The sequence below is a fragment of the Vibrio sp. 10N.247.311.12 genome, from assembly GCF_041467515.1.
GTDB lineage: Bacteria > Pseudomonadota > Gammaproteobacteria > Enterobacterales > Vibrionaceae > Vibrio > Vibrio crassostreae_C.
On the sequence record NZ_JBFSUV010000012.1, the window covers coordinates 57,672 to 98,606 of the forward strand.

The 40,935-nt window shown below is 44.2% G+C and carries 41 protein-coding genes and 1 tRNA gene (1 of these 42 cut by a window edge); 29 read left to right on the forward strand and 13 right to left on the reverse strand.

Annotated elements, in window-relative coordinates:
- From cydB to AB6E30_RS07545, 12 genes are all read left to right on the forward strand, one after another.
- Positions 1-92, forward strand: partial view of a cytochrome d ubiquinol oxidase subunit II gene (cydB, locus tag AB6E30_RS07490; protein ID WP_372103136.1) — the final stretch only. 1,045 nt of this gene lie to the left of the window's left edge; only the last 92 of its 1,137 coding nucleotides appear in the window; its start codon lies beyond the left edge, outside the window; it ends in the stop codon at positions 90-92.
- A 31-nt stretch (positions 93-123) separates the two neighbouring features.
- Complete coding sequence (gene cydX / locus AB6E30_RS07495) at positions 124-231, forward strand: cytochrome bd-I oxidase subunit CydX (protein WP_000270284.1); 108 nt, start codon at positions 124-126, stop codon at positions 229-231.
- Positions 224-526, forward strand: a complete 303-nt coding sequence (gene ybgE / locus AB6E30_RS07500; RefSeq protein ID WP_372103138.1) for a cyd operon protein YbgE — start codon at positions 224-226, stop codon at positions 524-526. Before cydX ends, ybgE begins: the two co-directional genes overlap by 8 nt.
- 172 nt (positions 527-698) lie before the next feature.
- The gene (gene ybgC, locus AB6E30_RS07505; RefSeq protein ID WP_017062074.1) at positions 699-1,136 is read left to right on the forward strand and encodes a tol-pal system-associated acyl-CoA thioesterase; all 438 of its coding nucleotides are present in this window, start codon (positions 699-701) and stop codon (positions 1,134-1,136) included.
- Positions 1,126-1,809 carry a protein TolQ gene (tolQ, locus tag AB6E30_RS07510; protein WP_017063515.1) on the forward strand — a complete coding sequence of 228 codons (684 nt, stop codon included), beginning with the start codon at positions 1,126-1,128 and terminating at the stop codon, positions 1,807-1,809. The genes ybgC and tolQ overlap by 11 nt, the downstream gene beginning before the upstream one ends.
- 3 nt (positions 1,810-1,812) lie before the next feature.
- Complete coding sequence (tolR, locus tag AB6E30_RS07515) at positions 1,813-2,256, forward strand: protein TolR (RefSeq protein ID WP_017062072.1); 444 nt, start codon at positions 1,813-1,815, stop codon at positions 2,254-2,256.
- Between the two features lie 13 nt (positions 2,257-2,269).
- The gene (tolA, locus tag AB6E30_RS07520; RefSeq protein ID WP_372103141.1) at positions 2,270-3,337 is read left to right on the forward strand and encodes a cell envelope integrity protein TolA; all 1,068 of its coding nucleotides are present in this window, start codon (positions 2,270-2,272) and stop codon (positions 3,335-3,337) included.
- 12 nt (positions 3,338-3,349) lie between these two features.
- Positions 3,350-4,702 (forward strand): Tol-Pal system beta propeller repeat protein TolB, encoded by a 1,353-nt coding sequence (tolB, locus tag AB6E30_RS07525; protein WP_017062070.1) that lies wholly within the window; start codon positions 3,350-3,352, stop codon positions 4,700-4,702.
- 113 nt (positions 4,703-4,815) lie between these two features.
- Positions 4,816-5,358: a peptidoglycan-associated lipoprotein Pal gene (pal, locus tag AB6E30_RS07530; RefSeq protein WP_017062069.1), complete on the forward strand. Its 543-nt coding sequence runs from the start codon at positions 4,816-4,818 to the stop codon at positions 5,356-5,358.
- Between the two features lie 33 nt (positions 5,359-5,391).
- On the forward strand, positions 5,392-6,174 hold the full coding sequence (gene ybgF, locus AB6E30_RS07535) for a tol-pal system protein YbgF (RefSeq protein WP_017072257.1): 783 nt from the start codon (positions 5,392-5,394) through the stop codon (positions 6,172-6,174).
- Between the two features lie 209 nt (positions 6,175-6,383).
- The gene (gene nadA, locus AB6E30_RS07540) at positions 6,384-7,445 is read left to right on the forward strand and encodes a quinolinate synthase NadA (RefSeq protein ID WP_017062067.1); all 1,062 of its coding nucleotides are present in this window, start codon (positions 6,384-6,386) and stop codon (positions 7,443-7,445) included.
- Positions 7,446-7,620: 175 nt separating this feature from the next.
- Positions 7,621-8,652, forward strand: a complete 1,032-nt coding sequence (locus tag AB6E30_RS07545; protein ID WP_017063519.1) for a potassium channel family protein — start codon at positions 7,621-7,623, stop codon at positions 8,650-8,652.
- Positions 8,653-8,727: 75 nt separating this feature from the next.
- Here AB6E30_RS07545 and AB6E30_RS07550 read toward each other — a convergent pair whose 3' ends face one another.
- Entirely contained in the window at positions 8,728-9,297 is a 570-nt protein-coding gene (locus AB6E30_RS07550; RefSeq protein ID WP_017062064.1) for a UPF0149 family protein, read from the reverse strand.
- A 171-nt stretch (positions 9,298-9,468) separates the two neighbouring features.
- On the opposite strand from AB6E30_RS07550, the gene AB6E30_RS07555 reads away from it, so the two are divergent.
- The 6 genes from AB6E30_RS07555 to AB6E30_RS07580 all read left to right on the forward strand — a co-directional run bounded on the left by AB6E30_RS07555 (position 9,469) and on the right by AB6E30_RS07580 (position 17,016).
- Entirely contained in the window at positions 9,469-11,922 is a 2,454-nt protein-coding gene (locus AB6E30_RS07555) for an ATP-binding protein (RefSeq protein WP_372103143.1), read from the forward strand.
- Between the two features lie 248 nt (positions 11,923-12,170).
- Positions 12,171-12,620: an L-alanine exporter AlaE gene (locus AB6E30_RS07560; protein ID WP_017062062.1), complete on the forward strand. Its 450-nt coding sequence runs from the start codon at positions 12,171-12,173 to the stop codon at positions 12,618-12,620.
- Between the two features lie 180 nt (positions 12,621-12,800).
- A tRNA-Ser gene (locus AB6E30_RS07565) sits at positions 12,801-12,891 on the forward strand.
- Between the two features lie 254 nt (positions 12,892-13,145).
- A complete protein-coding gene (gene gltS / locus AB6E30_RS07570; RefSeq protein WP_017062061.1) occupies positions 13,146-14,360 on the forward strand; it encodes a sodium/glutamate symporter in 1,215 nt (404 codons plus the stop codon).
- Between the two features lie 250 nt (positions 14,361-14,610).
- Positions 14,611-15,537: a LysR family transcriptional regulator gene (locus AB6E30_RS07575; protein WP_017062039.1), complete on the forward strand. Its 927-nt coding sequence runs from the start codon at positions 14,611-14,613 to the stop codon at positions 15,535-15,537.
- Between the two features lie 225 nt (positions 15,538-15,762).
- Complete coding sequence (locus AB6E30_RS07580) at positions 15,763-17,016, forward strand: D-amino acid dehydrogenase (protein ID WP_372103146.1); 1,254 nt, start codon at positions 15,763-15,765, stop codon at positions 17,014-17,016.
- A 75-nt stretch (positions 17,017-17,091) separates the two neighbouring features.
- Here the strand turns inward: AB6E30_RS07580 and AB6E30_RS07585 are convergent, their stop codons facing one another.
- From AB6E30_RS07585 to AB6E30_RS07600, 4 genes are all read right to left on the reverse strand, one after another.
- The gene (locus AB6E30_RS07585) at positions 17,092-17,829 is read right to left on the reverse strand and encodes a dienelactone hydrolase family protein (protein ID WP_372103149.1); all 738 of its coding nucleotides are present in this window, start codon (positions 17,827-17,829) and stop codon (positions 17,092-17,094) included.
- Positions 17,830-18,051: 222 nt separating this feature from the next.
- On the reverse strand, positions 18,052-18,987 hold the full coding sequence (locus AB6E30_RS07590) for a 1-aminocyclopropane-1-carboxylate deaminase/D-cysteine desulfhydrase (RefSeq protein ID WP_372103152.1): 936 nt from the start codon (positions 18,985-18,987) through the stop codon (positions 18,052-18,054).
- 127 nt (positions 18,988-19,114) lie between these two features.
- Complete coding sequence (locus tag AB6E30_RS07595) at positions 19,115-20,413, reverse strand: sensor histidine kinase (protein ID WP_372103154.1); 1,299 nt, start codon at positions 20,411-20,413, stop codon at positions 19,115-19,117.
- Positions 20,410-21,087, reverse strand: coding sequence for a response regulator transcription factor (locus AB6E30_RS07600; RefSeq protein WP_029224200.1), 678 nt, complete (start codon positions 21,085-21,087; stop codon positions 20,410-20,412). The genes AB6E30_RS07595 and AB6E30_RS07600 overlap by 4 nt, the downstream gene beginning before the upstream one ends.
- A 125-nt stretch (positions 21,088-21,212) precedes the next feature.
- On the opposite strand from AB6E30_RS07600, the gene AB6E30_RS07605 reads away from it, so the two are divergent.
- From AB6E30_RS07605 to AB6E30_RS07615, 3 genes are read left to right on the forward strand one after another with little or no spacing between them, the layout of a single operon-like run.
- Positions 21,213-22,232: a glycosyltransferase family 2 protein gene (locus AB6E30_RS07605; protein ID WP_372103157.1), complete on the forward strand. Its 1,020-nt coding sequence runs from the start codon at positions 21,213-21,215 to the stop codon at positions 22,230-22,232.
- Positions 22,229-23,716, forward strand: coding sequence for an ArnT family glycosyltransferase (locus AB6E30_RS07610; protein ID WP_372103160.1), 1,488 nt, complete (start codon positions 22,229-22,231; stop codon positions 23,714-23,716). Before AB6E30_RS07605 ends, AB6E30_RS07610 begins: the two co-directional genes overlap by 4 nt.
- Positions 23,703-24,167 (forward strand): GtrA family protein, encoded by a 465-nt coding sequence (locus AB6E30_RS07615; RefSeq protein WP_017062031.1) that lies wholly within the window; start codon positions 23,703-23,705, stop codon positions 24,165-24,167. The genes AB6E30_RS07610 and AB6E30_RS07615 overlap by 14 nt, the downstream gene beginning before the upstream one ends.
- Before the next feature lie 85 nt (positions 24,168-24,252).
- On the opposite strand, the gene AB6E30_RS07620 is transcribed toward AB6E30_RS07615, so the two are convergent.
- Positions 24,253-26,550, reverse strand: a complete 2,298-nt coding sequence (locus tag AB6E30_RS07620; RefSeq protein WP_408063631.1) for a YgiQ family radical SAM protein — start codon at positions 26,548-26,550, stop codon at positions 24,253-24,255.
- 330 nt (positions 26,551-26,880) lie between these two features.
- Here AB6E30_RS07620 and AB6E30_RS07625 point away from each other — a divergent pair, with 330 nt between their 5' ends.
- Together AB6E30_RS07625 and AB6E30_RS07630 are read left to right on the forward strand one after the other, a co-directional pair.
- Entirely contained in the window at positions 26,881-27,561 is a 681-nt protein-coding gene (locus AB6E30_RS07625) for a hypothetical protein (protein ID WP_017062029.1), read from the forward strand.
- Between the two features lie 132 nt (positions 27,562-27,693).
- Positions 27,694-27,894 carry a DUF4250 domain-containing protein gene (locus tag AB6E30_RS07630; RefSeq protein ID WP_004736508.1) on the forward strand — a complete coding sequence of 67 codons (201 nt, stop codon included), beginning with the start codon at positions 27,694-27,696 and terminating at the stop codon, positions 27,892-27,894.
- 139 nt (positions 27,895-28,033) lie between these two features.
- Here AB6E30_RS07630 and AB6E30_RS07635 read toward each other — a convergent pair whose 3' ends face one another.
- Entirely contained in the window at positions 28,034-28,945 is a 912-nt protein-coding gene (locus tag AB6E30_RS07635; protein ID WP_102393596.1) for a LysR substrate-binding domain-containing protein, read from the reverse strand.
- Between the two features lie 280 nt (positions 28,946-29,225).
- Here AB6E30_RS07635 and metE point away from each other — a divergent pair, with 280 nt between their 5' ends.
- A complete protein-coding gene (metE, locus tag AB6E30_RS07640; RefSeq protein ID WP_372103165.1) occupies positions 29,226-31,589 on the forward strand; it encodes a 5-methyltetrahydropteroyltriglutamate--homocysteine S-methyltransferase in 2,364 nt (787 codons plus the stop codon).
- A gap of 92 nt (positions 31,590-31,681) precedes the next feature.
- On the opposite strand, the gene AB6E30_RS07645 is transcribed toward metE, so the two are convergent.
- The 6 genes from AB6E30_RS07645 to AB6E30_RS07670 all read right to left on the reverse strand — a co-directional run bounded on the left by AB6E30_RS07645 (position 31,682) and on the right by AB6E30_RS07670 (position 35,279).
- Positions 31,682-32,077: a GspS/AspS pilotin family protein gene (locus AB6E30_RS07645; protein WP_017062026.1), complete on the reverse strand. Its 396-nt coding sequence runs from the start codon at positions 32,075-32,077 to the stop codon at positions 31,682-31,684.
- Position 32,078: 1 nt separating this feature from the next.
- Positions 32,079-32,375, reverse strand: coding sequence for a YciI family protein (locus AB6E30_RS07650; RefSeq protein ID WP_004741234.1), 297 nt, complete (start codon positions 32,373-32,375; stop codon positions 32,079-32,081).
- 195 nt (positions 32,376-32,570) lie between these two features.
- Positions 32,571-32,969, reverse strand: a complete 399-nt coding sequence (yciA, locus tag AB6E30_RS07655) for an acyl-CoA thioester hydrolase YciA (RefSeq protein ID WP_010438001.1) — start codon at positions 32,967-32,969, stop codon at positions 32,571-32,573.
- A gap of 188 nt (positions 32,970-33,157) precedes the next feature.
- Entirely contained in the window at positions 33,158-33,724 is a 567-nt protein-coding gene (locus AB6E30_RS07660; RefSeq protein ID WP_017061509.1) for a septation protein A, read from the reverse strand.
- A gap of 133 nt (positions 33,725-33,857) precedes the next feature.
- Positions 33,858-34,106, reverse strand: a complete 249-nt coding sequence (locus AB6E30_RS07665; RefSeq protein WP_017069991.1) for a hypothetical protein — start codon at positions 34,104-34,106, stop codon at positions 33,858-33,860.
- 285 nt (positions 34,107-34,391) lie between these two features.
- The gene (locus tag AB6E30_RS07670; RefSeq protein ID WP_102393386.1) at positions 34,392-35,279 is read right to left on the reverse strand and encodes a LysR substrate-binding domain-containing protein; all 888 of its coding nucleotides are present in this window, start codon (positions 35,277-35,279) and stop codon (positions 34,392-34,394) included.
- 181 nt (positions 35,280-35,460) lie between these two features.
- On the opposite strand from AB6E30_RS07670, the gene hisC reads away from it, so the two are divergent.
- The 5 genes from hisC to AB6E30_RS07695 all read left to right on the forward strand — a co-directional run bounded on the left by hisC (position 35,461) and on the right by AB6E30_RS07695 (position 40,814).
- Positions 35,461-36,603 carry a histidinol-phosphate transaminase gene (hisC, locus tag AB6E30_RS07675; RefSeq protein WP_372103167.1) on the forward strand — a complete coding sequence of 381 codons (1,143 nt, stop codon included), beginning with the start codon at positions 35,461-35,463 and terminating at the stop codon, positions 36,601-36,603.
- 10 nt (positions 36,604-36,613) lie between these two features.
- Positions 36,614-37,387 (forward strand): ABC transporter substrate-binding protein, encoded by a 774-nt coding sequence (locus AB6E30_RS07680; RefSeq protein ID WP_372097799.1) that lies wholly within the window; start codon positions 36,614-36,616, stop codon positions 37,385-37,387.
- Positions 37,388-37,978: 591 nt separating this feature from the next.
- Positions 37,979-38,938 carry a TRAP transporter substrate-binding protein gene (locus AB6E30_RS07685; protein ID WP_017063537.1) on the forward strand — a complete coding sequence of 320 codons (960 nt, stop codon included), beginning with the start codon at positions 37,979-37,981 and terminating at the stop codon, positions 38,936-38,938.
- Positions 38,939-39,005: 67 nt separating this feature from the next.
- Positions 39,006-39,485, forward strand: a complete 480-nt coding sequence (locus AB6E30_RS07690) for a TRAP transporter small permease (RefSeq protein ID WP_004736522.1) — start codon at positions 39,006-39,008, stop codon at positions 39,483-39,485.
- Positions 39,486-39,506: 21 nt separating this feature from the next.
- Complete coding sequence (locus tag AB6E30_RS07695; RefSeq protein ID WP_010438025.1) at positions 39,507-40,814, forward strand: TRAP transporter large permease; 1,308 nt, start codon at positions 39,507-39,509, stop codon at positions 40,812-40,814.
- Positions 40,815-40,935 lie beyond the last annotated feature (121 nt).

Genomic DNA, 40,935 nt, shown 5'->3' on the forward strand with positions numbered 1-40,935 from the left:
TGATTCTTGGCTACACAACTTGGACATACTACAAAATGTTCGGTCGTCTAGATAAGAAACACATCGAAGATAACGACGTTTCAGCTTACTAAGCTAGAAGTGAAATAACTTAGGAGAAATTTTATGTGGTATTTCGCATGGATTTTGGGTGTACTTCTAGCATGTGCATTCGGCATCATTAATGCTCTATGGCTAGAGCATTCAGAAATGATGGACAAAGACAGTGAGTAATCTCGCAGAGCAAGTTGCTAAGCTGCATCAACCAATGGATAAGACTTTGTTAAGAGCCTTAGCCCTAGTATTGGGTTTCATGCATGTGGGTTTAGTGATGTGGGATCCTGAAGCGTATGCGACAAGCATCGGTGGCTTTAACGCGATCATCGGACCAATGTTTATTTGGGCAGTATGCTCAAGCATGGTTTACGGTATCGGATTTAAGCCAAGAGCTTGGATGTGGCAGCTACTGTTTAGCCCATATGTTTCACTCACAATTTTGCTCTACCTAACGGTGCTGCGCCTTCTATAAAAGGCAAAGGATTTAGGTTCATAACAACGTGAGCCTTTATACTTGTTGGGTTTTTAGCCAAAAAGAGGTCATCTTATACAGATGGCCTTTTTTTTCGTCTCTCAAATCAAAAAATTCACAGCGATATACTATTAATGATAAGGAGTTAGGTTATAGTGAGATCTTTATCGTTTTGGATTGTGGTAGCAAATTGCAGGGATTATCTAAGCTATTTACGTGGCCAGTGACTGTGTATTACGAAGACACCGATGCGGGTGGCGTTGTATACCATTCAAACTATCTTAAGTTTTTCGAACGCGCTCGAACTGAGATGTTGCGCTCAATTGGCGTTTCTCAGCAAGTATTGTTAGAACAAAACATCGGTTTTGTAGTCCGACATATGGACATTGATTTTATTCAAGGCGCGCGTCTTGATGATTCTTTACAAGTCATTACAAATATTTACGAGTTGAAGCGAGCTACCTTGGTCTTCTGTCAAGAGATCGTAAATCCTGATGGCAAGGCATTGTGTAAAGCAATGGTTAAGGTAGCATGTATCGATAATCAAAAAATGAAACCCAAAGCAATGCCAACATTTATTCTCACGGAGCTAACGAATAGTGACTGCTGAAATCTCAATCTTAGGCCTAATTTTAGAAGCTAGTTTACTAGTTAAGATGGTCATGCTGACTCTTATGGGCATGTCTGTTGTTTCTTGGGCGATGATCATAAAAAGAAGTAAAGTGTTATCTCAAGCTTCTAAACAAACAGAAGTGTTTGAAGACAAATTTTGGTCAGGCGTTGATCTTGCAAAACTGTACCAAGAGAGCAACAAACGCAAAGACGAGCTTTCTGGTACTGAAGAAATTTTCTACGCAGGCTTTACTGAGTTCGCTCGCCTTCGTAAATCGAATGCAACATCACCTGACTTCATTATGGAAGGCACTGGCCGTGCGATGCGCGTTGCCGTTGCTCGTGAGATTGATGAACTAGAAACTAACTTACCTTTCTTGGCGACTGTTGGCTCTATCAGCCCATACATCGGCCTATTTGGTACGGTTTGGGGCATCATGCACTCATTCATCGCATTAGGTGAAGTGAAGCAAGCGACGCTCGCAATGGTTGCTCCTGGTATTGCAGAAGCACTGATCGCAACAGCAATGGGTCTATTCGCTGCGATTCCAGCGGTAATGGCGTACAACCGCTTCAGCAGCCGAGTAGGCAAGCTAGAACACAACTACGCGACTTTCTCTGAAGAGTTTCACAGTATTCTTCACCGTCAAGCGATGGCTGGCAGGGAATAATAGATGGCTGGATACCAACCTAAAAAACGCAAAATGACAGCAGAGATTAACGTTGTACCTTACATCGACGTTATGCTTGTTTTGCTGATCATTTTTATGGTGACTTCGCCGTTTGTTACTCAAGGCGTTGACGTTGAATTGCCTCAGGCTTCAACGGCTAAATCGGCACAAGACCTACTGGGTGACGACAATGCAAGTTTCATCATCGTTGAAGTGAACAAAGACGGTGAACTTGGCTTGAGCGTTAATGACGAAGAAGTACAGCGTGGCTTATCAATGGAAGATATTATCGTCCGTGTGAAAGCCGAGTTGTCTCTGAAGCCAAACTCTCCAGTGGCGGTTGGTGGTGATGCCGCAACGCCATACGCTGAAGTGGTTTTATTACTTGATGAATTAAGCCGTGCAGGTGTGCCAAAGGTTGGCCTTTTAACGGATATAAGGGAATAGCTCCGTAGCATTCATGAAAGCGAATAATAAAAAATCCAATAATTTCAGATCACCGCTTCTTATTTCTCTTGGGCTGCACGTCATTTTATTCGTTGCGCTCATTTGGGGGGCGGATTTCACGATGTCAGAGCCAAAGCCTACAGGGCAGATGGTTCAAGCAGTGGTGATTGATCCTCAGTTGGTTCGCCAGCAAGCTCAACAGATTCGTCAACAAAGAGAAGCGGCAAGCAAGAAAGAGCAAGAGCGTCTTGACAAACTAAGACGTGAAAGCGAACGACTTGAAAAGAATCGTAAAGCTGAAGAAGAAAATATTCGCAAGCTAAAAGAACAGCAAGCGAAAGAAGCTAAAGCAACTCGTGAAGCTGAAAAGCGTCGAGTTGAGAAAGAGAAACAACGCAAAGCTGAAGAAGCGCGTTTACAGCAAGAGCAAAAGAAAGCCGCTAAAGCCGAAGCTGACCGTAAGCTAAAAGAAGCTGCGTTAGTGAAAGCCGAGAACGAGCGTAAAGCCAAAGAAGCGGCAATCGCAAAAGCTGAACAAGAACGCGTGGCAAAAGAAAAAGCAGCGAAAGAGGCAGCAGACAAAGCTCGTAAAGAGAAAGAAGCCGCTGAACTCGCGGAAAAGCAACGCATAGCGAAAGAGAAAGAAGCGGCAGCCGCAGCAGAGAAAGCCCGTAAGGCAAAAGAAGCTGCAGCAAAAGCAGAAAAAGAGCGTAAACAACAAGAAGCCGCATTGAACGATATCTTTGCTGGGCTTGAAACGGAAGCGACTCAAAACTCTTCAGCAAGACAACAATTTATCACTGATGAAGCGCAACGTTACGGGGCTATCTATACCCAACTGATTCAACAGAACCTGTTGTTAGAAGACAGCTATCGAGGACGCTCATGTCGAGTGAACCTTAAGCTGATTCCAACGGGCTCTAACGCGATATTGGGTAGTTTGAGTATCTTAGATGGCGATAGCCGTTTATGTACAGCAACCAAGCGTGCGGTGGCACAAGTACAATCTTACCCGTTGCCTAAAGACCCAGACATTGTGAACTCACTGAAAGACATTAACTTAACTGTATCACCAGAGTAAAAGGACGAACTTGTGTTAAAGAAACTATTACTGAGTTTTGTTTTCTTAATAGCTACAAGCAGCCAGTTTGCACATGCAGCGCTGGAGCTGGTTATTACAGACGGTATTAACTCTGCAAGACCTATCGCTATTGTACCTTTCCGTTGGGAAGGCTCAGAGCCATTGCCACACGATGTATCAGCGGTTATCGCTTCTGACTTACAGCGCAGTGGTAAATTCAGCCCAGTTGCGACAAGCAAAATGCCTCAAACGCCTTACAGCGAAACTGAGGTTAACTTTGATGCTTGGACTAACCTAGGTGTTGACTCATTGCTTACCGGTAGTATCACTAAAAATGCCGAAGGGCAGTATGTGGTGAATTACCAATTGATCGATATTGTTCGTGGTCAACTGACCAAAGGACAAAGTCGTGCGCTGAGTGATGAAGGCCAATTAGTGCTTTCTAAAGATCACGTTCTATTCAATAAGAAGGCTACGGTTCCTGGTAATCGCTTGAGAGAGTACGCACACCGTATCTCAGACCTAGTGTATGAAGAGCTAACTGGTGAGAAAGGCGCGTTCTTAACTCGTATCTCTTACGTGGTAGTGAACGATAAAGACAAGTACCCGTATCAACTTCGTGTTGCTGACTACGATGGCTTTAACGAGCGTTTAGTACTTCGTTCTAAGCAGCCTCTCATGTCTCCAGCATGGTCACCAGACGGCAAAAAGCTAGCTTATGTGAGCTTCCAGAATGGCCAAGCTGAAATATTCATCATGAATATTTACACGGGTGAACGTGAGAAAGTGACGTCATACCCTCGTCACAATGGTGCGCCAAGATTCTCGCCAGATGGTAAAACATTGGCATTGGTATTGTCGAAAACGGGCAGCCTTCAGGTGTACACACTTGACCTTGCTAGCCGTAAGCTGACTCAAATTACCCGCGGCCGTTCGAATAATACTGAACCATTCTGGCACCCAGATGGCAAGTCTCTTATTTTCACATCGGATCGTGGTGGTAAACCACAGATTTATAATGTAAATTTGTCCAATAATTCGACTTCTCGTATTACTTGGCAAGGTAGCCAAAACTTAGGTGGCCAGATCACTCCTGATGGTCGATTCATGATCATGGTGAATCGCAGCAACTCAGGTTTTAACTTGGCTAAGCAAGATTTGGAAACCGGTGCGGTTCAGGTACTAACAAAAACATTGTTAGATGAGTCTCCAAGTATTGCACCGAATGGAGGTATGGTTATCTATAGCTCTATTTACAACAAAACAAATGTACTATCGATGGTTTCTATCGATGGACGTTTTAAAGCTAGATTACCGGCAACTAACGGACGCGTAAGAGCGCCTGCATGGTCACCGTTCCTCTAGGGAAAATTACATATTCTTTTAGCTATTGATAGTGTTAACTATTGTGGCATTTAACTATCTATAGCACTCTTAGTCGCTGTAGAAACTAAGTTTGATAACGTAAGGAAAAAAAGATGCAACTTAACAAAGTTCTTAAAGGCTTGATGATTGCACTACCAGTGATGGCAGTAACGGCATGTAGCTCAACTGATGAAGCAACATCTGCAACATCTGGTACTGAAAGCAACCAAACAACTTCAGGTTCAGAAGGCAATGTAGACACAACTGTTGTAACGCCAATTGACGCTAACGGTCAACTGTCTGAGCAAGAGCTTAAAGAGCAAGCGCTACGTGAAACTCAAACAATCTACTTCGCATTCGATAACTCTACTATCGCTGGCGATTACGAAGAAATGCTAGCAGCTCACGCAGCATACCTAGTTAAGAACGTTGACATGAACGTTACTATCGAAGGTCACGCTGATGAGCGCGGTACTCCTGAGTACAACATCGCACTTGGCGAGCGTCGTGCACAAGCTGTAGCGAAATACCTACAAGCTCTAGGTGTTCAAGCTGACCAAATCTCTATCGTAAGCTACGGTGAAGAGAAGCCACTTCTTCTAGGTCAATCTGAAGATGTGTACGCTAAAAACCGTCGCGCAGTACTAGTTTACTAATTTTAGTAGACTATATAATTGAGGAATTGCCTCATGTTCAGTAACACAAAGCGAGTCATTTTGCTTTCGTTACTGGCAAGTGCAGCGAACACCGCGTTCGCTGCACCAGCTCCAGTATCCGATCTCAATAGCACCGCAACCAATTCATCATCTTCCTCTCGATCAGCATCTAACGAATCAGATATTGAGCGTTTAGAGCGCCTGCTTCAAAATCGCAATCTCGTTCAGCTTCAAATGCAACAGCAAATCGACGACATGGCACTGGAGATCAGTGAACTTCGTGGTGAGCTGGAACGAAACAGCTACGATATGAAGCAAATGCTAGAGCGTCAGCGTGAACTGTTCATTGAACTGGATCGCGTAAGAGGCGAGGTGAAAGCAGCAGGAACAGCAACGGTAGCAGTGGCGGCGAGCGAAGGCTCTAAAGACGCTTCTGGTACGTTCAGTACTGATGTGGATGAGCAAACTGCTTATCAAAATGCTGTAGATATGATTCTAAAGCAACGAGACTACACGGGTGCTATCGCTGCATTCCAAAAGTTTCAAAAAGACTTCCCAGATTCTACCTTCACACCTAACTCACATTACTGGTTAGGTCAGCTTTATTTCGCTAAGAAGCAAGATAAAGAAGCCGTGAAGAGCTTCGCTGCTGTTGTGTCGTACAAAGACTCAAACAAGCGAGCAGATGCACTGGTTAAGCTTGGTGACATAGCAGCGCGCAACAACAACGCGACGCAAGCTAAGAAATATTACCAACAAGTCGTAACCGAGCACCCAAACAGTGCTTCGGCTAAAGTGGCCAAAACCCACTTATAACCAAAATAGGGGTGCTTAGGCGCCTCTTTTTTATACCTGTTCACTTCCGTTTAGTGTTTACTTCTCTTGCTAGTGATGACAACACATCGCCTTGTTTATGCGTTTTAAGCATTAGCTAGTCACCGCTTGCAACCAATCCTTTTTGATCCCAATCGCTGTCCTGTGTAGAATACTCGGATTCTCGGAAGAAGTTGCGTAGAGCAAGAGCAATGAGTCATATACTAGATAAAATCGATACAGTTTACCCGTTTCCGCCTAAGCCAGTTCCATTGAGCGACGCTCAGAAACAGGCCCACATCGCAAACATCAAAAAACTACTTCAAGAAAAAGATGCAGTTCTAATTGCACACTACTACACCGATCCTGAAATTCAGGCTCTGGCAGAAGAAACTGGTGGTTTCGTTGGCGATTCATTAGAGATGGCTAAGTTCGGTAACCGTCACTCAGCAAGCACTTTGATCATCGCTGGTGTTCGTTTCATGGGTGAGTCTGCAAAGATTCTTACTCCTGAAAAACGCATTTTAATGCCAACACTTGAAGCTGAATGTTCGCTTGATCTTGGCTGCCCAGCTGACAAATTTACAGAATTTTGTGATGCTCACCCTGACCACACTGTGGTTGTATACGCGAACACCTCTGCAGCTGTTAAAGCTCGTGCAGACTGGGTAGTTACGTCGAGCATCGCTTTAGAAATCGTTGAAAGCCTAGACGCTGAAGGCAAACCCATTATTTGGGGGCCAGACCGTCACCTAGGTTCTTACATCGCAAATCAAACTGGCGCTGACATGTTGCTTTGGCAAGGTGAGTGTATCGTTCATGATGAGTTCTCAGCTGATGCTTTGAAGAAAATGAAATCGGTATACCCAGAAGCGGCTATCTTGGTTCACCCAGAATCACCAGCAAGCGTGGTTGAACTGGCTGATGCTGTAGGCTCAACAAGCCAACTGATCAAGAAAGCAAAAGAGCTGCCTCATCCACAGATGATTGTTGCGACAGACAAAGGCATCTTCTTCAAGATGCAGCAATTGGTTCCTGAAAAAGAGCTGATTGAAGCGCCGACAGCGGGTGCTGGTGCAACGTGTCGTAGCTGCGCACACTGTCCTTGGATGGCAATGAACGGCCTTGAAGCGATTGAAAACGCGCTTGAGAATGGTGGTGAGCAACACGAAATCTTCGTTTCTGACGAATTACGCGTGAAGTCTCTTATTCCATTGAACCGCATGCTAGATTTTGCAGAGCAGTTAAATGTGCAGGTAAAAGGTAACGCGTAAGTCGTTCTTTTATCTAACCAATAAAAAAACCAGCCACTAGTGCTGGTTTTTTTGTATCTGCGTATAGGCCGCCAATATCAATCTTGTGGTCATGTATCTTTTTCTGATGATACATCTTGTTGATATCGCGTATTTTTTCTAGCATGTAAGTAAGAGGAAAAGATTAGAGGCTCGAATGATAATCTGGTTACAACTCAAACGCTGGATCAAAGCAAACATCTTTGTTTTGAATGGCAAAAACTTACTGTTCACTTTTCTTGGCTACATCGCTTTATCGTGGTCGATGCTGTATTTGGCGGGTGAAACAGATTTAACCAGTTCGGTTACCGTATTCGCTTACTACTTGGTGGTGACGGCTTCTACGGTTGGTTATGGTGATTTATCACCGACCACGGTAGCGGGGCAGTGGATCGTTATTCTATTTGTGATTCCAGGCGGGTTGAGCCTTTTTGCCGCGTTGCTCGGTAAAGTGGCGACAGAAGGTGTTGAATATTGGCGAGCGGGCTTGCTAGGAAAAAGGAGAGTTAGAGTGGACAACCACATTTTGATGTTGGGGTGGAATGAGCAAAGAACCATTCATCTCATCCGCATGCTACAACACGAAGAAACGGGTAAACGACCAATCGTGCTATGTACGCGTTCAGATATCGAGAACCCGTTACCCGGTGAAATCAATTTCGTCAAAGTAAACAGCTACACCGATGGCAAAGAGATGGAGAAAACGGGCATTGAGTCTGCAAGTTGCATCCTGATTGATAACCCAGAAGACGACATTACGTTATCTGCGGCGCTTTACTGTGCCAACCGAAACCCTAAAGCGCACCTTCTTGTTTACTTTAAAGATGAAGCGCTGAGCGACCTGCTACACAAACATTGTCCAAACTCTGAATGTATTCCGGCTGTGGGTGCTGAGATGCTAGCAAAGGCTGCGGTAGACCCAGGTTCCAGTGCGCTTCACCAAGAATTATTGAGCTCAACAAGAGGTATGACACAGTATTCAACGTATTTCCCTGAAGACGCTGAGTCTGTCACCGTCGCGCCTATTTTCTCAGTGTTTAAAGAGAAGTATCAAGCAACTCTGATCGCCATTGATACGGGGAGCGGTATTGAACTCAACCCAGAGTTAGATCAAGTGGTCAGCAGTGGTACTAAGCTGTTTTATATTGCTGATGAGCGAATTGATGACTTCGATTGGAAAGGCTTCTAAAGCGACTATTTTATTTCGTCTGAAAACTAAAAAAGGCCTCATAATGAGGCCTTTTGGCTTGTATAAAGCTAACTGTTATTGAGCTTCAGCCAGTGCAATGCCACGCTGCGTTAGTCCGCAAAGCATCACAGGAACAGCGTTAAAGATCTCTTCGAACTGCTCTAGGCCTTCGATGCCTTGCTCTGCAAGCGTAGCAATTGACGTTTCTGGATCGTAAAGCATGCTCAGTGACAGCAGGACACCGCCAACGAGTGCGTTATCTTCGCTCTCTTCAGGCATTAGTGTTTCCCAATCGTCGCGAGCAATCTGCCAGCCTTGAAGCAAGCCTTCACAAAAATCACGAGCGGCAGTGTTCACCACTTCTTCGTCGTCTAATTGACAAGCTTCAGGCCAAACCCAAGTCCCTTCAATCAGTTCTGGGCGGGTTTTATTCCAAAGCTCGATGATAACTTCAATGTAGCTTTCTAGCTGTTCACCATCCGTAAAAGGTGCGACTTCTTCGCCACCCCATAAGAACGGTAGCCACTCATGCGGGGTTAACACATTCGGTGCCGCTGCCATTGCAGTGACAAAGCCCATTGTTTTGTGTTCTGTGATTAGCTTTCCTTCCAACTCTGGAAGCGCAAGAATATCTTGTAAAGTCAAAGTGAGGTACCGTAAAAGGGAACATATTTGCGCTTATAGTACCAATGAACTTGTGCCAATCAAGCTTCAATCTAAAAAGGCTTGATGTCATGGATGATAAACACTAGGTTTAACAGAAAAGAAAACAATAAAAGAATTATGCAGATACGGTCGTCTTTAAAGAAAAAAAGCATGGTAGCGCTTGGATTATACCTTGCGATGTTTATTGCCATTGTCGGTAGTGTGACGTATTACGTCGTAGAATCCCCTGTGCGCGCCAAATTACAACAAAACCTCGACTTGCGTACGCAACTGTTATCCGCATTGATTACAGAGCCACTCAGTAGTTCTCGAGGCTTCGTAGACAGTCTCGTTGGGTTTGCTCAAGCGCATCGTAACGGTGATGATGTTATTCCGCTCTTTAAGTCCATGTTGGCGGCGAGCGACGATACAATTGTCAGTGCCGGTATTTGGCCCGAACCTTATGCGCTTGATTCTAAAAAGCTTCTCAACAGTTACTTTTTTAATAAAGCCGACGATGGAATAATCGACCAGATATATTCTTACAACAACCCCCAAAATGCCCCTTATCAAGAAGAGTATTGGTACACCTCTGTCGTCAACCAAAAACAAGGCACGATCTCTTGGAGCGATGTGTATATCGATCCATACACACACGTTCGAATGATTACGGCGTCTTCCCCTTATTATTACGACGGTACTTTTGCCGGTGTTGCCACGGTGGATCTCTCGCTCGAAGAGCTGCTTGGTTTTATCAAGAACCACGCCGAAGAATACAACCTTGGCATTACGCTCAGAGATAAGCTTAACCAAGTGTTGGTTTCGCATAACTTTAATCTCGTTGAAGGCATTTACATCAGTAGCAATCAATTTGGTGATTTCGGCTGGCAAGTGGATGTGGTGAACTCCAAATCACGAGTAGAAGACGAAGTGTTTCGTCAGGTGATGAGCATTGAAGGCGGTATTGTTCCGCTATTGCTACTTTGTGTCATGGCGGGGTATTACTTATTGAACCGTTATTTGATTAGTCCAATCACAAGGATTGCAGCACAGGTTGATAGTTCGAAAGCCGGCGAAATCATTGATGTGGATTACTCGAGTGATGACGAAATCGGCCATTTGATTAAAACCTTCAACGAAAAGACCATTTATCTCGAAGCGGAAAAGGTTAAAGCTCAGGCATCCACTAATGCAAAAACCGCTTTCCTTGCGACCTTGTCACATGAAATTCGCACTCCGATGAATGGGGTATTGGGTACCGCTCAAATCCTATTAAAAACGCCTCTAAATTCTGAACAAGAGAAGCATCTTAAGAGCTTGTATGAGTCCGGCGATCATATGATGACTCTACTCAACGAGATCTTAGACTTCTCGAAGATCGAGCAGGGCAGGTTGGATCTTGATGAAACGCGTTTCCCGCTTGATTCGATCATCGGCAGTATTAACAGTGTTTACTACACATTGTCTTCCGAGAAAGGGCTTCAATTCAAAGTGTACTCTGAGGTGACTTCGGGTCGTTGGTACTTCTCAGATAAAGCTCGCCTTCGCCAAATTTTGTTTAATCTATTGAACAACGCGGTGAAGTTCACCTCCAGAGGCTTTGTTGAGGTGTACCTGAAAGAAGTTGTAGAGGGGAGTGACACCTATCTGAGCATTCGAGTTCGTGATACCGGAATTGGTATTTCTAAAGAAGCTCAGAAGCGTATTTTTAAACCGTTTGAACAAGCGGAGTCTTCGACCACAAGGCGTTTTGGCGGTACTGGCCTTGGCCTCGCGATTGTGAAGAAAATTGCCCAGTTGATGGATGGCAGTATTACCGTCACCAGTGAAGAAGGGATAGGCACGAGTTTTGATGTTCGCTTGAAGATTCAGCCATGTCAGCCAGGAGAAATCGAGAGTTTGCCACATAAGAAGTTGGACTACTCTGGCTTAAAGGTACTGATCGTCGAGGACAACCGAACTAACACGGTGATCATTGAAGCCTTCATGAGCAGTAAAGGCTTTACCTGTAAGAGCGTCGAAAACGGTGAACTTGCGATACAAGCCGTGGTTGCTGAGCGCTTTGATTTGGTGCTCATGGATAACCATATGCCTGTGATGGATGGCGTTGAATCAACCACTGCTATTCGTGCTTTGATAGGCGATGTGTCATCGGTATTGGTGTTTGGTTGTACGGCTGATGTCTTTAAAGAGACTCGTGAGCGTATGTTGGGGGCAGGTGTGGATTATATTATTGCTAAGCCGATTGACGAGCGTGAACTGGATGATGCCTTGTTCCGCTATTCAAATAAGCTTTATCAATACCATGAAGTAAAAGCGGATGAGCTCGAAAGCCAAGACGTAAAACCACACGATTCGAAAAGTAAAAGCGAGTCACTGCCTAAACCTGATCTTCGCAACAAAGATAACACTGAAGAGCTGTTAGTGACGTTGTATGTGGCGCTAGAAGACAACAACCTAGAACTGATTCAATTTGCACTAGAGAGCCTACGTGTCTACGTTGAAGCTATGAACAACGCGGAACTTACTGAACAAGTCGATAAAGCGTTAGAGCAGGTTGCTTTAGGATCACCACCTACACAAGATGTCATTAATATCATTACTGTAAATCTACCTATGGCTTAAATGTTGTTTAATTACGGTAAGTAAATGACGAACTGTCCAATATTTGACCTTGGTTGGATTTTTTGGTGAAAGTGACTGCTTTTAAAGTGGTTTTTGGTTGTTAATTTACAACTTGATTTTCAATTTGGAGTGTATGACTACTAATCTTGTGATTTAATAGCGACATTATCTGGTGAGGTGCAAATGTGCCTTGTTTATATGTTACTAAATCACTAATTAAGCAGTGATATATTTTAGGTTTGTCGTCAATGAAGTCTCGTGGTCCATTTTGTATTCGAAACGCAGCTGCGGATACATTTGCTATGGTCGTTTTCTGTTTTATTTCTGGCATGATCGTAGAAGTGTTTATTTCTGGTATGACGTTTGAGCAATCTCTTGCTTCTCGAACGTTATCTATTCCTGTAAACATTGCTATCGCTTGGCCTTATGGCGTTTTTCGTGATTGGTTCTTACGCAATGGTGCAAAACTTTCAGAAAGCTCATTGATGAAAAACTTGTCTGATTTGATGGCATACGTGTTATTCCAGTCTCCAGTGTATGCGGGTATTTTGTTGGCAGTGGGTGCTTCAGGCGACCAGATCGTTACGGCTGTCACCAGTAATGCAGTTATCTCGTGCGGTATGGGCGTACTTTACGGCTACTTCCTCGATATGTGTCGTAAATGGTTTCGAGTTCCTGGCTACTATCAACAAGCTTAAGAAAAGCAATAAGCGTAAGTGCAGCGAAAGAATGAAATTTGGTTTGTTTTTGATCTAATGAGTTAATTTGTAATCGAACAAACCGAAAAAGGCACTTTTTTTGAGAATGCCCCTTGACCAAAGCAAGCAGAATCAATAAAGTAGCGCCTCGTTGAGTGACATGCTCAACACACAATTTGTGGAAGGATGGCTGAGTGGCTTAAGGCGCTCGCCTGGAAAGCGAGTATACGTTTATAGCGTATCTGGGGTTCAAATCCCCATCCTTCCACCACTATTCAAAACCCTAGCAGAAATGCTGGGGTTTTCTCGTTTTAGAGCCTCTATATCCCACCTCATCTGTATACCTCCCTAATATCCGTTCCTTTAATCATTGCTTTATAGTTATAATCTCTATTAATACCGTCGCAGAATTAACCATATTAGGTGTTTTTATCATAGATAATCGCTTGATTTTTTGGCGTGAACCTAGATTATTAATAGTACGCAATATTATGAATAATCTAACTATTAGGAATCCATAACCTCATGACAGAAACCCTAGTTTCTCCAATGCTCTCTTTTACGATCGCGATTTCATTACTGTTTATCGGTAAAGGTTTGATCGAGCGATCTGAAGTATTAAGAAAGTATTCACTGCCAGAGCCTGTGATTGGTGGCTTTGTCTGCGCAGCGACCGTAGCGGCGCTTTACTATATTTTTGAAATCCAAATCACTTTTAGCCTAGATGTCAGAGACTTTTTGCTTCTCTACTTTTTTGCTGGCATCGGGCTCCAAGCGGATATTAAAACACTGATTAAAGGCGGGCGACCGTTGTTCATCTTACTGTGTCTTGCTGCCATTTTTATCGTGTTGCAAAACGTAGTCGGAATGGCAGTCGCTTCTGGCTTTGGAATGGATGCGAAAGCAGGCTTGCTATCTGGGTCTGTTAGCTTGATAGGCGGCGTAGGCACAACGTTAGCTTGGGCGCCAATGTTTGTGGAAGAGTTTGGTATTGCTAACGCGCTCGAACTTGGTGTCGCTTCAAACACGGTTGGTTTAATTGCAGCGTGTGTGATTGGTGGTCCGATTGCCAACTACCTGCTCAATAAACACAAAGTAAGCCCTTCTAATGAAGAAGAGGTTACGGTTGGTGCATTCCAAGAGAGTGAAACAAAAACAGAGCTAAGCCACTACGGCGTTCTGTGGGCATGGTTGATTCTTAACTTAACACTGATGCTGGGTTACAGCTTGAGTGAAGTTATCGACTCAATGGGTTTGAAACTGCCGTTATTCGTTAGCTGTTTGATCGCAGGTATCCTAATCGGAAACGTTGGTCGCGCACTGTTTAAGAAACGTCGTACACAAGAGAAAATCGCTCAAGGCCGCAAAGGCTTAGCGATGATCTCTGATATTTGTTTAGGCATGTTCTTGACCATGGCATTGATGGGGTTGCGTATCTGGGATCTCGATGGACTGTTTGGCTATATCTCTGTTGTCATGAGTATCCAGATCTTGCTTTCCCTGTTGTTTACTGTGTTTGTCGTTTATTACTTGATGGGAAGAAACTACGATTCTGTGGTGATATGTTCAGGCTTCGGTGGTATCACTCTAGGCTCGACCGCAACAGCAATTGTGAACATGACGGCAGTAACTCATCGATATGGCGCAAGCCCACAAGCATTCATTGTGGTGCCATTAGTATGTGGTTTCTTTGTTGATTTGATCAACGCATTGGTGATCAGTTTCTTTGTTGGTCTGTAGTGAAGTGATCGGTTATTGACTGCTTGAGGTTTACATCGGGATAATGACCACAAAGGCTATGACGAAAGTTGTCGCCTTTGTGTTATCTACAGCAAAAAATACACGTATATCAACCTTTGATGTAATGCCTTGAAGTGACTCGGTGCACAAGTTAGTAAGAGCAATTACAATCTTGATAAATTGGGATATATGTTCGTAGTAAAATTGTGAGACGCTTGATCAAGTGTTAGTCGAATCACAAGGAAGTTGAATGCACCACTTTAATATCCGTGCTCTTGAGTATTTAAATGCGTTGTCAAAATATGGGTCGTTACGTAAGGCATCTAAGATGATGAACGTTGACCCTGCCGCGATGAGTCGGATGTTGACACAGTTAGAAGCGCAAGCGGAAATGAAAGTATGGGAGCGCAACAACCGCCAATCACTGTTAACCGAAGCGGGTAATGAACTGCTGAATTACTACCGTTCCATTGTTCGTGGAGAGGCCGCTGTACTTGCTCGACTAACTAAGCTTAAAAACCTCAAAGGAGGCAATGTCAGCATTGCTATCGGTGAAGGATTTATTACCAACTTGGTGTCAAAACCGATGCAAACCTTCATGACTCGTTATCCTGATATCAATCTTTCTATTGAGATCGCTGGGGCATTGGATGCAGTCAAGATGTTGGAAGATCAACAGATAGACTTTGCGATAACCTATGCGTCTGCACCGCACCCTAAACTGCACTCCCACGTTGAACGCAGCCATCCGCTCGAATTGATTGCTCCGAAGGGGCACTTCCTTACGATGAAAGAAGCACCAGTGGTAATGCAAGATATTCAAGACGCTTCTCTCGCCTTGATCGATAACTCGACCGGTATGGGGAGGCTAGTAAAGCAGGCTGAACAAATTTCCCATCTTACCTTGCAGCCAAAACTTCAAACTAACTCAGTCACGGCACTGACTAACTTCGTTTCAGCAGGGTTGGGCGTCACCTTTATGCCTAAGCTCACTGTGATCGATGAGATAAAGTCAGGGCAGATAGAAGTGGTTGCGACCGAGTTGGAGATGCTATCGAAGGCGACGGTTAAGGTTCAATCTTTGAAAGGCCGTGCACTAACGCTACAAGCGGAAACCTTGTTAGATTTCTTACTCGAGAACGCCACTTTCTTGAGTCATGACGCTTACAATATCTAGGCTTAATCAGTTTACTTAGCGACTCCTACCTAAGCTTTCAAATACCGCCAATATCACACTTCCAAACTGCTGGATTTGTTTTCGAGTCGAATTGATGTTTTGTCAATGCCACCTCTATTGTTAAGTCAACACATGCGGAATAAGTTACAAATTATTAACGAAACGAGTTTTAGACTGACAGCTGTGTTCGACAGATTTGGCTTTGTCAGGCATTAGGGGAAGAGAATGGAAGTTATTGTAATTGGCAGTGGTGTTATTGGATTGACCAGCGCATGGTACTTGGCAAAAGAAGGTCACTCGGTCACGGTTATTGATCGTCAAGATAGCAGTGGCAAAGAAACCAGTTTTGCGAATGCCGGGCAAATTTCTTACGGTTATTCATCACCATGGGCGGCACCGGGCATCCCTTTGAAAGCGATGAAATGGCTTACCCAAGAACATGCGCCACTTAAAGTGAAGCCTTCTCTTTCTCCAGAGTTAATGTCTTGGGCGACTAAGATGCTCGCCAACTGTAATGAAGCCAAGTACGCACAGAATAAATCGCGCATGTTGCGAGTCGCTAACTACAGCCGAGAGTGTCTCACTCATCTAAGAACCAGTGAACAACTGGCTTACGAAGGTAGGCAAAAAGGGACACTACAAGTGTTTCGAAGCGAGAAGCAACTCGATGCTATTCAGCAGGATATGAAGCTGTTAACAGAGAGTGGAATCGAACACTCGTTGTTTGATGTTGAACAGTGTCTGTCAGTGGAGTCGGGCTTAGCAGACGTTAAAGACAAGCTGGTGGGCGGCCTGTATTTACCACACGATGAAACCGGTGATTGTCATCAGTTCTGTTTAACCTTGACCGAAAAAGCCAAGCAACTCGGCGTTCAGTTCGTGTTTAATACCGAAGTGGTAAGTTTGAATTATCAGAATCAAACCATTGAGAGTATTACAACGACTCAAGGCGAGTTCAAAGCGGATGCTTACGTGGTCGCTTCAGGAAGCTATTCTCGAGAACTGTTGAAGCAAGTCGATTTGTCGATCCCGGTTTATCCAGTGAAAGGCTATTCGCTAACACTGCCGATCGTGAATGCAGATAAGTCACCAACCTCGACTGTGATGGATGAAACTTACAAGGTAGCGATGACGCGATTTGATGATCGTATTCGCATTGCAGGGACGGCAGAACTTGCGGGGTTTAATTACCTTATCCCTGAAAAACGCAAAGCCACGATTGATATGGTGATTAAAGATCTTTTCCCACAAGCGGGTGACTTTTCTAAGGCTGAATACTGGACTGGGTTAAGACCAATGACGCCGGATGGTACGCCTATTATCGGTAAGACGCCTATCAAGAACCTATTTACAAATACTGGACATGGGACATTAGGTTGGACAATGGCATGTGGCTCAGGAAAGATCTTGGCAAGCGTGGTCAGTGGCTCAGCTAGTGATATTAAAACTGATGACTTAAGTATCCACCGCTATTTGTAGCGAGATGATGCAGTGATAATTAAACAACCCCATTCTTAAGTTTTCGAATGGGGTTGTGGGTTCTGAGGGAGAAGATTATCTGGTCGTGGTTTCTAGCACATGGGTAAATCTATCCCACGATTTTTGGTCAGCTTCATTTTGGTAATTATTAGAGCCGAACACGGTAAAGGCATGCGGCGCCCCACTGTAGGTGATCATTTCATGCGGAACTTTGGTTGTTTCAAGTTCAGCGGCAAGGTTGCCAAAGTCTTGCATTGAAATCATGGCATCAGCCGTACCGTGGAACACGACAACCGGAGCCTTTGTCTGCGAGTAGTCTTGACCTTTTGGTGTTGATAAACCGCCATGGAAGGTGACATAAGCCTTCGAAGGAATGCCCGCACGAGCGGCTTCCAATACAGCGGCTCCGCCGAAACAGTATCCCATCATTACGTTGTTATCTAAGTTGCCGCCAAGTCTTTTCGCTTCCATGGCACCAGCGTTGAGCAACGTACGCATTTTTTCTCTGTCTTTATACAGTTCGCCTGTGTGTTGCTTTTTATCTTTCACTTCGGTCGGGCGAATGCCTTTACCAAATAGGTCGATGGCGAACACGTTGTAACCGAGTTCGTTGAGCATCTCAGAACGTTTCTTTTCGTAATCGGTTAAGCCATCCCAATCGTGTATTAGCAGTACTAAAGGTGCTTGGTCACTGGCCTCACTCCAATAACCTTCGTAATCCATCCCATCGACTTGGTAAGTGACGTTTTCTCCTGATATCGCAGAGAAGGGCAGTAAAACTGAAAACAGGCCGAGTGTAGTGAGTTTTCGCATGCGTAATTCCTTTCGATGACAATTGACGTTCCAATCGAAAGTATAGATAACGCGATGATTCTCGCCAGATTTCTGTCTCTAACTTGAAATGTCTGGCAGGGATAGCAGGTGGCTATTACTGATAAACAGCCATCGAAAGGGAGTGCGATGGCTGTTCATGATGCGCTGAGAAATTCTCAGTTCGCAGAAACGCGGGGCATTAGAGTAGAAAAGAACGGATTACTACCAAGTAGCGTTATCAGCGGTGTGACTACTTCGAAGTTCTGGGTACTTACGTTGATAGCGCGGCAACATCGACTCATTACCTAAGATACCACCTTGATGGATATAGATGACAGTTTTGGTTGGGTTATCTTCTTGCCATTGTTCTAAGCATTGCCACATTAATGGGTCGTAGAGCAGGTCGAATTCAATATCAGTTTGTTCTTGTAGAGCCAACCAAGTTTGATAGTCCTGCTGGTACAACTTACCAAAGTGGTGTTTGGCTTTAAGCGGTAATATCTGCGGGTGATCGGTTTCGCCAAGCTCATTGAATTGCTGCGTTAAATAGTCACTGCCACCAACACAAGCACAGGTTAACACTGGGATGTTGTGCATTTTTAAATGCTTATGAAGGTACAGCGCAGTACTGCCAGTTCCTGCGGGTAGGGCCACAACAAAATCGTATTGGTTTTCAAAGCGAGTCCAGCTGAGTATTTCAATGGCTAGTTGTTTCACGCCGTATTCAGAAAGCTGAGAGCGTCCACCTTCTGGTAACACAATGCATTGTGAGTCAGGCTGTCTGACTTGCTCAATATACGTCTGTGGATGAAGCTCAGAGCCTGTTTCTTTGACTGAAATAACCTTAGCCTCAAGATCGATAGCGCCACGGTAGTTACCTAGCGGGCGTTCTTGTAGCCATTGAGGAATGTGGTCGACATAAAATTCAAGCGTCCAGCCTTTAATTTTAGCAAGTGCAGCGAGCGAAAACAGAGAATTAGCTTGAGCAGAACCGTAGCTGATTAAAGTGGTGACATTTGGGTGCTCGTCTTCGAGTAGTTTCATGAACTTTCGGGCTTTATTGCCACAAAAATGGGAGTGAAGTTGATCGTCACGCTTTAAGAAAAAGGTGTGCTTATTGTATTGATGCTGAGTTACAGGGCTATTATTTAGTTTCATCGCACTTAGATAAAATGCTGACTAAAGAGCCAGCATTTTTATATCAAATAGGATTAGTAAGTATCTAGTAGCGAGCGAGTGCTGTAAACCAACTAAATCAAGTTTTCATTGGATATTGAGCTCTGCGTTACGAGTTTGTTCGCTCGATAATTGGTGAGGTTGAATCGGCTTGAAAGGTGATCTTGGCGGTGCATCCACCACAGCTGCGATTGACCAATTCAAAGCCCCATTGGAAGCGTTGACATAAGTCCTCGACAATCAATAAACCTAACCCATGCCCATTTGGATTGTACTGTTCTTGTAGGCCTTCGCCTTGATCTTCAATCACAACACTCTCTTGGGACAGAGTGACCGTTACGGTGCCACTATTGGTCGCTGCAATGGCATTTCTCAACAAGTTTCCGACCAACATATTCATTATCGCGCTGGTGGCCTGAATTGTGGGTTCTGATTGAACTTGTAAGGTTATCGCGACTTCCTTCTCGTCAGCCTGCAACGAATTTTTAGAAACGATAGTCTCTAGCTCTTGCTGGCTGAATAAACGTAGAGGTGCATCGTCACTGTTTCTTTCATAGCGAACGAGACCAAGCAGTGCATCGACCATTTCAGACATTTGAACAATGGCTTCATCAATACGTTCAACCTGACGAGATTGAAATTCGGTTGTTTCGCTTCTCAGTAACAGTTTGTTGGCACCACGAGCAACAGTCAACGGAGTTCTTAGTTCATGACTTGAGTAGCGTGCGAAAGCTTGCTCGCGTTTTACTAGAGAATTGATTTCTCTTCTGTATTGATTGAGTTGATCCGTCAACTGACGAAACTCCACCGCCGCATCGTCATTCACTCCAAATTCTTCGTTTAGATTGAGCTTATTGGATTCAAGCTGTTCAGACAGGGAGTTGAAGGGCTCAATTAGCCGTTTAGACAACCGATAGAGCAGAGCTCCGAAGCTGAATATTAGAATAGAGAGAAGGGCTAATACAAATGTGGTGGCATAAACGAGCTCAAAGACACTAAGCTCGACACGGTCTATTTCAGAAAGCAGAACAATAGGGTGAGTTCTACCTTCATGAGTATACTCGCCTACATAGACCATGCGAGATTCTGGATCTTCACCGACCTCACCAATGAAATTTTCTTTGCCTTCAATATACTTTAAATACTTTTTCGGTAGATAGGAAAGATCGTTGTAAGCGATAGTCAGGTCATCAATACGAAGCTCTCCACTTTCGCCTGACTGGAATAACCCGACTGCATAGTTGCGGTCAATTAGGATGCGTCTTTCACCCACGCGGTCTTCCGACAAGTACAGGGCTGTGATAAATACCACATAGACAAATGCCGACACAATTACGGCCATTAACCCAAAGAAAACCGCTAAGCGGCCCGTTAGGGTTTTTGTGCTTGTAAGAACATTTGAAATCAATTCGATGGCTCCAATCGGAAGCCAACTTTAGGCACCGTAATTAACATCTGAGTGTCAAAAGGCTTGTCGAGTTGATTACGTAACTGATAAATGTGACTGCGCAACACATCATTGTTGGGTTCGTCTTCTTCCCAGAGTTTGTAGGAAATATCTTCGCGAGTAACCACTTCTGGTGCTTTTTGGCACAACATCTCAAGGATGGTGTAAGTGGTTGGGTTGAGTGCGAGTAACTTATCTTGACGGTACGCTTTACGCGTTTTTTGGTCGATGGTGAGTTCATCAAACTGCAATTTAGAAGAAGCCACTTTTCCTCGGTAACGACGAACAAGCGCTTTCATTCTGGCTTCCAAAATATCCAAATCAAAAGGTTTGGTTAGATAGTCATCGGCACCATGCTCAAACCCTTTTAACATATCATCGCGGCTATCTAACGCAGTCAACATCAAAATAGGTGTCGCGTTGCCTTGGTCTCGCAGTTTATTACAAACCGTGAGGCCGTCCATTCTTGGCAACATCAGATCCAATATGATGATATCAAATGAGTTTTCCAACGCGAGTTGCAGGCCGAGTTCGCCGTTGTCCGCATAATCGAGTTCCATGCCTATACACTCAAAATAATCAAACAAGACACCTGCAATTTCACGGTTATCTTCGACTAATAGAACTCGTTTCATTTTGATTCTCATACAGAAATAGACAGTAACATTATCCTGAGTGAGCGTGAAAAATATGTCAATAACATAACTTTCACTTATGGGAGAGTAGATTGGCTTCAGATTAAAAAATAGAAGAACGTATTATGTCTGAACTTCATATTAGCCGACCTAAAGTCTCCACATCACGGATCAATCCCGCCGTTTCACTATCGATCATTGTGCCGTTTTACGATGAACAAGAGGTGTTAGAAGAGTTTCATTCTCGCTTAACCAAGGTACTGGATAGCTTACCCATCACCAGTGAAATTGTTTATGTCGATGATGGCAGCAAAGACAACAGCTTGGATTTGGTGAGTTCATTCACTTCAATCAATAGCTCAATTTCTGTGATCGGTTTAAGCCGTAACTTTGGTAAAGAATCAGCGATGAGTGCTGGCCTCGAACACTGCCGAGGACAAGCTGTGATCTTGCTCGATGCCGATCTACAAGACCCACCCGAGCTGATTCCTCAAATGGTTGGCAAATGGCGCGAAGGTTATGACGTCGTCAATATGCAGCGTAGCCAACGTGATGGTGAAACGTGGTTTAAGAAGTTTTCAGCAGCAAGCTTTTACAAAGTCATGAACGTGGCAGCGAAGATCGATGTTCCAGAAAATGTCGGTGATTTCCGACTGTTAAGCCGAGAGGTTGTCGACCATATCAACCAACTGCCTGAACGTAACCGTTACATGAAAGGCATCTTTTCATGGCCAGGTTTTAGACAAGCAACGATTCAGTTTAAGCGCGACGCTCGCTTCTGTGGCGAGACCAAGTGGAACTACCTGAAACTCATCGGATTGGCGATGGATGGCATCACATCATTTTCTATCCGCCCACTGCGTATTGCGACGGCCGTTGGTGGATTAGTGGCGCTTACTGCTTTCGTGTATGGCGTCTTCATCGTGCTCAAAAACATGATGTTTGGTGAGCCTATTACGGGCTACCCGTCAATGATGGTGGTTCAACTTGCCCTTGGCGGCATTCAACTTCTGAGTATTGGTTTAATGGGGGAATACATAGGTCGTATTTTCATCGAAACCAAGAACCGTCCTTTGTATCTGATCCAATCGGTGGTCGATACCCCTGCATTAAAAACGCATTTTAAATTAGAGGAGTCAGCATGAGCCTGAACCGAACGCACCTATGGTATTTGTTGGCTTTTGCATTGGTTCTAAGGCTCTTATCTCTGGCGACATACCCTTTAATGGACACTACGGAAGCGCGCTACGGTGAGATGGCTCGCTTGATGGTAGAAACCGGCAATTGGTTAACCCCTCAATTTGATTACGGCATCCCTTTCTGGGGTAAGCCTCCGATGTTTACCTGGATGAGCGCGATTGGCATTGAGCTGTTTGGTTTGAGTGAGTTTGCTGTGCGTGCGCCACACTGGTTAGCAGGTTTTGCGACGATTTTGTTGGTTGCGTACATGGCTAAGCGCACCGGACAAAGTGCCTTGGTGGCGGCCGTGGTATTGGCGACATGTGGGATTTTCTCTATCGCGGCGGGTGCTGTTATGACTGACATGGCATTAACGTTAGCGATGACCATAGCCATGTTAGGTTTCTACCTATGTTGGTTAGGAGGAGAGGGTTCGAAGGGAGAAGGGAGTGCGAAGACTAATCGGTCTTGGGGTTATGTTGGTTTCATTGGTTTAGCATTAGGCTTGCTGGCAAAAGGGCCGGTAGCGATTGTCATCATGGGTATCGCAGTTTTCCCTTGGTTGGTATTACAACACGGCTTCTTTGGTGCTTTCAAAGCGCTTTGGCAACGTTTCCCATTGTTGTCTGGTTTAGGTGTGATGTTAGCGATTGCTCTACCTTGGTACATCATGGCTGAAATGGCAACGCCGGGCTTCATCGACTACTTTATTGTTGGCGAACACTTTAAGCGTTTTGTTGTGAGTGGTTGGGAAGGGGATCTTTATGGTTCAGCCCATGATGAAACAAGAGGCATGATTTGGGTTTTCTGGATTCAAGCAGCTGCGCCGTGGTCGATTGTGTTGCCTATTTTGACTTTCGCCCGTCGTAAGAAAATCGCAGAAGTTAACGCTGAACATAGTGGGTTGTTTTCATTCCTTGTGTGTTGGTTGGTCTCTCCTCTAATTCTTTTCACTATGGCGGGTAATATTCTTCCAGCTTACGTCCTACCGGGTATTCCAGCCCTTGGCTTGCTGGTGGCAACGCTTGTGGTAGAAAAAGATAAGAAGTGGTTCTCGAGTGTGGCTTTGGTGCTACCTGTGCTGTTAATGATTGCGATGGTCTACCTCAACCTAGGCAAAGCGAACGAGAAAAGTGACCGTATTATCTTCGAGCAGATCACGGATGAAGCGCCGAGCTTTTACATCGGTAAACGACCGTTCTCTGGGCAATTTTACAGTCATGGACAAGCGAAAAAGCTACTTGATGTTAAGCAGTTAGATGGTATCGACAAGTTCTATCTGATTGGTAAAAGAGCGGAAGTGGAAACCAAGATTAAAGACAATGCGTTGACCTGTATTTTAGAGCCGACGGTGAAGATCAAGCGCGCTCTATTTAGTTGTCATAGCCAAAACATCAAACCAAATCTATCGTTGAGCCATATTCGAAGTGATGGCGATGTTCAATTTTAACTCGTCATCGAGACTGTTTAGCCACAAGTTCGACGTGCTAAACCAAAAACTACAACCTCATCATAAGATGATTAAATTCGCTATGGTGGGGTCGGGTGGCTTTGTTGTCGATTGTGCCGTGTTTGCGTTGCTGCATTACGTTATTGGGCTGCCGTTAATGAGTGCTCGAATTGGCTCTTTCATCGTTGCAGCAACGACAACCTGGTTTGGAAATCGAGTGTTGACCTTTGAATTCAAAGGGCAGGGGAATTGGTCCGAAAAGCTGATTCAATGGCAAAAGTTCATGTTCTCTGCATCAATATCGGCGATACCTAATTTGCTGTGCTTTAAGTTGATGACTGAATTGCTGCCTGCATTTACTGGGGCAGTGTTTATCGCAATGGCGGTTGGCATCTTGGTGGGCATGGTCAGTAACTATTTGCTTAGTCAGTATTGGGTGTTTGCTCGTTAGGCTATCTTGTAACAGACACAAAAAAGCGCAGCTAAATAGCTGCGCTTTGTGTTTTTACGATAGCGAAGTCAATCGGTTCGCGATATTAGCGTTGTGCTGCGCGCTGGCGGTTCTTGCCGTTACTTGCAGGTTTGCCACCTTGACCATTGCCCGCTTTGTTACGGTTTGGTTTGCCATTTCCGCCGCCATTACCTTGTGATTTCTGACCACCAGGACCTTTCTTAATGAAGCCAGTCGCTGGTTTACGAGCATTGCCATTACCGCCACCTTGGTTAGCATTACCTTGGCTACCGTTGCCGTTACCATTCGGCTTCTTGCCACCCGGTTTCTTACCAGAGTGGTTACGTGGGCTTTCGCCACCAAGACCTGGCTGAGATTTACTGTGCTTAGTCGCAAAGCGTTGTGAACCGTGACGACCAGACTTACGACGTTGTGCCGGTGTTTGTGCATCAAAGTCTTCTGCTGGTACTAGGCAGTTTGCTTTGTCACCAATTAGGTGCTGTTTACCCATGCTGATCAGTGCTTCACGGATGATTTTCCAGTTTTCAGGATCGTGGTAACGAAGCAGTGCTTTATGCAGACGACGTTGACGATCACCTTTCGGCACAGGAACATCTTCACGCTTCTTATATTTCACGCGTTTCAGAGGGTTAGTCTCTGAGTAGTACATCGACGTTGCATTACACATTGGCGATGGGTAGAAGTTCTGTACTTGGTCACACTCGTAGTTGTGCTTTTTCAGCCACATTGCTAGGTTAAGCATGTCTTCATCTTCTGTGCCCGGGTGAGCAGAGATAAAGTAAGGAATTAAGTACTGTTTCTTACCGGCTTCAGCGCTGTACTTCTCGAACATCTCTTTGAAACGATCGTAAGTGCCCATGCCCGGCTTCATCATCAGATCCAGTGGGCCTTTTTCAGTATGCTCTGGAGCAATCTTCAAGTAACCACCAACGTGGTGAGTCACAAGCTCACGAACGTATTCTGGAGATTCAATCGCTAAGTCGTAACGTACACCAGAAGCGATCATGATCTTCTTAACACCCGGTACTTTTCTCGCAGAGCGGTACAGGTCGATAGTGTGTTGATGGTCTGTGTTTAGCTTTTCACAGATTTTCGGGAACACACATGATGGACGACGACAGTTAATTTCAGCTTTTGGATCTGAACAACCTAAACGGTACATGTTCGCCGTTGGGCCGCCCAAGTCAGAAATAGTACCTGTGAAGCCCGGTACTTTATCTTTAATGTCTTCGATCTCATCCAAGATAGATTCTTTCGAACGGTTCTGAATGATGCGACCTTCGTGCTCTGTGATTGAACAGAAAGAACAACCACCAAAACAACCACGCATGATGTTAACTGAGGTTTTGATCATGTCGTATGCTGGGATTTTCGCTTTGCCGTACATCGGGTGCGGAACACGCTTGTACGCAAGGCCAAACACGTAGTCCATCTCTTCTGTGGTCAATGGAATAGGCGCTTGGTTAATCCAAAGCTCGCGATCACCGTGACGTTGAATCAGAGCACGACCTGAGTACGGGTTTGTCTCAAGGTGCAGAATACGACTAGCGTGAGCGTAAAGAATACGGTCATTGTTTAGCTTTTCGTAACCTGGGATACGAACCGCTGTAGTTTTTGCATCGTGACGAGAAGGGCGAATAGTAATAGGTTGCGCTTTTACTTCTTCTTTTTCGTCTTTCTTGGTATCACACTGAGTTTCAACTTCGTACGGGTTAACCGGAACATACGCTTTGTTCGGCTTTTCGATACGAGAAGAGTCAATGATCTTGAAGCCTTCAGGGGCCGCAGGAAGATTGATAGCAGTACCGCGGATATTGGTCAGCGTAGACATGTCTTCACCATCGGCAATGCGGTGTGCTACTTCAACCAGTGCACGCTCAGCGTTACCAAAAAGAAGAATGTCAGCTTTTGCATCAAACAATACAGAGCGGCGAACTTTATCTGACCAGTAGTCGTAGTGAGCTACACGACGTAAGCTCGCTTCAATACCACCAAGCACGATTGGCGTGCTTTTGTAAGCTTCACGACAACGTTGAGAATAAACCAGAGTTGCACGATCAGGACGCTTGCCACCTTCATTGTTCGGAGTATAAGCATCATCGTGACGTAATTTGCGATCAGAGGTGTAGCGGTTGATCATGGAGTCCATGTTACCCGCTGTGATGCCGAAGAATAGGTTAGGTTTACCTAGCTTCATGAAGGCATCTTTATTGTCCCACTTTGGTTGAGCAATAATGCCCACGCGGAAACCTTGAGCTTCAAGCAGACGGCCGATGATAGCCATACCAAAGCTCGGGTGATCGACATAAGCGTCACCAGTTACAATAATAATGTCACAGCTATCCCATCCAAGAGCATCCATCTCCTTTCTACTGGTAGGCAAAAAGGGTGCAGTTCCGTAGCACTCGGCCCAGTATTTTTTGTGTTCGTGAATAGGAGTGATATCGCTGTACATATTTCAACCTCTGATTTTTGAGGCGGGAATTATAGCGGCATGAGCCTAGACTAGCCAGTAGAACATGCCCCTGTTAGTTCTGGTGTCTTTCGTCTTTTTACGGTAAATGGCGACAAAAGAACCATACAACAGCATAGTTGAAGCCTTGAATAACGTCGCTAATTTGTGATTTTGATTAGTGTTCGCAGCAGTTTTTGATATTATTCGCGAAAATAAGTCTGAAGAAGTAGATCCACAATGGTCGAAACGTTATTAGTACAATTTGCTCCGATGCTTTTAGGAGCCCAACTGATCTTAACCCTCATCTTGGTGAAAGGGGATATTTGTCCGGGGCAGCGTGGTCGTATCCACAAGATGTTACCTGCGATTGGCGTGCTGTGGCTTGCCGTTGCCTCAGTAAAAATTGAAGCCTTTCTGGTCGTGTTTGCGATCTTTTATTTCTATTCTCAAGTTCAAACTAAGAAGACACGCGATTCTGGCCCTATTTGGGTGATGTACTTAGCTTGTGGTTTGGCATTGTCTTACGTTGCTATCCAAGCGACGGAACAAGCAACTACCGTTGGTATCATCACTACTGTATTGCTAGTGGCACTGTTAGGCTCAGCGTTTGGCCATTTACTGCTGACGATTGCAAGAACACGCTTACAGGCATTTCACCGTGTTCTGCCTGTTGTTGGTGTTTTGACGGGCATGTTGGTGGTTTTGGCAACAGTCGTGAGTGTCTATTCTTTGTCTGAAGCTCAACTAGAACCAGTGATTTCAACGCTACTGTTCAGCTTTGCTTTGCTAATCTCAGCTATCGTGGTGTGGTGTTGGCATCTACTGTTCGTTAAAACCCCGGAAAAACTTCAACTGACGGTTTCGTTACTGATGTTATTGGCTGCGGCTGTGGGTTTAACGCCAGTGTGGGCACTTTAATCGCGGACTTTCATTAATTACGTGCGCTCATTAATCACGCATTCTCTTTAAGAAGTGTGATCGGTTTTTTAGCATGGCCTTGGTAAGCGTTCTAAACTTAATTTTAGTCGGTGTGTTCGTAAGGAGTACGAGATGGATTTAAGCAACGTCAAAGGTTTCGATAGCATTATCTTGCTGGGAATCGTGAATGAGAAACTTCGCCTAGAGTGCGATAGCTTTGAAGAGCTGATCAGTATGTATGAAATGGATATAGAAAGTGTCGTGGGCAAGCTCGATATGCTTGGCTATCAATACGACCCATTGACTAACCAGTTTAAGTCTTATCCAAGATAGTCTATTTTCGCGAATCAACAGATATCGAAAATCATCGATACTGAAACTAAAAAGTCACAGATTATCTGTGACTTTTTTTGTTTCTGGCGTTTGCCTTTCCGATTTAATACAGGCTTAAGCTAGCTCAATAATGAACCTCTTAAACGACCTCAATACCATCTAAGTGACTCTTACTCTGCTGTCTTGCTGTGCTAAAGAAAGCCTGTAGGTAACGTTTGTCTTTTTCTGAGTTTCTTACTGCGGCAAACAGTCTTCTTGAAAGCCCTTTACCTAACGGTTTGCTGGCTATCAAACCTTGTCTTGAGAACTCACTGATCGCCCAATTTGGTAATGCCGCGACACCTAATCCTGCCGATACCATTTGCACCAACATTAAGGTGTTGTCTGCTTGTTTCCACTTCTTAGGTTCTACACCTGCTGGTTGCAAAAAGTGTTTCACGACGTCTAAACGTTGTTTTTGAACAGGATAGGAGAGCATGGTGAGATCGCTAAGATCTTGCGGATCAATGCTCGCTTTATCGGCCAAAGGCGAGTTGATCGCGGTGATAAGACGCATCTCAAAATCGAAAAGCGGCTCGTAATGAACCTCAGAGCGAGGCTGTATATCAGAGGTGATCACCAAATCTAGCTCGCCTGCCATTAGCGCGGGTAGCGGCTCAAACCCAAAGCCTGACGAGAAATCTAGCGTTACGCTTGGCCAAGCCACTTGATATTCCTTCAAAGCAGGCATTAACCATTGGAAGCATGAGTGACATTCAATCGCCATGTGCAAACGACCATTCACATCCTCTTTCAGGCTCGCGAGTTCGTTCTCCGCTTTAGCTATTCTTGGCTGTATCTCATCGGCAAGCCTAAGCAAAATCTCACCTTCAGAGGTGAACTTAACTGGTCTAGTTTTACGTAGGAAAAGCTGACCACCGATACGCGCCTCAAGGTCTTTCAGTTGGTGAGAAAGCGCCGACTGAGTCAAGTGAAGAGAAGTTGCCGTCGCTGTTAGCGAGCCGCTGTCTCTTAAGGTAGTCAATGTTCGAAGGTGTTTAAGCTCTATCATGAGTTTTCCTCATATTCCCTAAGCCAATTTAATATTTCTTAATAATCACCCTACGGGGTTTTCTTTCATTTGTAAACGTCTAGATGTCCAGATGGATTTAATTTTTCAGCTTTAGATTATTCAAGATGAATATTTTTAATAAACAAGATGAATATTTGGACGTTGTTCATCGTTCAGATTAGGGAGATAGTTTAGCCATCTAGACGCCTTGTAAAGAACTTAAACCATAAGCTAGGCAGTTTGATCGAACACTAAAAATTATTGAATAAGGAACAGGTTCATGACTACGACAACGCATATTTTAGGCTACCCACGTATCGGCGAAAAACGCGAACTCAAATTCACTTTAGAAAAATACTGGCGCGGTGAGATTAACCAATCAGATTTAAAGCAACTCGGTAGCGAACTAAGAAATCGTAACTGGAATGTACAAGCTAAGGCGAATCTAAGCTTTGCAACTGCGGGTGACTTCGCATGGTACGACCATGTTCTAACAACGACGTTACTTCTAGGTCATGTACCTGAGCGTCACGCTGGTGGATCAGAAGGTGAAAAAGCCTTCCCAGATTTAGATACCTTGTTCCGCGTTGGTCGCGGTCAATCTCAAACTCAAATACAATCTCAAAGGCAGCCAACTTGTTGTGGCGCTAAGCACGGCTCTGAAAGCGCTAAAGATGGTGCAGCAGCATCAGATATGACGAAGTGGTTCAACACTAACTATCACTACATTGTTCCTGAGTTCAGTAAAGACGACACCTTTGAAGTGAGTTGGCCACAACTGTTTGACGAAGTGAGTGAAGCGATAAAATCCGGGCATAAGGTGAAGCCAGTTTTGTTAGGCCCGTTATCTTATTTATATCTTGGTAAAGAAGTGGAGGAGGGTTTTGATCGTTTATCTCTTCTTCCGCGCCTTCTTACCGCTTACCAAGCAATTTTGGCAAAACTCGCTAAGTTGGGGGTTGAGTGGGTTCAAATCGATGAACCAATTCTTTCTCTTGAGCTTGAGAGTCAATGGGCAGATTCATTCAAGTTGGCGTATCAAGTGATTCAAGGTGATGTGAAGCTACTCCTTACCACGTACTTTGATTCTGTGACTGACACGTTAGATAAAATCATGGAACTGCCCGTCAACGGCTTACACATCGATTTGGCTGCCGCACCCCAGCAACTCGATCAAGTGGTGAACAAGCTACCTGAAGATTGGGTGCTTTCTGCAGGAGCAATCAACGGACGCAATGTTTGGCGAGCAGACTTAGCCGCTCAACTAGAGTTACTACAACCAGTGAAAGAGAAGCTAGGAGACAAACTTTGGGTAGCAAGTTCATGTTCACTTTTGCATAGTCCAGTCGACCTTGAGTTAGAAGATTCACTCAGCGATGAAGTGAAGAGTTGGTTTGCTTTCGCGAAACAGAAAGTGACCGAGGTGAGTATATTGGGTGCGGCACTAGACGGTAACCACAATGCTATCTTGGCGTGTGAAACCTACAGCCAGCCGATTGTTGCACGCAAGAGCGCGACTAATGTGAATAAGCCGCAGGTTCAAGCTCGTATTAACACCATTACCAAAACCCTAACCGAGCGAAGTGCTCCTTATGCCGAACGCGCTTCACATCAGTCTGAGGTGTTAGGTTTACCATTATTGCCAACCACAACAATTGGTTCATTTCCACAAACCGGAGAGATCCGTGTTCAGCGTAGTGCTTACCGCACTGGCAAACTGAGTGAAGCGGAATACAACACCGCGTTGAAAGGTCATATTGCGGATGCGGTGAAACGACAAGAAGCACTTGATTTGGATGTACTGGTTCATGGTGAAGCTGAACGTAATGATATGGTGGAGTACTTTGCTGAAAATCTAGCAGGCTTTCAAACCACTAAGTTTGGTTGGGTACAAAGCTATGGCTCACGCTGCGTGAAGCCGGCGATTGTGGTCGCGGATATAGAGCGTGAGAAGCCGATGACCGTAGAATGGTCGACCTATGCCCAATCTCTGACCTCGAAGCAGATGAAAGGGATGCTGACAGGCCCAGTCACTATCTTATGTTGGACATTCCCACGTGAAGACATTTCACGCAAAGAGATCACTAATCAATTGGCATTTGCGCTGCGAGATGAAGTGTCTGATTTGCAAGACGCGGGCATCAACATTATCCAAATCGATGAACCAGCGATTCGTGAAGGTCTGCCATTGAAAAAGCGCGACCACGCAGAATACCTAGAGTGGGCGGTCGATGCCTTTAAGATCTCAGCGGCAAGTGCTAAACCAGAAACTCAGATTCATACCCACATGTGTTACAGCGAGTTCAACGAGATCATTGATTCAGTAGCCGCGCTAGATGCCGATGTGATTACCATTGAGACTTCTCGCTCGAACATGGAACTGCTGAAAGCATTTGAAGGGTTCAACTACCCGAATGCGATTGGACCTGGCGTTTATGACATTCACTCACCAAACATCCCGTCAGAAGAGTGGATTGTTGATTTACTTAAGAAAGCGGCAGAGAAAATTCCAGCGGAACGTTTGTGGGCAAACCCTGATTGTGGGCTGAAGACACGGAACTGGGCAGAGACGGAAGCGGCGCTGACTAACTTAGTTTCGGCAACTAAAGCACTGCGTAAAGAGTGGGAATCAACCGAGGCATAATTCAGCTTAGGATTTTGATTGCTTCATAAAACAAAGGCCTCGCATTTGCGAGGCCTTCTGGTTTTATACTTGTTCGAATCTCGAGCTAGAATCTAGCTGCTGCTCTGACACGTCTCTTTGCTGATCAACTTCTCAACCATCAGTTGTCCGCGAGTGTTGCGAATCTTGATGTTGTAAGCCAAGCCCATATCAAGGTTTGCTCTCACTTCAGAGTTGGTGCAGTAGCTATTCACACTCATGTCTACAACTTGGTTTAAAGGCTTAGCACCTTTTGCATCTTGGTTGTAGATCATCATGATTTCGATAACCGTGTTTTTTGCTAGCACGCGCATGACCGACAGTGGACCATACTCAATCGGCAGGCCTGCAGATAAAACGCCAGCTCGGTGCTGCGCCATCATCTCTAGCTGTCTTTGTTCGTCTTGCTCACTTGAAGCACAGCCTGCAAGCAGAGCTAAAGCCAGTGAGCCAATAATCCATTTTTTCACGTTAAAATACTTTCTTGAATGGTTTTACAATCACATTTTGGTAAACGCCAGCATCAATGTACGGGTCAGCGTCTGCCCATGCTTGTGCATCTTCCAAAGAGTTAAATTCAGCAATCACAGTTGAACCTGTAAAGCCTGCTTCGCCAGGGTTATCTGAATCAATCGCTGGCATTGGACCTGCTGTTAACAGTCGGCCTTCATCGTGAAGTGTTTGTAGGCGTTCTAGATGTTGTGGGCGAACACTTAGGCGTTTTTCTAATGAATTTTCGACGTCTTGAGAAAAAATCACGTACCACATATTGGTATATCCTTATTTTACTTCACTGAATTGGGGGCGTTTAAATTCGCTATCTTGCTAATTTACGCGAACTAATTGGTATTGGAAGAGCTAATGATAAGAAATTGTGAAATGGTGCGAGAGAGAAGTATGGTCTTTAGCGATTTCATTCGTTGAAACTAAAGACCGTCTACATTAGCAGCTTGGTGAAAAGTACTATTTATTGATCGGGCGAGGCTTACCACCCTCATCGACAGCAACGTAGTTGAACGTTGCTCCACAAACCTTATATCGGTCGCCGATACCGTGATCAAGTACAGGCTTAACCCAGACTTCTAGGTCGATATTCATCGAGCTGCGACCAATCTTAGTGCAGTCACCATAAACACACACAACATCACCCACTGAAACCGGCTGTTTGAACTCGATACTCGATACTGAAACCGTGACTATCTTGCCGTTAGATATCTCTTTTGCCAGTATGCCGCCAGCAAGGTCAAGCTGTGACATTATCCAACCACCGAAAATCTGGCCTGCTGCATTTGTATCAGAAGGCATCGCTAATGTGCGAAGAAGTAAAGAACCAATCGGGTTCAAAGTTGATTGAATAGTCATTGTCGTACTCTTAATGGTATTGATTGTTTTATATAAAAATAGATGTGTTTACGAGGCTCGTGGTGGTCTAATTTTTAACGTCTTCACCGAACACAAATAATCAGCGGCCAATGATCACGAGTATCATTGGCCAATCGCATATTGATAATAATTGTATCAAATAGGGTATGAGGACTCATCCCTAAGGGCTATTTCTCGTCGGTATTTTTATCCGTTAACTCTTTCTGCTGGTCTTTTGGTAGATGCTTATAGATATAAACACCAGTGAGCAAGGTGAAGAGCAAGGTCGCGATGAGTAGACCAAACACTTTGAAGTTGACCCAAACATCCAACGGTAGGCTGAAAGCAACGTAAACGTTGAGAACGGCACATAGGGTAAAGAACAGCGTCCATGCCCAGTTGATCTTGCCCCATACCGAATCAGGCAGTGTGATCTCTTTGCCTAACATACCTTTAATCGCTGATTTGCCCATGATGTGACTGACCGTCAGGCCAATCGCAAACAGTGCGTAAACGATGGTGACTTTCCATTTAATGAAGTTGTCGTCGTGCAAGAAGATGGTCATGCCACCAAATACGGCAACCATTAGAAAGGTGATGACCTGCATTTTTTCGACTTTCTTGTAGATGAAATAAGTCAAAATAATTTGAACTGCAGAGGCAACGATCAAAGCGCCGGTCGCGGTATAGATGTCGTACATCTTATAAAGCGCAAAGAAAATAATGAGAGGAATGAAATCAAGAATTTGTTTCATGAGACACTGACTATCCAGTTAGTTGAGTTGCTGACAGTCTAACGAAAACTGTCTCGATGCTAAATAGCTCGAGACAATTGGGTGCCAATTAATTCAATCTAACCACTCATCGTGTTTAAAGAGTTGAAGCAGGTTATCGCATTGACGAGGTTTGATAGCGAGGTATCAGCTTTTTGATATCTTCAAGGTAACCTTCGCTCTTTAAGCTGTCTAAGGTGTTTTCGAGCTCTTGCTCACTCATGGCAAAACATGTCGATTTACCGGTCGTTAAGTCGAGATACTCGTGATATTCACGCTCTGTGAAGTGGCCAATTCTGTCCATTAATAGGGTTTTAATTCCATGGTGAATCAAGCCGTAATACGTATGTCTTTGTAAGGTCATAGCCTATCCTCCGTGACAAGCTGCAGTGAAACTGGTGCAACCTGCTGTATATTGGTTGGGTTATCTATGACAAAGCAACTCGAATGCCATTTTCTCCAACGGAACAGAATAAATTCCCGGCTAAATAGAATTGAACTTCTTTTCAAATAGTTAAAGGAAGGTACGTTCTATTCTCTGACAATCAATACGAAACAGACATCAAATAGTTTCATTTTGAGAACGGAAAAATTCTCATTATGACGCTCTCCTGCCGCTTATAAAGAGGCCTACCAACAATGATTGCCGCTAATCGACGAGCCAATCAACAAGCGTAGATAAGGATGTATTTTGTCGATTCTTGGGTTGCAGCAAGAAGTAACCATTTCCAGAGAAAACACTGCCTTCACTCACTTTTACCAATCTACCTAAATCAATATCTTGCTTGGCCAGTGTGATGTCGCCTATGGCAATGCCAAACCCTTGAATGGCGGCGTTCATAGCTTGATCGAGTGTCGCGAATTGTTGGTTGTTCTTGCTTGAAAGGTCGTGGCTGCCTATGTGCTCTAACCAAAGTCGCCAATCACTTTGCTCATTGTTGGCGTGTAGCCAAGTGTATTGGGCAAGCTTGTGTGGCTTGATGATGGTCGATGCGTCGTCGACAAGATGGCTCTGTGTAATGCTTTGTGCTTGGCAAACGGGCGCTAGCTGCTCGTTAAACAATAATTGGCTGATAATCGATTGTTGGTTTGGCTTCTTACCATAGATAATTACGGCGTCAAACGGATCAAAGCTTGGTTCGAAGACGTGCTTGATGGTCGACGTCAGTTCGACATCAATTTCAGGATAGGCTTGCTGAAAAGACATCAACTTAGGTAGTAGCCAAGAGGTAATACAGCTCGGTGCGTTGAGTTTGATCTTAGACGGAGAGCTAGCCACTTGATTTAGAGCCGATTGCAGCTGATGAATCGTTCCTTGTATCAGGGGAACCAGTTCTTCTCCTTTCGGCGTTAAAGACAATCCGCGAGCATGGCGATAGAAGAGATCACAGCCAAGGCTTTCTTCAAACGACAATACCTGACGACTCACTGCACCTTGCGTAACATTGAGCTCATGTGCCGCGCGTGTAAAGTTGAGGTGCCTTGCCGTAGACAAAAACGCGAGCAAGGTTTTGGTTGAAGGAAGTGTGCGATTCATATCTTTACCTATGACTTTTTATCATGGCTATTATGTGATTATTTCGATTCATTTATCAATAGTGTTCTGTTTGAATGTAAATACTTAATCATCATTTGTGATTCAATATGTGTATAAGTCACATTTTTTGAATATGAAGGCAATGATGAAGACATTGTGATTTTGTGAAAGGGATAGCTTCTTGACATCTTTTATTGATAGCTTAGTGCCTCAGGCTGTAAAAAAATTAATACCTTATCAATCGGCAAGAAGAATTGGTGGTGATGGACGTGTCTGGCTAAACGCCAATGAATTGGAAAGCTCGCTGTTTCAAGGAGAAGCAAGTCACAACCGATACCCAGACTTCTTACCACAAGATATTGCTAAGGCTTATCAAGATTACTGTAGTACCGATGCCGCGACTGTGGCTGTTCGTGGTGCAGATGAAGCGATTGATTTGCTGATCAGAACATTCTGTAAACCGGCGTGCGACAACATACTTATCTGCTCTCCAACGTATGCGATGTATGAGTTTTGCGCTGATGCATTGGCGATCAATACCTTGGACTCTCGATTGCAGGAAGATTTCAGCCTGAACGTCGCTGATATTGTGAATAAAGCAGAGCTGGCGAATATCGTGTTTCTTTGCTCACCAAATAACCCAACGGGCAATGTGATTCCCAAATCGGATTTGATTCAGGTACTGGAAGGCACGATTGGAAAATCTCTAGTGGTCGTCGATGAAGCGTATATCGAGTTTGAACCACAAACGTCAGCGGTGAGCCTTATTGAGCGTTATCCGCATTTGGTAGTGATTCGCACCTTGTCTAAGGCGTTTGGACTGGCTGCGGTTCGATGTGGCTTTATCTTAGCGAGTCAAAATGTGATGCAGTATGTCGCTAAATTAATTCCACCGTATCCAATGCCAGATTGCTCATCTCAAATTGTATTAGACGCGTTGTCTGATGAACGAGTCTCAGTGATGCAAGATGCGACGCAGAATCTGGTTGAGCTGCGTAACTGGTTTGCTTGTGAGTTAACGCAGTTTGATTTCATCGAGTCTGTTTACCCTTCATCGACAAACTTCATTTTGCTGCGTCAAAAAGCTGGGCATCAAGTGTTCAGTGTCTTGGCGAAGGACGGCATTGTGACAAGGAACCAAAACCATGAACCGGCTTTGCGTAACTGTGTTCGAATCAGTATTGGTAGCCAAGAGAGCATGCTAGAAGTGATAACGTCACTAACACGTTACCAAACCGAATTAGAACAGAGTCAACAAGGCAAACACATTCAACAAGCTCAACATAAAGAAACTCAATCTCAACTCGATAAAGATCATATCTAGGATGGCAATGATGAAAAAGATAATACTAGGACTCGCTTGTGCGGTCGTTTTACTTGGTACAACGGTACAGGCGAAAGAAATCCGTTTGGCGTCGGACTTTACGTATCCGCCATTCAACTATAAAAACAGCGACGGTGTGCCTGTCGGGTTTGATATTGAGATAGCTGATGCTTTGTGTGAGCAAGCTAAACTCGATTGTACTTGGGTTTCACAAAGCTGGGACTCGCTAATTCCAAGTTTGTTGGCAAGAAAGTCAGATGTGATCATGGCGTCAATGCGTATCACCGAAGAGCGTAAGCGTAAGATCTTGTTTACTGATAAGTACTACCAAACACCAGCCGTATTTGTTGCTGCTAAAAGCGCTGAGTTCAGCGTCGATCAGGCAGGCTTAGCGGGCAAAACCATAGGTGTTCAGCAAGGTACGATTCACGATCGCTACGTAACCGACAAGTTTGGCAATGTTGCCAACATTAAGCGTTACACTGGGCAAGATGAAGTTTATCTGGATCTGCAAAATGGTCGTCTAGATCTAACCTTTGGCAACTCGGATCAACTGTCATTAGCTTTCTTAGATAAAAAAGAAGGTGAGGGCTTTGAATTTAAAGGTAAAGCAGTAACCGACAAAGCCTACATTGGCGAGGGTACGGCGTTAGCACTAAGAAAGCAGGATTCAAAACTGGCGAAACAATTCAATGCCGCGATTGAAGAGATCAGAGCGAACGGTACTTACGACAAGATCGCCGCTAAGTACTTCACGTTTGATATTTATGGCGCTGATTTGTAATTCGTTTAACGCCTAAAAACTAGAACACCAAAAACAAAAATCCGAGGGCTGTGAAGCTCTCGGATTTTTGTTACAAATAATTCGTCTTAGTAAGATTCCCACCGTTGTCTTTATCCCTGCTTATCCACTCTTGTTCCATACGCTCAGCCTAAAACCTTACCTCGACCACCTCAGAAATCGCCGTTCACGATTCGCTTTTTCAATCGATGAGACCTTCTTTGTCCGTGCTTAATTACTGATTTTAAGATCTTAAAATAACACAAATTTGCGCGTGATTTTTGCTAATAGACGGTTCTAAAAGCAGTTGAAAGCGCTCGGAATTCCCCAAAAATCCGAAGTTAGACTGCTTAATGGTCTAATTGGTGCCAAATATGATTGGTATCACAATCAATTCAGCTCTCTGGCAAATAGATGAACCTTAGCTCACAAAATATACGCATAGTATTGTAATACAAAATATATGAAGGTAAGAATATTGTAATGAAACGTTACTGCTATGAGCGATGTGCAATTGAACGTTAGATTTCAAACTTAGCTATAGCGTTGCATATAAAAACTGTACCTCTTACAAAATGGATTCTGGAGAAGAACATGAAAAAACACCTACTGACGATTGCAGCGGCTTCAATTCTTATGGCATTTGGCGCTCAAGCAAAAACTTTGACGTTAGGGCATGCAATGTCATTAGAAAGCGCAGCTCACCAAGGCATGGTGATCATGGCTGATAAAGTTAAAGAAAAATCGAATGGTGAACTTACGATTAAGATCTTTCCAAACGGTCAATTAGGCTCTGAACGTGACCAAGCGGAGCAAGTTGTTACTGGCGCGATTGATATGGCCAAAATCAATGGTGGGTTAGCCGAATCTTTTGAACCAACGTTTAAGGTTAATGCACTGCCTTTCTTATTCCGTGACGTTCCACATATGAGAACCTTCATGCGAAGTGAAGCTGCCCAAGAGATGTTGCTTTCAAGTGAAGGTAAAGGCTTCATCGGTCTTACATTCTATGATTCAGGCACACGTAGCTTCTACGCTAAGAAAGCCATCAACTCACCAGCTGATCTAGCTGGCATGAAAGTTCGAGTTCCTGGCTCTCCAACCATGATGGAAATGGTTAACCTACTTGGTGGTAAAGCAACGCCTGTACCTTTCAATGAGGTATACACGGCTCTGCAACAAGGTGTAATTGATGGCGCTGAGAATAATATTTCTAGCTTAGTTGAAATGAAACACAGTGAAGTTGCCAAATTTTACTCTATGGACCAGCACATGATGACGCCTGACGTGATCATCATTTCAGAATACAAATGGGGTTCATTAACGGCAGAAGAGCAAAAGATCTTAAAAGAAGCTGCTGCTGAGTCTCTTGAAGAGCAGATCAAAATCTGGGATGCAACAGATGACATGAACAAAGAGAAAGGAATGAAAGAAGGTGTCACGTTTGTTGAAGTTGATAAAGCCCCTTTCCGTGCAGCTGTTAAACCTATGATTGATGAGGCGAAAAAAGATCCAAAACTAGCTCCATTCATTGAAAAAATTGAAGCTCTTTAATCAGTCTTAGTGAAAATATAATTTTGCCTTGGCTTTGCTAAGGCAAAATTTTTTGAGGTATCACACCATGTTAGCAACTTTCAGAAACCTACTTGATAGGCTGATTCTTTTTGTCTCTTCTTTTGCACTAATGTTACTTGTCGTTACTGTCACTTGGCAGGTCTTTAGTCGTTATGTTTTGAATGATCCAAGTAACTGGACTGATGAACTTGCTCGTTATGCGATGGTATGGCTTGGCTTATTAGGAGCAAGCTACTTATTCGGTATCAAAGGACACTTAGCAATAACGTTATTGGATGGTTATCTTAAGGGTAAAGCACATATCGCATTACATGTACTCATCAATATCATTTCTGGCGCATTTGTATTTCTAGCAATGCTTCAAGGTGGCATCGCCCTAATGGGAAGAACCACACAACAACTCTCTCCAGCACTGCAATTACCGATGTCGACGGTGTATTCAATATTGCCGATTTCAGCCGTTATTATCCTCATTTATTTGGTCATGAATACGTTTGATCTTTTTTGTGAACCCAACAAAAAATAAGTTTTAAAAGGACTCTATATTATGGATTTGTCCATTGGTGTTTGGCTGCTAGGCCTATTCTTATTCATGATCGCGATAAGCATGCCGATTGCGATTGCAATTGCCATGTCATCTTTAACCATCATGTATTTCATCTTACCGTTTGAAGTCGCCAGTATTACTGCGGGTCAAAAAATCATTACCGGTATTGATAGTTTCAGTTTATTAGCCATCCCTTTCTTTATCCTCGCGGGGAATATAATGAATGTAGGTGGCATCGCGAGTCGACTCATCAACCTTGCAAAGCTCTTGGTTGGTTGGATCCCGGGCTCACTTTTTCACGTGAACATCTTCGCCAATATGATGTTTGGCGCCGTTTCAGGATCAGCCGTTGCAGCAGCAGCTGCGGTTGGTAAAACCTTAGGCCCAGAATTAGAAAAAGATGGTTATGATAAAAACTTAGCAACAGCAGTAAACGTTGCATCTTGCCCGGCAGGCTTATTAATACCGCCGAGTAATTCACTGATCGTATTTTCAGTGGTATCGGGTGGAACATCCGTTGCGGCGTTGTTTATCGCAGGGTATGTCCCAGGTATTCTAATGGGCTTAAGTTGTATGGTCGTCGCCTATTTCATCGCTAAAAAGAAGGGCTACAAAACAAGTGCGAATGACGGCTTCACAACGAAAGATGTGCTGAATATTGTTTGGCAAGCAACACCAAGCTTAGGGCTTATTGTTGTTGTTATTGGCGGTATTATTGGTGGTATATTCACTGCAACAGAAGGGGCATGTATAGCGGTTCTATACTCTTTTATACTGTCACTCTGTTACCGAACCCTCAAATGGGCACACTTTCCGATAATTTGTAGAGAAACGGTTCAGGTTACTGGCATTATGCTGTTCTTGATTGGTGCTTCTACCATCATGTCATGGGCTATGGCGTTTACCGGTCTACCAACCATGATCAGCGATTGGATGCTCTCTATTTCAGACAATCCAATTATCATCTTTATTCTGATGAACCTGATTCTACTGATTGTGGGTATGTTTATGGACCTTACGCCAGCCGTATTGATCTTTACCCCTATCTTTATGCCGATTGCTGAGCACTTAGGCATGCATCCAATTCACTTTGCGATGATGATTATCTTCAACTTATGTATTGGTATTGCAACGCCACCCGTTGGCACGGCGCTATTTGTGGGTTGTAGTGTCAGTGGCTCTAAGATTGAGAATGTTATAAGAAGTATCATGCCGTTTTGTGCCGTACTGATCGTCACACTGTTGGCTATTACTTTTATTCCTGAAATTAGTTTGGCTCTGCCTCGTGCGTTTGGACTCATCAATTAGCCTGACAAGGGTAAGATTTACCGAATCAATATCGATCATTACCTAATAAAAAAACCGCCTCATGAAGGTAATGCCGATCAGTTAAAGCCAAAGCGATCGGTTGAAGGATCCTTCAGAGCTG

What these genes read in the sequence shown, in the direction of transcription:
- tolA (WP_372103141.1), top strand. Translation starts at nt 2,270, where the DNA reads ATGAAAGCGAATAATAAAAAATCCAATAATTTCAGATCACCGCTTCTT.
- AB6E30_RS07685 (WP_017063537.1), top strand. Translation starts at nt 37,979, where the DNA reads ATGAAAAAACACCTACTGACGATTGCAGCGGCTTCAATTCTTATGGCA.
- gltS (WP_017062061.1), top strand. Translation starts at nt 13,146, where the DNA reads ATGACAGAAACCCTAGTTTCTCCAATGCTCTCTTTTACGATCGCGATT.
- pal (WP_017062069.1), top strand. Translation starts at nt 4,816, where the DNA reads ATGCAACTTAACAAAGTTCTTAAAGGCTTGATGATTGCACTACCAGTG.
- AB6E30_RS07660 (WP_017061509.1), bottom strand. Translation starts at nt 33,724, where the DNA reads ATGAAACAAATTCTTGATTTCATTCCTCTCATTATTTTCTTTGCGCTT.
- AB6E30_RS07635 (WP_102393596.1), bottom strand. Translation starts at nt 28,945, where the DNA reads ATGATAGAGCTTAAACACCTTCGAACATTGACTACCTTAAGAGACAGC.
- cydX (WP_000270284.1), top strand. Translation starts at nt 124, where the DNA reads ATGTGGTATTTCGCATGGATTTTGGGTGTACTTCTAGCATGTGCATTC.
- AB6E30_RS07610 (WP_372103160.1), top strand. Translation starts at nt 22,229, where the DNA reads ATGAGCCTGAACCGAACGCACCTATGGTATTTGTTGGCTTTTGCATTG.
- metE (WP_372103165.1), top strand. Translation starts at nt 29,226, where the DNA reads ATGACTACGACAACGCATATTTTAGGCTACCCACGTATCGGCGAAAAA.
- AB6E30_RS07605 (WP_372103157.1), top strand. Translation starts at nt 21,213, where the DNA reads ATGTCTGAACTTCATATTAGCCGACCTAAAGTCTCCACATCACGGATC.
- ybgF (WP_017072257.1), top strand. Translation starts at nt 5,392, where the DNA reads ATGTTCAGTAACACAAAGCGAGTCATTTTGCTTTCGTTACTGGCAAGT.
- AB6E30_RS07615 (WP_017062031.1), top strand. Translation starts at nt 23,703, where the DNA reads ATGTTCAATTTTAACTCGTCATCGAGACTGTTTAGCCACAAGTTCGAC.
- AB6E30_RS07625 (WP_017062029.1), top strand. Translation starts at nt 26,881, where the DNA reads ATGGTCGAAACGTTATTAGTACAATTTGCTCCGATGCTTTTAGGAGCC.
- AB6E30_RS07585 (WP_372103149.1), bottom strand. Translation starts at nt 17,829, where the DNA reads ATGCGAAAACTCACTACACTCGGCCTGTTTTCAGTTTTACTGCCCTTC.
- AB6E30_RS07630 (WP_004736508.1), top strand. Translation starts at nt 27,694, where the DNA reads ATGGATTTAAGCAACGTCAAAGGTTTCGATAGCATTATCTTGCTGGGA.
- AB6E30_RS07555 (WP_372103143.1), top strand. Translation starts at nt 9,469, where the DNA reads ATGGTAGCGCTTGGATTATACCTTGCGATGTTTATTGCCATTGTCGGT.
- AB6E30_RS07670 (WP_102393386.1), bottom strand. Translation starts at nt 35,279, where the DNA reads ATGAATCGCACACTTCCTTCAACCAAAACCTTGCTCGCGTTTTTGTCT.
- AB6E30_RS07695 (WP_010438025.1), top strand. Translation starts at nt 39,507, where the DNA reads ATGGATTTGTCCATTGGTGTTTGGCTGCTAGGCCTATTCTTATTCATG.
- AB6E30_RS07680 (WP_372097799.1), top strand. Translation starts at nt 36,614, where the DNA reads ATGAAAAAGATAATACTAGGACTCGCTTGTGCGGTCGTTTTACTTGGT.
- tolR (WP_017062072.1), top strand. Translation starts at nt 1,813, where the DNA reads ATGGCTGGATACCAACCTAAAAAACGCAAAATGACAGCAGAGATTAAC.
- AB6E30_RS07590 (WP_372103152.1), bottom strand. Translation starts at nt 18,987, where the DNA reads ATGAAACTAAATAATAGCCCTGTAACTCAGCATCAATACAATAAGCAC.
- AB6E30_RS07690 (WP_004736522.1), top strand. Translation starts at nt 39,006, where the DNA reads ATGTTAGCAACTTTCAGAAACCTACTTGATAGGCTGATTCTTTTTGTC.
- yciA (WP_010438001.1), bottom strand. Translation starts at nt 32,969, where the DNA reads ATGACTATTCAATCAACTTTGAACCCGATTGGTTCTTTACTTCTTCGC.
- AB6E30_RS07560 (WP_017062062.1), top strand. Translation starts at nt 12,171, where the DNA reads ATGAAGTCTCGTGGTCCATTTTGTATTCGAAACGCAGCTGCGGATACA.
- AB6E30_RS07580 (WP_372103146.1), top strand. Translation starts at nt 15,763, where the DNA reads ATGGAAGTTATTGTAATTGGCAGTGGTGTTATTGGATTGACCAGCGCA.
- AB6E30_RS07545 (WP_017063519.1), top strand. Translation starts at nt 7,621, where the DNA reads ATGATAATCTGGTTACAACTCAAACGCTGGATCAAAGCAAACATCTTT.
- AB6E30_RS07620 (WP_408063631.1), bottom strand. Translation starts at nt 26,550, where the DNA reads ATGGATGCTCTTGGATGGGATAGCTGTGACATTATTATTGTAACTGGT.
- nadA (WP_017062067.1), top strand. Translation starts at nt 6,384, where the DNA reads ATGAGTCATATACTAGATAAAATCGATACAGTTTACCCGTTTCCGCCT.
- AB6E30_RS07665 (WP_017069991.1), bottom strand. Translation starts at nt 34,106, where the DNA reads ATGACCTTACAAAGACATACGTATTACGGCTTGATTCACCATGGAATT.
- AB6E30_RS07575 (WP_017062039.1), top strand. Translation starts at nt 14,611, where the DNA reads ATGCACCACTTTAATATCCGTGCTCTTGAGTATTTAAATGCGTTGTCA.
- AB6E30_RS07650 (WP_004741234.1), bottom strand. Translation starts at nt 32,375, where the DNA reads ATGTGGTACGTGATTTTTTCTCAAGACGTCGAAAATTCATTAGAAAAA.
- AB6E30_RS07600 (WP_029224200.1), bottom strand. Translation starts at nt 21,087, where the DNA reads ATGAAACGAGTTCTATTAGTCGAAGATAACCGTGAAATTGCAGGTGTC.